Here is a 57,671-nt window from a genome sequence, read left to right on the forward strand (position 1 = left end):
AATATCAAAATTGCTATTATTCAGATTTTGGGAATGGTTTTATTGATTAATGGCTTTTTGCAACTTAAACTTTACAGCGTAGCCGAAAAAGTCATTTGTGCCAAAACACATTATCCGGATCACAACTCAAAATACTGGAACAGTTTTTTTCCTACAAATGAAGATTTCTTCGGATTTTGGCCAAGTGTGTATATCTGGATATTTTTTGGCTTAATAACCGGAATGTTTCTGGTTTCGTTTCTAAACTGGAAAAGCAAACTCTCTTCCCTTAATTCTCTTTTGGTGGCAATCGTTTTATATATCCTTTTAAGATTTAAATTTTTCAGAAAAGAAATCATATCACATTTATTCCAACCTGTAAGAACAGCATTTTCAAACGATTACGGAACACAGTGTTTGTTTGAAGGAATTACATTCACGATACTTGGACTTATTGTTTTATATTTAAGCATTAATCCGAGTTTGATTAGATCAGAAGAAACGATGATCGAAATTTAATAAGAAGGAATTACGATTTTTCCAAATTATGAAAAACAGTAAAATCCAGCAGAAGTATTTGTTTTAGAAAAAAAACTTTACAAAAATGTACACACCTGATTTATATAAAAATGAGAATCCCGAAGAAATCAGAACTTTCCTGAAAGAAAACAGTTTTGGAATTCTAATCAATCAGACCAACGGTAAATTATGTGCCACACATATTCCGATAGAACTTGAAGTGAATCAAGACGGAAAAGAAATTCTGCAGGGACATATTTCAAAATTAAACCCACAAGCTGAAGGTTTTAGAGAGAACGATCAGGTTCTTGCGGTTTTTACCGGCCCGCACAGTTATATATCTTCTTCCTGGTACGATCATGAAAATGTACCAACATGGAACTATATAGCCGTACATGTTTACGGCCGAATCAAGATTGTAGATTACGAAACTTCAGTTGAGCAGTTAAAAAAATTGGTTGATAAATACGAAGCAAATTCTGAAAATCCTGTTCGGGTTGAAGATTTATCAGCAAAAACAATGCGGGAAGCAAGAGGCATTTTTGGCTTTGAAATCGAAATTGAAGAGATTCAGGCCACTAAAAAATTATCGCAAAACCGGGATGATTACAATTATAAAAACATAATTTCGGAATTAGAAAAAACCGAAAACCCTCAGGCTATTGCTGTTGCAAAAGAAATGTCAAAATGCCGAAAGTAAATCGGTTTTAACCATTGAAAATTAGGAATTCATAAGTACATTTGCACTCGCAAGATTCAGAAATTAAAAGACATTAAAATCAGATGCTTATAACTTTATTTTACTTCTTTATTGCTATTGTTGTTGTACAACTTTTTTATTACTTGGGTGTATTTGGTAAATTTGCTTTTGCTAAACCACAGGAAGTCACTCAAAAAAAACTTCCGGTTTCTGTAATTGTTTGTGCAAAAAACGAAGAAGAAAACGTAAAGAAATTTGTGCCGCTTTTGGCTGAACAGGATTATCCTGACTTTGAAATAGTTTTAATCGATGATGCTTCAAGCGACGAAACTCTCGAAATTTTTGAAGAATTCGAACAACAGTATCCAAATATTCGTTTGGTAAAAGTGCAAAACAATGAGGCTTTTTGGGGAAACAAAAAATATTCTTTGACTTTAGGAATCAAAGCTGCTAAAAAAGAATATTTACTATTTACCGATGCTGATTGTTATCCTACGTCAAAAAACTGGATCACTTCAATGACATCTCAGTTCACGATGAACAAAACTATTGTATTGGGTTATGGTGGATACGAAAAAATAGAGCGTTCTTTCTTAAATAAAATTATCCGTTTTGAAACCATATTGACAGCCTTGCAATATTTTTCATGGGCAAAAATTGGATTTCCATACATGGGAGTAGGACGAAATTTAGCTTACAAAAAAGAAGAATTCTTTAAAGTAAACGGATTTATCGACCATATTCAAATTCGTTCCGGCGACGATGATTTATTTATAAATCAAGCAGCGGATAAAACAAACACAACGATTTCTTATAATCCGGAAAGTTTCACTTATTCAAAACCAAAAGAATCTTACAAAGAATGGTTTACACAAAAAAGAAGACATGTTTCTACCGCAGAGCATTATAAATTCTTTGATAAGATGCAATTAGGTATTTTTTATACCTCGCAATTACTTTTCTTTTTGTCCTTTATTCTCTTATTGTCCTTCCAGTTTCAATGGATTGCAGTAGTAGCAATAATTGCAACCCGTTATACTGTTGCATGGACAGTAGTTGGATTTACCGCAGGTAAATTAAAAGAAAATGATCTTAAAATCTGGTTTCCTATTGTAGAGATAGTGCTTATATTCACACAAATTAATATCTTTATAACTAATATCTTTTCAAAACCGGTACATTGGAAATAAATTCTAAAATAGAAAAAGCAAAAAAAGGCGATCAAATCGCCTTTACTTTTTTATTAGATTTTTATTGGAATGAAGTTTATGGTTTTATGCTAAAACGCACAGAAAACGAAACTACAGCCGAAGATATTACCATAGAAACTTTCTCAAAAGCTTTCGACAAAATTGCCACTTACAACGCTGAATTCAAGTTTAACACTTGGTTGATCAGCATAGCCAAAAATGTCTACATCGACTTACTTCGAAAAAAGAAAACCAGTCTTTTTATAGAAATAACAGACAACGAAGATCAGCAGGCATACAACATTCCAGACCCTACTCCATCTGCTGAAGACGCATTAATTAAAGAGCAAAATCTATCGCGCTTGCTTTTATGCATCAAAGAATTAAAACCTCATTATCAGGAAGTCATTCAGTTACGTTATTTTCAGGAAATGACATATCAGGAAATTGCGGCTAAAATTAATGAGCCTTTAAGCAACGTAAAAGTTAAATTACTCCGTGCTAAAAAATTATTAGCAGAAATCATTGAACAAAACAGATAATTCACTATCTTTAAGAAAAGATTAAAGTATAATCATACTTTTTATTAAAAAACCTATTATCTAACATAATAAAACAACAACGTCTGCGTTGTTTGCTAAAACCCAATCCTTATCGCGTATGATTTAAAGTTACTTAACCTTAAAACCCAAAAATCATGTCTAAATCTAGCATCTATGAAAGCAAGTGGACCGATCTTGTTTTCGAAAACAAAAACAAAGAGTACGGAGCGTATCAATTACGCCAGGAAAATTCTAAAACAACAATTACTGCCTTATTTTCAGCATTGTTGTTAATCGCCGCCTTGGGAAGCGCATCGATGCTGATTAATAAGTTTAGGGGTCATGAAACTGTCGAGCCAGCTCCGTTTGACGAACCTCTGACACCGGTTAACATTACGCCAGATTTGGTAAGACCAGAACCACCAACGCCAATTGCACCTCCATCACAAAGTGCTCCTACTGCTCCATCAATCACTACACAGTTAACAAATCCTGTTGTAAGTAGCACAGAAGAAGCTGTTCAGGAAATTGCAACGAATGTTGAAAACGTTCCTGTTGTAGAAAATACAAATGGAACCGGAACTACACAAAACGTAATTCCAGGAAATGGAAATACAGGAGGAGAAACTATTGGTGAACCACCAGCAACTAATGAACCTGTAATTGCAGCTGCATTAGACAAAATGCCAGAATTTCCAGGCGGTATGAGCAAGTTTTACAGCTATGTTGGGAACAACTTTAAAAGACCAGAACTGGATGCCGAAAGAACATTGAAAGTATATGTTTCTTTTGTAATTGAAAGAGATGGCTCAATAACCGACATCATGGTAAAAAACGATCCAGGTTTTGGAATGGGAAAAGAAGCAATTAGAGTATTAAAATCTTTAAAAACAAAATGGACTCCTGGAATATTAAACGGAAAACCAGTTCGAACTGCATACAACCTTCCAATAACAATTAAAACGGAAGCTGAATAAAATAAAATCGAAATTGAAAAAGCAGAACTTAGGTTCTGCTTTTTTTTTGACTTTTTTAAATTCTATCAATCACATTCTTAAATAAGGAAAGATTCGCTTCTTTTTTATTTTTAATTATCTTTACACTTCCTTAAAAATCAAAACATTTTACACTAAAATTAAAATTTAAAAAATGGGAATATTTTCTGCTCTTATGGGCAACGCAGGCACTGTAACTCAAGAAGATTTGCTTAAAAAATACGGGCAACTTTTAACAGACAATGAAGAAATCGAAATGGGTTTCAAATTGATTCGTGATACTTTTATTTTTACCAATAAAAGATTAATCTTGGTTGATGTGCAAGGAATTACAGGAAGCAAAACGGAATACAAATCAATTGCTTACAAAAGCATTACTCGTTTCAGCGTAGAAACTGCAGGAACTTTTGATTTGGATGCTGAATTAAAAATCTGGGTTTCCAGCGAATTAAACCCAAGTATTGTAAAGCAATTCAACAAATCTGTAAATGTGTATGATGTCCAAAAAGTTTTAGCACATCACGTTTTAGGATAATCTATAAAAAAAACGGCAAATTTAGAATTTGCCGTTTTTTTTATTTTGGACTTCTTATTTCTTTTTAGTCGTTTTCTTAGTAGTCGCTTTTTTCGTTGTCGTTGCTTTAGCCGGAACAGTATTTACAATTTTTTGCTGTACATACGGTTTGTACAATCCATCTTTTTCAGCTCTCTTTTTTGCGTCGTCTGCTCTTTTAGCAGAATCAGGATGCGAACTCATCATTCTGTCAAGAAATGAAGCTTCAGATCCTTCACTCATTTTAGCCAAAATTCTAAAAGCAGATTCTTCAGCATTTACATCATATCCGTTTTTCTTTAAGAAATTATACGAAAACAAATCGGCTTCAGCTTCTTGTTTACGGCTGTGTTTACTGTCGATCATTGCGCTTCCAATTTTCCCTAACTGACTATCTGTTACAGCACTAATTTTTGTAGATTGCGAAGATGCTCCATCAATTAAAGCTTCTTTTTGGTAAGCTGCGCGCATAGCATCTCTTGTATCATTATTGGCAACGTGTCCAATTTCATGACCAATAACCGCCAGCAATTCATTGTCATCCATAATATCCATTAAGCCTGAATATACACGAACACTTCCGTCAGCTGTTGCAAATGCATTTACCTCTTTCAATTTATACACTTTATAATTCAGCGTATATCCCTCGCCTGAAGTATATTTTCCAAAAACTCTGTTTAATCTTAAAGTATAACCATCATTTGGCCCGGCAACTTCATTAGTCGAATCTAATTTACGAACAGCTTCTTTAGATAAAGTTGCTGCATCAGCATTTGTCAAGGTAAAACTAGTAACACCTTTTTGAAGAGCTCCCATTGCTTTATCTCCTAAATTAATTTGCGCATTCATTTTAGTAAAACCTAATGTGGCAAATAAAACTCCTAAAACGATAAATTTCTTTTCCATTTTTTTAATTATTACAATTTAACAACAAATGTAAATAACGCAATGCTATTTCATCTCACACAAAGTTCATTTTTTTAACAGATTAAAGATATAAATTTTTAACGAGCCATTTGCTGATAGTATAAGTATAACTATCAAAAAAAAGGCAAATCCTGGGAATTTGCCTTTTTAATATTTTATCTGAAATTACTTCTTTTTCGTTGTCTTTTTAGCAGTTGTTTTTGTTGCTGCTTTCGCTTTTACAGGTGTGCTATTATCAATTTTCTGCTGTACATACGCTTTATACAAACCATCTTTGGTAGCTCTTTTTTTAGCATCATCTGCTCTTTTTCCAGAATCTGGATGCGAACTCATCATTTTAGTCATAAAAGAAGATTCAGCTCCTTCGCTTATATTTTGAAGAATTCTAAAAGCAGATTCTTCTGCATTCACATCGTAGCCATTTCTTTTCATAAAACCATATGAAAACGTATCAGCTTGCGATTCTTGTTTTCTACTATGTTTGCTATCGATCATTGCACTTCCCAATTGACCTAATTGAGATTTTGTCATTGTCTCAATTTTTCCCGACTGTGATGAAGCGGCATCGAGTAAAGCCTCTTTTTTATAAGCTGCTTTAATAGCATCGCGTGTATCATGATTAACTACGTGACCAATTTCATGCCCGATAACTGCAAGCAATTCATTATCATCCATTACATCCATTAATCCTGCAAATACACGAACGCTTCCATCTGCACAAGCAAATGCATTGATGTCTTTTACTAAATAAACCTTATAATTTAAAGTAACTCCCTCGCTGGAAATATGCTTTCCAAATAAACGATTTAATCGAATTGAGTAACCATCTGTTTCTGGAGCTACAGGATTATTTGCGTCTAGTTCATCAATCGATTGTTTAGCCAAAGCAGCAGCGTCGGCGTCACTAAATGTAAGCCCAGAAACACCTTTACCTAAAGCTCCCATAGCTTTATCTGACAGAATTTGTGCATCCATTTGGGTAAAACCAAAGATTGCAAATAAAACCCCTAATGCAATATTTTTTTTCATGTTTTTTAAATTATTAATTTAACAACAAAAATATTACAGATAAAATTCTATATTATTTCAAGGAGCCGAATTTGTATCAGAATAGGATAAAATTTAATATTTTAAAAAGAGAGCTTAAATCTCAAAGTTTTAAGTAAAATTTTAAAAAGATAAACCCAAAATATCTCTTAAGACGAAATATTGCTATTTGGTCTTAAAATAGCAAATTGGATAAGCGGGCACAAAAAGTAAACGAAAAGCAAATTAGCATCTCCAAATAAACTACATTCCTTATCTTTGTGCTTTGATTTTTAATATATGGAAACAATCACTGAAAATATACCAACTGGAAAACCTAAATGGTTGAAGGTAAAACTTCCAATTGGACAAAAATATACTGAACTTCGTGGTTTGGTTGATAAATATAGCCTAAACACGATTTGCACCTCTGGAAGTTGCCCAAATATGGGAGAATGCTGGGGCGAAGGAACTGCAACTTTTATGATTCTTGGAAATGTTTGTACCCGTTCTTGTGGATTTTGCGGCGTAAAAACCGGAAGACCAGAAACGGTAGACTGGGATGAACCAGAAAAAGTGGCGCGTTCAATAAAAATAATGAACATTAAGCACGCCGTAATAACAAGTGTAGACAGAGATGATTTAAAAGATGGAGGTTCTATTATCTGGATTGAAACAGTAAAAGCGATCCGTAGAATGAACCCAAACACAACGCTTGAAACTTTAATTCCTGATTTTCAAGGAATGGAAAGAAATCTTGACCGAATTGTCGAAGCAAATCCTGAAGTAGTTTCTCATAATGTTGAAACAGTTCGTCGTTTAACTCGTGAAGTACGTATTCAGGCAAAATACGATCGTAGTCTGGAAGTTTTACGATATCTGAAAGAAAAAGGAATCAACAGAACCAAATCTGGAATTATGTTAGGACTTGGAGAAACTGAAGAAGAAGTCTTTCAAACCATGACCGATTTACGTAACGCAAATGTCGATGTTGTTACTATTGGCCAGTACTTACAGCCAAGTAAAAAACATTTACCTGTAAAAGAATTTATCACTCCTGAACAATTTGCGAGATACGAAAAATTTGGTTTAGAATTAGGTTTCCGTCATGTTGAAAGTGGTCCACTGGTTCGTTCTTCATACAAAGCACAAAAACATATTTTATAAAAAAGTTGAGTCGTTTAATCGTTTAATTGTCAAACCGATTAAACGATTAAACAGCTAAACGAATAAACAAAAAATTGAAAACAAGAATTGCTATAAATGGTTTTGGAAGGATTGGAAGAAACCTGTTCCGTTTGCTTTTAAATCATCCGGAAATTGAAGTTGTTGCAATCAACGATATTGCAGATAATAAAACAATGGCGCACCTTATAAAATACGACAGTATTCACGGTGTTTTGCCTTTTTCAGTAAGCCATAATGAAGAATGTATTATTGTCGACAATAGAAATTTTTTATTTTTTCACGAAAAAAGTATTTCTAACTTAGATTGGAAAAAACACGATATAGATTTCGTAATCGAATCTACAGGAAAATACAAAACACATGAAGAATTACACGCACACATTGAAGCTGGTGCAAAAAAAGTAATTCTTTCAGCCCCATCAGAAGTTGACACGATTAAAACAATAGTTTTAGGCGTAAATGAAAATATTTTAGACGGAACAGAGTCTATCGTTTCGAATGCAAGTTGCACCACCAATAACGCTGCTCCGATGATTAAAATCATCGACGAATTGTGCGGAATTGAGCAAGCGTACATTACGACGATACATTCTTATACAACAGACCAAAGTCTTCACGACCAGCCACATAAGGATTTACGCAGGGCGAGAGGCGCTAGTCAGTCAATTGTTCCAACAACTACAGGTGCAGCTAAGGCATTAACAAAAATTTTTCCTAAATTGCATCAAAAAATTGGAGGTTGCGGTATCCGTGTTCCGGTTCCGGATGGCTCATTGACTGATATAACTTTCAACGTAAAACGCGCTGTAAGTATTGAAGAAATCAACAAAGCTTTCGAAAAAGCTTCAAAAACAAATTTAAAAGGAATACTAGATTACACAGAAGATCCGATTGTTTCTGTTGACATTATTGGCAACACACACTCGTGTTTGTTCGATGCACAACTTACCTCTGTTATTGACAAAATGGTTAAAGTTGTGGGTTGGTATGATAACGAAATTGGTTATTCATCAAGATTAATAGATTTAATTTTACTAATAAGGAAAACATAAGATTCATTGTAAAAGCATTGCCATACATGAAATACCACCTTCTTATTCTTGTTTGTTTTTTAAATTCATTTTTGTATTCTCAAACTAAACGGAATACAGATAGTATTTCCTATTACAACAAATTAGCGAATTCGAATCTAAACAAACAAAAATACAATCAGGCGGTTTTTTATACTAAAAAGTCAATCGATTTTTGCCAATTAAACAACAAAGGAGAAAGTCTTGCCAATCAAACTTTTAAACTTGGCAAAATTTACTATAATCAGCAAAAATATGATGAAGCTTTAAAAAACTTTCATAAAAGTGTTTCATTATTTGATAAAGTTAGCCCAACGTGCACTAAAATTCTTGCGCTTCATTATATTGGTTCCTCAAATACTGCTCAGGGTAATTATGAAATTGCAAATATTTATTATAAAAAAGCCGACAGTTTATTAAACTACTTAAAAATTGTCGACCATGCCGAGATTCTGAATTACCAAAAAGCAATGGCTTTAAAAGTAAGTAAGAACCTTCCGCTTGCCGCGAAAACTTTTCAAAAAATTGTAAAGAAACCGGACAATCCAAAAATCATTAAAACCAAAACAGATTCGTACTATCAACTTGGCTTAATAGAAAGTGTGCTAAAGCGAAATGATTCTGCTTTAATCTATTTTGACAATGCACTAGATTACAGCGCCAAAAACAACAATTTGGCTCAGAAGTCAAAAATAATTTTAGCAATCAGTCAGTATTACAAAAAGAACAGAAATTTCGATCTCGCCTATTCGTATCTTGACGAACATTATCAGCTGGAGAATTACATTCTTAAATTAAAGAATGCCAAATTGGATATGAATGAATTCGAAAAATTCAAAAAAACACAATCCATAAACAATACTCTAAAACGCGAAAGTGACCAGAAAATTCAGCTAAAAACGTATCGTTATTCTAAGCTGGTAAGTATTTTGGCGATTGCTTTAATATCTATTTTATCCCTTTTGAGTTTAGCTTTATATAAAAACAATATTATTCGAAATCAGAATAATTTACTTTTAAGAGAAAAAAACAAAGAACTTATTTTGGCCAAAAACAAAGCCGAAAAAGCTTCTAAAGCCCGATCAGAATTTTTGTCGACAGTAAGTCACGAACTCCGTACGCCACTAAATGCTATTAACGGAATTACACATTTATTGCTAGAAGATAATCCAAAGAAAAACCAATTAAAATACCTCGAGTCACTTAAATTTTCAGGAAATTATCTGACTACTTTTATTAATGAAATTCTGGAAATCAACAAGATTGATTCTACAAAAATTGAAATTGAGAATATCAGTTTCAACTTAAAAGAACTTTTAACCAATATCCAAAGTTCATTAAAAGAATTGGCAACTGCCAACAAAAATTATTTTAATCTCGAAATAGACGAAGCTATTCCGGATAATTTAATTGGAGATCCAACCAAATTATCGCAAATAATTCTAAACCTGATCAATAATGCATTGAAGTTTACGCAAAACGGACATGTAAACGTAATTGCAAAATTGTATACCATTGAGGAAGAAAATGCGACAGTTTATTTCGAAATCGTAGATACCGGGATTGGAATTCCTGAGGACAAACTACAATCGGTTTTTGAGAGTTTTTCGCAAGGTTCAATTGAAGTAAACCGTAAGTATGGCGGTACAGGTTTAGGACTTACCATTGTGAAAAAATTAATTGAACTTCTTGGAGGAGAAATAAAACTCAAAAGTGAGGTTGGAAAAGGATCAACTTTTACTTTCAAACTGAATTTCAACATCAACAAAGAACCTCTTGAAGTTGTTGAAGAAACTACAAAACTTTACAGTGATAAACAGCTGGAACATAAATCTATTTTATTGATTGAAGACAACAAAATCAATCAGATGATTACCCGAAAAATGCTCGAAAACAAAGCCATAAATTGTGAAATTGTTGACAATGGTGAAGAAGCCGTTGAACTTTTAAAAGTCAAACGTTTTGATATGGTTTTGATGGATGTGCATTTACCTGGAATCAACGGAACTACAGCTACAAAACTTATTAGAGAGTTCGATAAAACTACCCCAATTATTGCTTTAACAGCAATTTCGCTTGACGAAAATCGTGATATGCTTCTGTCATTTGGAATGAATGATGTAATTACAAAACCATTTGTACCAGACGAATTTTATAGTACGATTGCGAAGTTTTTCGATTAACTAAGGTTCTAAGATTCTAAGTTGCTAAGAGATATTAAGACTCTAAGTCGCTGAGTTTGTTTTCACATATTCTAAAACCGTCGCATCAAAATTTTGCTGATGATTAATGAATGTACTTTTAATAGGAAGATAATACAATTGAGAAACCAATTTCGAATCCTTTAAACGAACGTAATCTTTTTCTGTTGTAATTATTTTTCTACCATTGGCTTTATTCTTAATAGCGTCTAAATCTGCATCAGAAAAATGATGATGATCTGGAAAAGTCAAACATTCGTCTGTTTCATTTTTTAGATAATCAAAAAACGGAGTTGGTTTTGCGATTCCGGCTATAAGCAATTTCGATTCTGATTTCAGTTCGTTTACGGCAATTTTTTCTTCTTTACCATAAACCATATCATCATAATCTATAAAAGTAAAAAAACTTTGCTGCGAACAGCTCAACTTCAGTTTCAATCGAATTTGTTCACGTTTTTCTTCCGATAGATTTTTAGGGCATTTTGTAACCACAACAATACTGGCTCTGTTTGCTCCACTTCGGCTTTCTCGTAAATTCCCTGTTGGCAGCATATAATCATCTGCATACAAATCATCAAAAGAGGTCAGCAGAATATAAAAACCTGCTTTCACTTTACGATGTTGGTAAGCATCATCGAGTAAAATAACTTCTGGTTTGTTTTTCTGCGAAAGCAATTGCTGGATTCCGTTTGTTCGATTTGCATCAACGGCAACCTGAATATTTGGAAATTTTTGATAGAATTGAAAAGGTTCATCTCCTAAAATTTCAGCATTTGAAGTTGCATCAGCCAAAACAAAACCTTCCGATTTTCTTTTATAACCACGACTTAAAGTGGCAATTCTATATTGATCAGATAACAATCGAATTAAATATTCTATTTGAGGTGTTTTTCCAGTTCCGCCAACGCTCAGATTTCCAACAGCAATAACAGGAATATCAAATGAAGTCGATTTCAGAATTCCTTTGTCAAAGAGAAAATTTCTGATTGAAGTAATAAATCCGTACAAAATTGCGAACGGGAAAAGTATTTTTCGGAGTAGATTCATTTTACGAAAGTATAATTTTTTTCGTTAATTTGTTTCAAGTTTTGGGAAACCTGAAACTTGAAACCTGAAACTTAAAACAATGAAAATATCAAACATAATAGCAGTCCTCGAAGAAATGGCACCTTTGGCTTACGCCGAAGATTTTGACAACGTGGGACTTTTAGTTGGAAATGTAGAAACCGAAAGCACCGGAGTTTTGGTTTGTCACGATGCATTAGAAAGTGTTATTGACGAAGCAATTTCTAAAACCTGCAATTTGATAGTTTGTTTTCATCCAATTTTATTTTCCGGAATTAAAAAAATTACTGGAAAAAATTATGTTGAGCGAGCAATTTTAAAAGCCATTAAAAATGACATTGCGATTTATGCTGTTCATACTGCTTTAGACAATCATTCTGCTGGCGTAAATAAAATATTCTGTGATGCTTTAGGATTAACAAATACTAAAGTTTTAATTCCTAAACAGAATTTCATTCAGAAACTGGTGACTTACACTGTTCCAGAAAATGCTCAAAAAGTGCGTCAGGCCATGTTTGATGCCGGCGCGGGAACGATTGGAAATTATGACAATTGCAGTTTCAACTCCAACGGAATTGGGACTTACAAAGGAAATTCTGAAAGCAATCCTGTTATTGGAGAACGTCACGAATTGACCGAAACTCAAGAAATAAAAATCGAAGTTACGTTTGAAAAACATTTGCAATCCAGAATTTTAAAAGCATTATTCTCCAACCATATTTACGAAGAAGTCGCTTATGAAATTTATGATCTTCAAAATTCACATCAAAATATTGGTTTAGGAATGATTGGTGAATTTGAAAATGAAATGGACGAAAAAGAATTTCTTCATTTCGTTAAAGACAAAATGATTGCTGACGGAATTCGTCATTCGGCCTTTTTAGGAAAAAAAATAAAGAAAGTTGCTGTTTTGGGAGGTTCAGGAAGTTTTGCCATAAAAAATGCAATTCAGGCTGGTGCCGATGCTTTTTTGACTGCCGATTTAAAGTACCATCAATTTTATGAGGCAGAAAACAAGTTACTTTTAGCCGATATTGGTCATTTTGAGAGCGAACGCTATACAAAAAACTATATTGTTGATTATCTTCGAAAAAAAATCCTTAATTTTGCCATCATTTTATCAGAAGAAAATACAAATCCAGTTAAGTACTTATAGAAACTTATAGAATATGGCGAATACGAAAGAATTAAGTGTTGAGGACAAGTTAAGAGCAATATACGATTTACAGCTTATTGACTCTAGAATTGACGAAATCAGAAACGTTAGAGGAGAACTTCCTCTAGAAGTTGAAGATCTAGAAGATGAAGTTGCAGGTTTGAGCACTCGTTCAGAGAAACTGAAAGGTGAACTTGAAGTGATTGATGAGCAAATCAAAGCAAAGAAAATTGCTATTGAGGAGCATAAAGAGGTTATCAAAAAATACACAAAACAACAAGAATCAGTTCGTAATAACAGAGAATTTAATTCTTTGACTAAAGAGGTTGAATTTCAGGAATTAGAAATCCAATTGGCTGAAAAGCAAATCAAAGAAATGAAAGCTTCTATCGAACACAAAAAAGAAGTTGTTTCTAACTTAAAAGAAAAACTTGACGCAAAAAGTTCACATTTAAAACATAAAAAATCAGAACTTGATGCTATTATGGCTGAAACTCAAAAAGAAGAAATCTTCTTAACTGAGAAATCTGCCGAATATGCTTCGCAAATCGAAGACAGATTATTAGCTGCTTACAACAGAATCAGAAGCAGTGTTCGTAATGGTTTAGCTGTAGTATCTATCGAAAGAGGTGCTTCTGCAGGATCATTCTTCACTATCCCGCCACAAACTCAGGTAGAAATTGCTTCAAGAAAGAAAATCATCACTGATGAGCATTCTGGAAGAATTCTAGTTGACGCTGCATTAGCAGAAGAAGAAAAAGAAAAAATGGAACAATTGTTCGCAAAATTCTAAATATCAAGTCCCGATTAAATCGGGACTTTTTTTTTGCTTTTATTTTTGCCACAGATTAAATAGATTAACACAGATTAAATTATTCTTATGCTGAATAAAATCTTTTTAATCCTTTTAATCTGTGGCAAAACATTTTCTACCTTTAGAAAAAATTTAAGTTTTGGGAATTAAAAAAGGCATTCGTTTTATTACATTAAAATCAGTTGGATCTTATATTAACTTTTTGAGTTATGTCCGTCCGCAAAAGGCTGTTGAACTTTCATACGCACTTTTCAGCCAGCCTAGAATTGGCAGATTGCAGAAAGAAGCACTTCCAAAAGTTTTAAAAAACACAGAAACCGAAACTTTCCATCATAACGAACACCATTTTCAGACTTATATCTGGAAAGGTAATGAAACCAAAATTTTGCTAGTTCACGGCTGGGAAAGTAATGCTGCACGCTGGAAAAAAACCTTACCACATCTTCAAAAATCCGGAAGTACGATTATTGCTATTGATGCGCCTGCACATGGACAAAGCAGCGGGAAAGAATTCAACGTTCCGCTTTATGCTGAATTTATCAGTAAGGCTGTCGAAAAATATCAACCAGAAATTATTATCGGTCATTCAATTGGTGGCGCGGCTTGTGTGTATCATCAATATTTATTTCCGAATACGAGCATCAATAAAATGGTGATTTTAGGCGCTCCTTCAGAATTAAAAACTTTGATTGACAATTATGTTTCAATGCTAAGTTTGAACACCAAAATGTTTTCTCTTTTGGAAAGCAAATTCATGGAACGATTTAATTTCAAACTAGAAGATTTTTCGGGACAGAAATTTGCTTCTCAATTTAATGTTCCAGGTTTAATTGCGCACGACACTTCAGATAAAATTGTGGCTTTCGCCGAAGGAAAAAAAATAGCCAGCAACTGGAAAAACAGTCAGTTTATTGAAACCAGCGGTTTAGGACACGGCATGCATGATGATGAATTGTATGACAAAGTGATTGAGTTTTTGTTTTCTTCCAAAGATTCTGAGCCACTAAGTCGCTAATACACATTTTTTTTAAAATCTGAAATCTAAAATCTACAATTAAAATGATAGCTGTAATTTTTGAAGTTATTCCGAACGAAGGAAAAAAAGAAGAATATCTGGATATCGCCGCGAGTTTACGTCCAGAATTGGACCACATCGAAGGTTTTATTTCGATCGAACGTTTTCAGAGCTTTAGTAATCCTGAAAAAGTTTTGTCTTTGTCTTTTTGGAGAGATGAAGAAAGTATTCAACAATGGCGAAATCTCGAAATGCATCGCCATGCACAAGCAAAAGGAAGAAATGAAGTTTTTAAAGATTATCATTTAAGAATTGCAACAGTTGTTCGCGATTATGGAATGTTTGATCGAAAGGAAACTCCGCGAGATAGTTCTGAATTTCATTCTTAAAAGGTTCAGAGGCGCAGAGGTGCAGAGCCACAAAGGTTTTAAACAAACTTGTCATCCTGAGGAACGAAGGATCACACTCGTAATTCGACAAAGATTGGCGATTCTGCATGCGGAATTTCTAGTGTGATCCTTCGTTCCTCAGGATGACAAAACGGTATGAAATTCAAAACAATCTAATAAGTCTAAAATCTAAAATTCTAAGAAGTCTAAACTTTTGCCTATTTTTGCAGGATGGAAGAGAATTTAAAACGTCTTAATAAATTTATTGCCGAAACGGGTTTCTGTTCTCGTCGTGAAGCTGATAAACTTATAGAAGAAGGACGCGTGACAATAAATGGCGTTGTGCCGGAAATGGGAACTAAAGTTTCGCCAGATGATGAAATACGCGTAGACGGAAAATTGATCGTGGAAAAACACGAAAAAATGATTTATTTGGCATTCAACAAACCTACGGGAATAGAATGCACAACAAATCTTGAAGTCCGAAATAATATTGTCGATTACATCAATTATCCAAAACGTATTTTCCCGATCGGAAGATTAGATAAAGCCAGTGAAGGATTAATTTTCATGACTAATGACGGTGATATCGTAAACAAAATTTTACGTGCCAGAAACAATCACGAAAAAGAATATACTGTTACGGTAAACAAACCAATCACAGATCGTTTTATCCAAAGAATGGGAAATGGTGTTCCAATTTTAGACACTGTGACCAAAAAATGTAAAGTCGAACAAATTAGCAAATACACTTTCAAAATTATTCTGACTCAAGGATTAAACCGCCAGATTCGAAGAATGGCTGAATATTTGGGTTATGAAGTTACCGCTTTGAAACGTATTAGAATTATTAATATTTCGCTTGATGTTCCGGTTGGAAGATATCGTGATTTAACCGATGCTGAGATTAAAGAATTAAATCAGTTGATTGAACCTTCGAGCAAAACGGAAGAAGCGAGTCTTCCAAAAGTTGAAAGTCCAAAACCAGCTTCAAATCGTAGAACAACGTTTATATCGAAACACGATCCGAGATTTAAGAAAAGAGGAGATAATTAAAATGAACACATAAAAAAGTCCGAACCGTAAAACAGTTCGGACTTTTTGTTTCTTATTTTTTCTCCGTTAGAAAATCGTAGTACAATGCTTTCGACAAAAAAGTAGAATTTTGATAAAAATTGATCAATTCTTCTCTTTGTATTTCGGTTTTACCTCCATCTAAATGGTTTTGCAAAAAATAAGCCCTTCGGGTGTCATCATTAAAATTCAAACTGCTCAGAAATTGTGGCGTCACTCCTTTGTTTACAGAAATATTATAATTTGTAATTAGATTTCCCCAATTTACATAACTGCACAAAAGAACAGTTCCGTAGAAATACCAAACCATTTGATTGACCAAATAAGCATTTGTTTTTTGTTTTGTTATTTTTAAAAAAGAGTAAACCAACCCAATAATTGCCAAAACAAGAAAAGCGTAAACTCCTAGTCGTTTGTAAGTCAGACCAAAAAATGAAATGTATTCTGAATTTTTAATGATGGTGCTTACAATCAAAATTCCATTTAAAAAAATCCAGATTTTAGCAAGTGTTTTAAGAAAGGTTGCTTTTTTATCAAAATTGAATCCACCTTTAAAATAAAACATAATTACGCCAACCGCCATTAGAATCGAAAAGATAACAGCATTTACTCTTTCATGCGTATCAGCACTCAATTTTGAAGCCTGTGCTGTGACTGTTTCAAAAAACTGTTCGTAATTGTATGTTGCAATAAAGACCAAAAGCATCAAATTTAAAAGAGCTAAAGTAATTTCGCCACTTCTTCTTTCAAAGTCAATATCAAGAAACGAAAATGTATTCTGATTTTTGATTTCTGTTATATTTTTAAATTCATTGTCAAGCAAATCGTTTTTTTCATAACAAACTTCCGGCACCCAGTAATTCCAGAAGCTGAATGAAATATAGAAGCCTGCAATACTAAGCAACAAGAGCTGCGGTACATCAAGATCTAAAGTGTAATCTGTAAATAATGACGAAAAATGATCACTCCCAAAAGAATATACAATAAAAAACAGTCCAAGGAAAATGGCAGGAATTACAAAAAATGCAATCAGTTTTTTGGCAAAATTATTATGAATTTGCTTTTCTGGAAGCCATTGGTTAAACATCCAAATTCTGCCTAAAGAAGCAAATCCGTTTAAGAATACAAGCGGAAAAATTTGGACAATTTTCAACTGATTATCTTGTGTTTTAAACTGTAAAAATAATATTGAAAGCGCCATTGCAAAAAAAGAAGCCGCATCGCCGTACCATCCGAAAGCCAGACAAGATAAAACTGATGTAATGACCAATATCAAATGCATTCTTTCAGTGAATCGATCCTGAAAGAAAAAACAAATAAATCCGGTTAAAAACAAGCAAAAAATAGACCAGTTAAGTCCTGGATCTTCTCTATAAAAAAGCAGTAAAAAAATAAAACTGCAGACAAAAATAATGTGATGTTTTTTCATGATTATCAAATTAAAAGTACTTTGTATTTCAAAGTTATTAGACAAAAAAATATAGTTATTACGATTTCATTAATTTTTCGAGATAAGAAAGGTGCTCTTTGAACGCCGCGCGGCCAAGCGGTGTTACCTGATAAGATGTTTTAGGTTTTTTACCCACAAATTCTTTCTTAACCTCGATATATTCAGATTTTTCTAATGCAGAGGAATGACTCGCTAAATTACCATCGGTGATATTTAAAAGCGTTTTCATCTCGGTAAAATCTACCCAGTCGTTAACCATCAGAACGGACATAATTCCCAATCTGACACGGCTTTCAAAATCTTTATTTAGTTTATCAATAATTCCCATTAAGTTATTTGTATTTTTTGAACATCACTAATCCGTAAATGATATGAAGGATTCCGAATCCAAAGATCCAAAATATCAAACCATATCCAATATAAAAAAGCGAAATACATCCTAAAATAATTTCAGAAAAGCCTAAGTATTTTATATCTGAGAAAGTATATTTTTCAGCATTCACCACTGCAAGTCCATAAAATATCAATGTTGATGGCGCCACTAAACCGTAGTTTCCGTGATAGAGTAATGCCAAACAAAATATTCCGCCTGCAACAAGAGGAATAGCCAAATTAAACAACATATTTTTCGTTGCCGAAGTCCAGATTGGTAAATTATATTTACGGCTTTTTCTGATGGTAAAAAAGGCTCCAAACACAAAAGCACAGACTAAAATTACAATTCCAGTGAAAAATAAATGAGAAACCAAATCACCTGATAATAAAATATGTTCATCTGTAAAATATTCGATACCATTTACTTTAAACAGCTGATATACATACAAACCGCCAACTAAAGCCGAAAGCCCAGCAAAGACTCCCGAAAGTCCGCTTAAGGATATAAATCTTGAAGAACGCTCCATCATGGAACGAATATGCGCTAAATCTTCTTGGTGTTTCTGATTCATAATTAAAGTACTTTGCAATACAAAGTTATGTTTTATTTTGAAATGACAAATAAAAAATTGAGTTTTATTTTAATTGCAAGCGTAAAAATGAATTGAGGTTCATAGGGATGAAATGTGTAATCCCTACGGGATATTTTACCGCGGGGATATCAACTATTATGCTACCGATATTTTTTGTTACCGATATATAACTCCTAACGGAGTATTCCCCAAGAATTAAATATGAAATGCGAATTATTGACATTCATTTTTTCCATTCACAAATATTACAACTCATAGCGAATTATCTCGGAGAGATTAAATATCGGTAGATAAAAACATATGCCGCGAATTTTTGTTCCGTAGGAACTACACATTTAATCGATCTTGAAATAACACCTACAAGGTTTTGAAAACCTTGCAGGAACGTGGATTTGTTGTTACCTGAGTGTCGCGTGAGGGATAGGAACTGGCTACCGAAGTAGCGCGGATAGCCCGACCGTGTCCCGATAAGTGGGCGTATAAGCGCAAAGTAGATTTGCCCACTTATCGGGACACGGTCACGCCCAAAGTATATAAAAACTAAAAAGCCTATTCTTAACGAACAGGCTTTTGTTTTGTGTCATTTTAATTTAAAACCATCTTCTTCTTTTGAATAAAAAGACTCCAAAAGTGGATAGAATTATGGAAACTAAAAGCAAAATCCAGATTCCGTATTTACTTTCTTCTAAACCGTTTGGAACATTCATACCATATAAACTGGCGATCAAAGTTGGAATCATTAAAATAATAGAAATTGAAGTCATCTGCTTCATTATGTTATTCATATTATTTGAAATTACCGAGGCGTAAGCATCCATCATTCCAGTTAAGATATTGCTGTAAATATTTGCCGTGTCTTGCGCTTGACTTAATTCGATTTCGACATCTTCCAACAAATCTAAATCGTAACTTGCCTTATGTGCTTTTAGATTTTTAATGCGTTGAAATAAAACATCATTTGCTTTCAGAGATGTAATAAAGAAAACCAAACATTTTTCAATCTGAAGCAATGCCTGTAGTTCTTCATTTTTAATCGATTTCTCTAAATTATCTTCGGCCAGTTTTATTTTTTGATTTATTTGTTTCAAGTATTTTAGATACCAAACACTTGATGAAAGAAGCAATCTCAAAACCCAGTCAAAATTGTTCTTTACTTGAATGCTTTTACGTCGTGAATACAACATAAAATCATATATAACTTCTGTTTTGTAAAAAGTAATTGTAACGCAAATATCATTTTTGAAAATTACTCCCATCGGAATGGTTTGAAAAGGAAGTTTAATATCGTTGCTTTTTATAGGAACGCGCATAATAATAAGCGTCCAGCCATCTTCGATTTCAATACGAGGTCTTTCATCAATATCCTCAATATCGTTGTAGAATGCTTCAGGAATTTGAAGCTCTTCGAGTAAGTATTTTTTTTCTGTTTCTGTAGGATCCTCGATACTTATCCAGCAATTTGGAATCCATTTTGGTATTTCTAGTAATCCGTTGTCGTTTGTGTAAAAGGCTTTCATTTCAAAATACAGGTTTTTATCGCAGCATTTTGAAATTTCAAAAGCTGCTTTTAATTAAGTACTAACGAATAATAATCGTCCATTGTGGAGAAGTGTTTTTTAAGTGGTGCAAAAGTATCCTTTATTTTTTAGAACCAAAACTTTAAACTATTAATTAAATATTAAAAACAACAAAGCCTGCTCAAACGAACAGGCTTTGTTAAGTATTTTGAAGAGAAATTATTTATTTCTTGCGCTTCTCATTTTTCTTGCTAAAAGTGTATTTTTTAATAACATTGCAATTGTCATTGGTCCTACTCCACCAGGAACTGGTGTAATAAATGATGCTTTTTTGCTTACTCCGTCAAAATCAACATCTCCTTTGATTACATAACCTTTTGGATTAGATGCATCGTCTACACGAGTGATTCCAACGTCGATAACCGTTACTCCTTCTTTTACCATATCGGCTTTTAAGAATTCAGGAACTCCTAAAGCTGTAATAATAATATCAGCATTTTTAGTGAATTCAGCTAAATTTTTAGTACGACTGTGTGTCAGCGTAACTGTTGAATCTCCTGGATTTCCTTTGCGACTCATTAAAATACTCATTGGACGACCAACGATATGACTTCTTCCAATTACAACGGTATGTTTTCCGGCAGTTTCTACTTTGTAACGCTCTAGTAATTCCATAATTCCGAATGGTGTTGCTGGAATGAAACTTTCCATTTCCAAAGCCATTCTACCAAAGTTAGTCGGGTGAAAACCATCTACATCTTTATCAGGATCAATTGCTAACAAGATTTTTTGCTCATCGATATGTTTTGGCAAAGGCAACTGAACGATATATCCATCAAGGTTATCATCTTCGTTTAGCTCTTTTATTTTCGCAAGCAATTCGTCTTCGGTAATTGTTTCAGGCAAAGCAACTAAAGTCGAATCGAAGCCAATTTGCTGACAAGATTTTACTTTACTTCCCACGTAAGTTAAACTTGCGCCGTTATTACCCACTAAAACAGCTGCTAAATGAGGAACTTTTCCTCCAGCGTCTTTTATAGCTTGAACTTCAGCTGCGATTTCGTTTTTAATGTCTTCAGATGTTTTTTTACCGTCTAGTAGTTGCATTTTGTTGTTTCAGGTTTAAAGTTTTTGTTGTTTCAGGTTTCCGGTTTAAACGAAACCTTATTAATGTATCGAAAAAAGTTTCAAATTTCAGTCTCTAACTTGAAACCTGAAACTTGAAACTTTTACTATTTTTATCTTGGCATTCCGCCTGGCATACCACCCGGCATTCCTTTCATTCCGCCCATCATTTTCATCAGGTTTTTTCCGCCCGGACCTTGCATCATCTTCATCATTTTGCTCATTTGGTCAAACTGCTTCATTAACTGATTCACTTGCTCGACTTTAGTTCCGGAACCTTTAGCGATTCTGGCTTTTCTTTTTACGTCGATTATGGCAGGTTTGCTTCTTTCTCCTGGCGTCATCGAGTGAATGATGGCTTCAATATGTTTGAAAGCATCATCTTCAATTTCTACATCTTTCATGGCTTTTGAAGCTCCTGGTATCATTCCAACCAAGTCTTTCATATTACCCATTTTTTTAACTTGCTGAATCTGCGTTAAGAAATCATCAAAACCAAATTCGTTTTTAGCGATTTTCTTTTGAAGTTTTCTTGCTTCTTCTTCGTCAAATTGTTCTTGAGCTCTTTCAACAAGCGACACAACGTCTCCCATTCCTAAGATACGCTCAGCCATACGTTCTGGATAGAAAACATCAATTGCTTCCATTTTTTCTCCAGTACCAACAAATTTGATTGGTTTGTTTACAATCGATTTGATCGAAAGCGCAGCTCCACCACGAGTATCACCATCTAATTTCGTTAAAATAACTCCATCAAAATTCAAGATATCGTTGAAAGCTTTTGCAGTGTTTACTGCATCTTGTCCTGTCATAGAGTCTACAACGAACAAAGTTTCTTGTGGCTGAATTGCTTTGTGAACACGTGCAATTTCGTCCATCATTTCCTGATCTACCGCAAGACGTCCGGCTGTATCGACAATTACGACATTGAAACCGTTTGCTTTTGCGTGTTTGATTGCATTTTGAGCAATTTCAACAGGATTTTTGTTTTCTGGTTCTGAGTAAACCTCAACACCTATTTGATCTCCAACAACATGAAGCTGATTGATCGCCGCAGGACGGTAGATATCACACGCTACAAGAAGCGGTTTTTTATTTTTCTTAGTTTTTAAAAAGTTGGCTAATTTTCCTGAGAAAGTAGTTTTACCAGAACCTTGAAGTCCTGACATCAAAATAACAGTTGGATTTCCTGATAAGTTAACACCAGCAACATCTCCACCCATTAATTCCGTCAACTCATCTTTTACCAGTTTAACTAATAATTGTCCTGGTTGTAAAGTTGTAAGTACGTCCTGACCAATTGCTTTGTCTTTTACTCTAGCGGTAAAATCTTTAGCAATTTTAAAGTTAACATCGGCATCAAGTAATGCACGACGAACTTCTTTTAAAGTATCGGCAACGTTTACTTCTGTAATTTTACCGTGTCCTTTTAATATATGGAACGCTTTATCTAACTTATCGCTTAAATTATCAAACATATTATTTTCTTTATTTGAAGTGCAAAGATAATCTAATTAGATATTTCAGGCAATTTTTATTTAAGTGCAATTTTGCCACGAAGACACTAAGGCACAAAGTTTTTTGTTTCTCGCAGATTTAGCAGACCAAACAGATTATTTTTCATATTGGGTATAAAAAAATCACTCATATCTGCTAAATCTGCGGGAATAAAAAAGGCGCAAAGAATAAAACCTTTGCGCCTTTGTGCCTTTGTGCCTATGAACCTTTAAAATTGGAAGTATATGAACGGCTGTGAACCTGCTACGGCTGTAGCGTAAACAATCCAGTAAACGAAACCTAAAATTATTGCTTTTACCAAAATTGGAGTTTTATCAAAAACAGATTTCATTCCGTTTGTGAATGTTTCTGGCAAGAAATGCCAAACATAACCGAACAACATTAATCCGAATACGTTTTTATAGCCAATTACAATTGTTTTCCAAAGTTCTGGTTCGAAAGTCAATTGGCCAATATTATTGATTACTTGCAAAGCAGTTTCGAAATCTCTTGCACGGAAGAAAATCCAGCAGAAAACTACAAAATGGAATGTAATTAAGATTGAGAAAAATCTCCAAAGGAAATTTGGACTTTTATCTTTTTCGGAAGGGAAAATCTCCACGAAAATTTTGTGAATTGCCAAAGCTAATCCGTGTAAAGCTCCCCAAACAATAAACTGTGCTCCCGCTCCGTGCCACAATCCGCCCAGAAGCATTGTTGTGAATAAATTCAAATTGGTCACCAGAGTTTGTTTCTTTTTGCTGGAAAGTAAAAATGACAAACAAAAAAGTACTATTGAAACTGATGCAACAATCAAAGGAATTATACTTGTATTGTAACTTGTGATTCCCCAAACCAATAATCCAAAGAAAAATAAACTCGGGAATAAATACCCAGCGAAAGAACCTTCTCGGTTTCCTCCCATCGAAATGTATAAAAAGTCTTTCAGCCAAGTTGAAAGCGAAATATGCCATCTTCTCCAGAAATCAGTTATCGAAGTTGATTTATATGGCGTTCTAAAATTGACTGGCAATTTAAACCCTAACAATAAAGCAATACCAATTGCCATGTCTGAATATCCGGAAAAATCACAATAAATCTGAATTGCATATCCGTAGGAAGCCATTAAATTCTCAAAAGAAGTATAACTCAACGGCGTATCAAAAACACGATCTACAAAGTTTACGGAAATATAATTCGAGATAACTGTTTTCTTAATCAATCCGCCAATAATCAAAAATAAAGCATTATTTACATCTTGTCTTGAAAGATTTAATTTTTGATAAATCTGCGGAAGGAAATCTTTTGCGCGTACAATTGGTCCGGCAACTAATTGTGGGAAAAACGAAACGAAAAACAAATATTCAATGTAGTTTTTGGTTGGCTTAATTTCTTCGCGGTAAATCTCAATAATGTAACTCATCGACTGGAACGTATAAAACGAAATTCCGACAGGAAGAAAAATATCATGAAGCTGATAATTGCCATGAAACATATCATTGAAAGTAACAATCATGAAGTTCATATACTTGAAATAACCCAATAATCCTAAATTCAGAATTACGCTTATAACAAGATAAATTTTCTTTGTACTGTCTTTTGTTGCTTTAAAAATAATCTGGCTGAGTCCGTAATCAACAACTGAAGAAAGCAATAAAAGCAAAAAGTAAATTCCGCTTGACTTATAGTAAAAGAAAAGCGAGAAGAGAATTACATACGTTAATCTCAAATAAAATGTTTTGCGCAAAAAAGCATACACAAAATAAAAAACCAGAAATAAACCTAAGAATAAACCGGTATTAAATAATAATTTTTCGTCTGGATTATAAACAAACCAGCTTTTAACTTGTTCTATTGTAATTGCACCAAAATTTTGGATGAACCAATTATTAATGCTATCTATTGTTATCAATTTAATTCTTTAATTTAAAATTATCGTATGCTTTTAAAACTGCCAGTGCAAACAAGTTTCCTTGTTTTTCATATCCTTTTTTAGAATAATGAACCCAATCCGGGCCAATTAATCCCTGCGTTTTTAATTTCCTAATACCGTCCATTCCACCAAATTCGTCATATAGATCCCAAACTGCAAAACCATCTTTTTGTGCGATTTCTAAAATTTCTTTGGTATAATCTTTAATAAAGGTATTTGGTTTTCTTCTTAATAAAGATGGCGGCGGTGTCATTACAATTATAGGAACGTTTATATTCTGCGCTTTTATATTGCTAATAAATTCTCTTAAATGCTTAATATAACCGTCCGCTTCCAATCTGTCATAACTTTCATTTGTACCAAGTGAAAAAACCAACACATCCGGATGCAATGCTTTTAACTGCTCAAAAAATAAAGGATATTTATTGTAATCTGAATATTTGGCTCCATTTACACCTATACTGCTATAGAGTATTCCTGGCGCATCCTTTTCTAAAACAATTCCATTCAATTCATATTTTGAAGCTTCTTTGTTCGGAATCAAATAAATTTTCTCTAATGCTTTATCCGAATTATAATAATGGCAAAATGAATTCGACTCTATATTTAAAGGAATAAATTCAGAACTTTTTATCGTTTTTTCTTTTGTTTCGTTTGTTGGAATTTTTAGTGTTCTTCCGGCACGAATATTATTTGATTTCAGTCCATTTGCTCTTTTTATATCTGTAACCGAAATATTGTATTTGTCCGCAATAGTAGAAATCGCCTCGCCTTTTTTAATTTTATGAGTGATTACTTTTTTCTCTGTTGACTGAATCAAATTAACCTGAGATGAAGTCGCCAGATCAAACATATTCTGATTTTGCGGCGTAATAACTTTTATGGTATTAAATTTATAAGCCATATCTTTTACTCGCAATTCTACAGCAAAACCACCATTATCTCTCCAAAGTGCAATTCCGCTCAACCCAACCGGAACATTTTTTAATGGAAGAATATTTCGATAACTTTCCCATTTTCTGTTCGAATAAAAACGCTCGTTGTAAGAACCATTTGTTCTTGCCAGTTGATACGGAAAAACCAATCCACGTCCTGCATTTCCAAATTGCTGCTGCAGTTTCTTTCTCACTTCATTGGTCATTAAATCGCCCTGAATATGAGAATCCCCAATATGAACAATATTTATTTTCTGATTATTGTCGCTTTCATTTTTCTTCAGTTTTTCAAAAAAATCATTTAATGCTTTCGCATTATAAATTGGATCATCAGAAATCGGATCAATCACTATTGAATCAACTTTGTGAGTCATATTTTTTGTTATTGGAGGTGAGTCTGTTTTTGGCGTCTTTCCATTTGTTGAAAGAAAAAGGCAACAGAAAAAAATAATTAGTTTATTCATTAACACTATCATTTTTTACAGAAACGGAATCTGCTTTAGTTTTTCGAGCTGCTTTCTGTTGATTAGAAACGGCTTCACGTTTTTCACGCAATACTTTGTATTCTTCGTAACCTTTATTTAATTGTGTATATAATAAATTCCCTATTGCTTTTGCCCCACGCTGGTTAAAATGCGTGTAATCTTTATTGGCTTTCGCCGGAGTTTCATCAACCCATTTTACCATCGATCCATCGCCTCCCATCAGTGTATATAAATTCACAAATCCTGATTCTGTTTCAAGCGCATAATGTTTCTGTGCTTTCATTAAAGGGACAACTGCCGAATCTGTTTTCATCTCCAAATCATATTTGGTCGATTTATCTGCTGTTGAGACAATTAAAATTGAAACTCTCGGGAACGATTCTTTTATTTTATTAACTGTTTTTGTCATTCCCCTTTCGTACCAATTATAATTTTTGGTTCCGTAATTCAATACGTTTGTTCCGTAATGCAAAATAATCAAATCATATTTTAGATTATTATTGAAACCTTGCATCACATTGGCATTAAATGTTGAAATTGGCAAACCTGAATTTCCTCTTTGTGAGAAGTTATCAACGTGAACACCGCTTCCGTTATCAAAATTAAAACCGTAAATCGGGATCGAATCTGCATTTATGAAATTAGCTTTAAAGGCTTTTAAATGACCAGAAGTTACTTTTAATGTATTAATCAAATTACTCGGACTCAGATTTTTCTTCAAAGTATCTTTTCCGATAATAAAATTCACTTTCCCTTTTTTCGAAGCTCTTCCGTAAAATAAAGTCGGATTATCTAAAGTTGTAGAATATTTATTGGTTCCTGCTTCGTATTGTACCCAAGTTGGGTTCGATTTATCATTAGCAAAAAACACATGTCCGTTTACTCCAAAAGGACTTGAAGGATTTTTTACATTTAAATAAGAAAGTGCTTTCCAGTTTTTAGAATAAGTAGATTTTACCGACCCTCGCGACGCAGCAGATTCTGAAGTAATAGAAACAAAACCAACTCCATTTCCACCAAAACGCTCTTGGTAATTGGTTCTAACATCCTGCACAATCAAATCGCCATCGGTCATTGAGTCACCGTAATATGCAATTCTGACATTGTTTCCAGGATTTTTTTCTAATTGATATAACTTTTCGTAGAATGAAATCAAATATTGGTATCCTTTATAATTATCAAAAGTTTCAGAAGGAAATTCGATTCCTTCGATATTATTATAAACGATTTCTTCTTTTCCTTCGGCATCTTCAATTGCATTGATACTGTCGTTATCGCTAAGAGAATCTTTGGCAACAGCCTCAAGAAGCAAACTATCGATCAGTACATTTTTGGAATTCATTTTGCTTTCAGAAAAAATTTTATTCGGCAAGATTTGCTTGAATCCAATAAAAGCAACAAATGCTAATGCTACAATCGCGAAAGACTGAAAAAAATAAGATTTTGTATTCACTTGTAATTTAAAAGTTTGAAGTATGGATTACAAAAATTAAGCTTCTAAAATTCCTGTTAATTCCTTATAAAAAAATATGCGCAAAGATAAGATTAAACATTAACTAATAATTAATTTTTAACAATAAACTAAAACAAAAAAAGAGGCCCGAAAAATCGGGCCTCTTTATCAAAAAAAAATAAAAAAAACAAAGCTAATGATTAACTAAATTTTTGAAGTTTAATCGAAAACGACTTTTCAGAATTAACCACTTTATTTTCTAATCCAATTTTATAACTTATTGTTTTTATCACTTATAATGAAAACCTCCAATTCGATAATTTTAAAAAATTGACTATTCAAAAAAAATAAAGCTTAACAATAAAATCCAATGTTTTTTATCTAAAAAAATAACCTCGAATAACAAGTTTATTCGAGGTTACTTATATTTTTAAAATGTTGTAGTACTATTAGCTTGGTAAGCAAAATTGAAAGTGTAGAATCTTGATGCAGAAGTAGCATCAGGTGTTGCTGGTGCATCTTTGTAATAGCTTAACAATTCTACTTTTGCATATTTACCATCATGTGTTTTTACAACAAATACTTTACCTGCTTTTGCAGAAATAATATGAGTTGTAGCATTATAGTCGTACCAAGCATTAGCTCCAGAAGTTGGAAATGCATAAGTCGCGTTACCATCCTGTGCAAAAGTTGTAGCAGCAGGGAAAGCCGTTACGCTAGCAAATGTACCAGAAACAATACTAACAGCTCCAGTTCCAGTTCTTTCAGGTTCATCAGTAATACCAATTTTTGCACCTCCATTAACAATAATTGTAGTTCCACGGAAAGCGATATCCCAGTTATTATCAGTTACTACTTTGTTTTCAGAAAAACTAAATTTTGTGAATGGTCCACCAACTGGCTGTCCTTGACCTCCTGTTTGTGGAGCCTCAAGATTAGAAACCTTTGTAGTTACTACTGCCGGGATTTCATTTTTATCATCATCACTGCTGCAAGATGCTGTAAAAATAAATAATGCTAAAAGCGAAAGTTTTAAGAATTTTGTTTTCATTTTTGTAAATGTGTTAAATAAATGTTGATTAAAAATTATATTGAATTCTTGCAAAAAGCTGTCTGCCTGACAGATTGCTAATTTGACTTGGGTCTGTGTAATCAAGTAAGTTGTTTGCGCCTGCCTGTAGCATAAAGTTCTCACCTATGTTTTTTGAAACTGAAAAATTTGCTAAGAAGTAATCACTAACAAATGTGTCGTATTTGTCGAGAATTTGATTTCCGTTTGTATCAAACATGCCATATTTACTTCGGTAAAAAATACGCAAATAGATATCAGTCTTAATTTTTGGAATAGTGTATGAAAATTTAATATTGGCCGTGTGCTTCGATCGGTTATACAATCCAAAATAATCTGACTTGCTAATTTGAACCGTTTGCATATCTGAATTACGGATATATTGGTAATCTTCGAAATTATCCAAAACAGATTTATCTTTTGCCGTTAAGAATTGATATCCAAACGAAACAGAGAATTCTTTGGTAAAATCATATGTAGAATTAAATTCCAAACCATATGTAAAAATTTCACTAATATTAAAGTAACTGAAAATACTTTGTCCATTGGTTTTTTGAGCTACAACACGAGTATCAATTAAATTTTGAATTGAATTATAGAATGCATTTACATCTATCTTTAATTTATCTTTCTTGAAAAATGTACCAAAATTGAAGTTTATTGAACTTTCTGCTTCTAAAGGATTATCAAAGTTTACTCCAGCAGTTCTATTCAAAAGTTGACCTTGCGCTTCAAATTGATTTAAACGATCTTCAGCAACATTGTAACCTAAAACGGTGTAACCAACAGAAGGATTGGTGAAATCGAAATACAATTGACGAAAATCGGGAGCTTTATAACCATAACCTACTGATGATTTCAAAGAAAAATTTTGATTTATTTTATAGTTTACAGCCAGTTTTGGGCTAAGCTGAGAGGCATAAACACTATGATTATCGTATCTAATTCCGGTAAGGACATTCCATTTTTCACTTGGATTCCAATCATATTGCAAAAAGATATATTGTGAATTAAAATTTACATTCTTATCAAAATAAGTTCTGTCTAAAGTTTCATAATTCAACCCTACACCACCCGTTATTTTGTCATTTTTAAGAGATAATGTTGTTCTAATTTCCGGACGTAAAAGCCATTGATCGTAATAAGACTGTTCAAATAAAACATTATTTGAATCGTTTAAGAATGAATCATTTTTATAATTTGTAGCATATAGTTCGTATTCAGAGTAAAATTTGCTATTCCATTTATGTTCCACTTTTACTTGTGAGTTCCATTCATTTTCTTTCGCATCACCTTTATAATTTTCAGAATCAATAATGGCTACATTGTCCATTTTCATATTATAAAAACGATTGCTTACCGTTAATTTTAGATTCTCTGAAAAATCGTAATAAAATTTTGGTTGAATAGTATAATTATAAAATGATTCAACATTTTTTAAAGGCGTACTTTTATCTAAATCATAACCATCTGTAGAATAAAAGTTAGTAAAAAGATTGGCCGAAAACTTCTTTTTTTTCCAAAGAAGATTTGCGTTTGCATCATTAGTATTAAATGTCGCGTATCTATAAGAAAGACTGCCGGAAAACAAATCTTCTTTAGGCTTTTTTGTAATTACATTAATTACTCCACCCATAGCCTCAGAACCATATAAAGCGGACGATGCTCCTTTAACAATTTCTATTCTTTCGATATTTCCAACAGAAACTCTTGATAAGTCTAAAACTCCTGCAGTTCTTCCAACAAGCGGAACACCATCAATCAAAATCATTGTATAAGCCGCATCTAAACCCTGCATCTGAATTCCTTCAAAACCACTCTCATCAGGAATCATAATAATCCCTGTTTGTTCGCTCAAAATTTCGTTTAATCTTGTAACACCAGCTTTCATGATAGTTTTAGATGTTATGATTGTCATTGGCAAGGGTAATGAAGACAACACTCTTTCGGTTCTCGTTCCCGTGGTCACCGTTACTTCCGACAGGTTATTCACCTCAACACTATCTTTTTTAATTTCCTGAGATGCACAAATTTGGCAAAAAAGCGCTGTCGCAAAAAGAGTAATTTTACTTTTCATTATTTTTATTCAATCTTAATAATGCCGCAAATATATAAACTATTTTTATTTGTTCTAAATAAATTATTTATATTTGCGAAAAATTTAAAAACAAAACAATAAGTTATGATTACAAAAAGCCTCTATTTTTCAGCTGTACTAGCATTGACATGTAGCCTTGGTTTCAGTCAGGACAAAAAACAGCAAGACATTAAGTCTATTAAATCAATGTGTGGTTGTTATGAAGTAAAATTCAATTTCACTGAAACTTTTTCCTATCCGAAAGACTCTCTTACTTATAAACCATCAGAAACTAAACATGAATCTGCTTTAGAATGGGTAGAATTGTTAGAAGACACGCCAAACAAAATTGTTATGCAGCATTTATTGATTGTAAGCGATGATATGATTATCAAACACTGGAGACAAGACTGGATGTTCGAAAACACAGACTTATATACTTTTGATAAAGGCACTTCATGGAAATATAAAAAACTGGATAAAAAAGCAGTAAAAGGACAATGGACTCAAAAAGTATATCAGGTAGATGATAGTCCAAGATATGAAGGATCTTCTACATGGGTACATGTTGACGGACAAGATTACTGGGCAAACGTTGCCGATGCTCCACTACCAAGAAGAGAGCAAACAAAACGTAATGACTACAATGTTTTAAAAAGAAGAAACATTCACGAAATTACTTCTACTGGATGGAATCACGAGCAAGACAATGATAAATTGGTTAGAGATGACAGCGGAAAAGATGCTCTTTTAGCACAGGAAAAAGGTTTTGATGTTTATACTAAAGTACCAGACATTAAATGTATCGCTGCTCAAAAATGGTGGAAAGAAAATAATGCCCTTTGGAAAAATGTTCGCGATAAATGGCAAACACTTTTTGACAGACATAAAGACTTAAACTTAGAAGCTAAAGTTGATAGAAAAGCGCTTTATTCACTTTTGTTTGATTTAAAACCAAACGCTACAAAAGCTGAATCAGATGCAATTATCGATAAGTTCGTAAAATAAAAATGGTTTGTGTTAGTTGTAAAAAAGCCGATAGTTTTTAGGACTATCGGCTTTTTGCATATAAAAAAAACCGTCTAAAGTATAGACGGTTTATCCCTTGCATTATTTCTCTCTAAAAAGTATACTAATCCAAAATAGTTAAAATGATATGAAGGTTTTTTTAATCAAATTACAGCAAAATGACTTTTGCGAATGATTATAATTCGTTTTGTTCAATTAAAGGATTTGCATTAATTTCAACTTTAGGAATCAACCACTGCCATCTTTTGTCTGTTGGTGCGACTTGCATAACTCCGTTTACAATTCCTGAATCGTGATTTGCTCCGATTCTATCCAGTGGAGAATTAGTACGTTTTAAATCATAAAATCTAAAACCTTCACCCCATAATTCTATTCTTCTTTGAAGTAAAATCTCATCAACCAAAGCCTGTCCTAAATTTGTCGAAAAAGTGCATGACGGATTTCTAGTTTTTTCAAATTCAAAAAGCACGTTTGCAGCATCTGCAATTCCAAGTCTTGCTTTTGCCTCTGCTTCTATAAGATACATTTCGGCCACGCGCATGTATGGAATATCGCATCTGCTGTCGCCTGTACTAACAGCTAAAAACTTCTGACTTGTATATGGGAATTTAACAAAATTTGAAGGAAGCCCTAAAGCTGTATGTTTTCCTGTTTTATCAAATATTTCAGAACGAACATCCGTTGCAGGAATCAAATTATAAAGTTTACTGTTGATTGCTTTCGGACAAGAACGAATAACAGTAGAACTATAATTTCTAGACATGTAAGCTCCGAAATTTCCAAAATACTCTGTTTGAACTTCATTCACATGACTTCCCCACATCCATTCTTTATTGTTATAATCATTAAATCCTAAAATATAATCTGTTGTTGGCATTAAGGTTTTTCCAGTTCTTGCTTTATTAGCATATTCCGCAGCTATTGACCAATTACCTTGCGTCAAAGCTACTCTAGCTTTTAATCCTTGTGCCACTTTTAAATCTAAATGGGAATTATTTGGTTTTGTATAACCTACTAATAAAATATTAGCTTCGTCTAAATCTTTATTAATTTGAACGTAAACTTCTTCAACAGTTGAACGAGGAAATTTGTCATTTCCAACCGTTAAAATAATCGGCACACCTAGTTGTGAATTTGTAACCCCATTCACATATCTTTTCCCAAACAATTGCACTAGTTGATAATGGCAAAACGCTCTGTAAATTAAAGCTTCTCCTTTTACGATTTTTTTGTCAGCAGCAGAACCAACTGCAGCATCTGTCGCATTTATAATTGTATTTGCATTTCGTATAATTCTATAATACGTTCTATATGGAAAACGAAGTTCAGTAGAATTTTCATTATTGAATGCACTCCAATTATATACTTGTAAAAACCAGCCATTTGTAATTGGAAAAACGACATCATCGCCCGCAATATCCACTTGCTCCATTAAACCTCCTAAACCAGCTTGACTCTGATCTTCATACTGTTTGTATAAAGATCTATGAATCCCGTTCAAAAGTGTCATAAGATTTTCTGTGGTTTTTGTTGCGCCATCATAATCCACAAACTCTGTTGGTTTTTTATCTAAAAAATCATCCGAACAAGAGCCTAAAATAGTTATTGCAAAAACAGCAACTATTAATTTAATATAATTTGATTTCATAATGTTAAAAATTTAAATTCAGTCCTAATGATATTACTCGAGATGGTATATATCTATTTTGAGTTGTTCCATCAAAAGTTTGAGTAGGATCCATTCCTTGACGTCTTGTAAACAACATTAGATTCTCGCCATTTACATAAATCGAAGCATTGTCAATTTCGAATTTTGAAATAAATTCCGAAGGCATTTTATAAGATAAATTGATTTGTCTCAATGATAAATAATCAGAACCTATTAGCCATCTATCAGAAGCTGCTGATGATTGAGTATTTCTAGTAACATCCAATCTTGGTACATCTGTAATATCTCCAGGTTTTTGCCATCTTCTAAAAATATCAGTACTTAATGCTGATCCGTAGTTATTACCAGTATGCATTAAAACCGCATAGTTGGTATCGTACATTTGACCACCAATTTGATAAGAACATACAACATTTAATTGAAGCGCTTTGTATTTAAATGTATTTCCAAAACTTCCAAACAAATCAGGAATTGCCGAACCAGCATAATGGTACAAAGCTTTGTTTTGATCAGTCGTTACGTTAACACCATTTACAACTCTAATAGTCCCATCTGTAGCGTTTACAAATTTTGGATCTGTTACATATAGAGCATATCCATCTGAAGAATCAACTCCATACCAGTCTCTCAACCAATAATCATAGATAGAATGTCCTACCGAAAGTTTTTTGAATCCCGTATCAGTAATAATTTCTCCTTGAGGAAGTTTTGTAATTTTATTATTGATGGTTGATGCGTTTACATTCAAGCTCCAAGAAAAGTCTTTTGTTTTAAGAATTACACCGTCTAAAGCGACTTCAAATCCTTTGTTAACCATCGAACCAATATTTTCAACTCTGTAATCTAAACCAGAAGACAATGGATTTGGAACTGAAAAGATAAGTCCATCCGTATTTCTGTTATAATATTCAACACTTCCTTTTAATCTGTTTTTAAAGAAACTAAATTCTAAACCAAGATCTTTTTGAGTATTAACCTCCCATTTTAAATTTGGTGCAGCGGCAGCATATGTAACAATTCCGCCTTCACTTCCGTTATCATAGCCTAAACTATAAGTCGGCTGACTTACATAATAATTTAAACCATTGATTTTTGTACCAGAATCGTTAGTGTCACTGATTGTATGTGAATCATTTCCAACTTGTCCTATCGATACTCTTAATTTTAAATCATCAATCCAAGACTGATTCTTAAGAAAATTCTCTTTTGAAAGTACCCAAGCACCACCTAAAGACCAGAAATTCCCCCAACGGTTGTTTTCAGCAAACTTTGAAGATCCGTCTCTTCTTAATGACGCAGAAAAAATATATTTATTCATGTAGTCATACCCAACTCTAGAAAAATAAGACTCTGTTGCATAATTTCTAGTGTAAGAAGTTAAACCAGTAGTTGTTGCGTAATTAACATATTCAATAATATCTGGAGCAACCTGCCCCGTTTTACTGCTGCTTGTCCAGTTTTTTTCGTAATCAAAACTTTCGTGTCCCAATAAGGCATTAAAAGAATGATCTCCTATTTTTTTCGAGTAATTCAATAACTGATTGTAAGTAATTCCAGTTAGGATCTTATCATCTTTCCCCATTAAACCAGTTGGTGCTCCATCTCCAATTTCAGTATTATAAGAATACGTTCTGTTTGAATATGTTTTATCAATAGAAGCATTAGTCGTAAATTTCAAATCTTTAGTAAAAGAAATTTCGAAGAAAGTCCTTGCCGAAAGAGCCAATCCTTTTACTACATCAGTATCATTTAATGTTTCATAAACAACATTTCGTCCATTAGAAGCTCCTGATCCGCGTACAGTTGAGTACACGCGATCACCATTAGCATCTAGTACATAGTCTCCATTTGGAGTATGATCAAAAACAGGATAAATTGGGCCCATTGTTCTGATGGTTCTAAATGGATTTTTGAATGAACTTGTGTTTTCTACTCCATCAGTACCTAATTGAGAACTGGTTAGAGTTCCAGACATATTAACACCTGTTTTAAACCACTCTTTTAAACTTGTATTTAAATTTAATCTACCAGTTGTTCTTTGGAAACCAGATTTTTGAATATATCCCTCTTCATCTAAATATCCTAAAGAAGCAAAATAATTCGATTTTTCAGATTTTCCTTGATATGAAAAATCTACATTTTTTCTAACTCCGGCTCTTTCTAATTGTTTAGCCCAATCTAGATCTTGCGGATACAATAATTTTGCATCAGGATTCAATTTTCCGTCTGTACCTACGATACTGCCATTTGGAACATTAAATGGATTTGTAACCAATACAACAGGAACTCTTCCAGATGCATAAGCATTTGCTGCATCAATTTGCGCCTGATTGCCCATTGGACGACTGTTGCGAATTGCTTCCCATTCTAAAGGATAATAATCAAGTGCATTTACTCTCGAGTAATCTTTAATTGAACGTGAAGTCATCCCTGTGCTTAAGTTTAATGAAAACTTATCTTTTTGAGACTTTCCAGATTTTGTTGTAATAATGATTACACCATTTGCTGCTTTTGAACCATAAAGAGAGGTAGAAGAAGCATCTTTTAAAACACTTAAACTTTCAATATCACTTGAATTTAAATTACTGATATCACCTGCATACGGAACTCCATCTACAATATATAATGGTGCGTTTGATCCGTTGATTGAACTAAACCCACGAATTCTTACTTCGGGAGCAGCACCAGGCTGACCAGCCGAACTCTGGATTTGAACCCCAGATGTTGAACCTTCTAAAACAGAAAGCGCATTTGTCAAAGGTCTATTTTCAAGTTGTTCTGATTTAATTTGAGTTGCTGAACCCGTGTACGAAGTTTTTTTAGCTGTACCATATGCGACAACAACAACCTCATCTAATTCTTTTCCATCTTCTTGCAGCTTCACATTAATGGTTGATGCCGAGCCAACCGTTACAGCGTTGTCTTTCAAACCAACGTAAGAAAAAATTAAAACGTCTCCGGTTTTTGCTTTAATAGTGTACTTACCATCAAAATCAGATTGTACACCATTATTTGTTCCTTTAACCATAACATTCGCTCCCGGAATTGGTCCAGAAGCATCTGATACAATTCCTGAAACTTTCTTTTCCTGTGCAAAAATCAATTGTATTCCTGTTACCAAAAACAGCAACACAATTCTTACAATTTTTTGTTTCATTATTTATTTATCTTTTTTGATTATTTGGCGCAAATCTATCAAACTAAGATAATTTTAACAAGAATTATAAGTCTTTTAACGTTAATAAAATAAAGTTTTATACTACAAAATGTCAAACCAGAAAAAAATAAAATATAACTTACTAGAAATCAGAAATATTGGTTTTTTCTTACAAAAACAACATTTTAAACTAAAATCAAAAAAAAGCCGATAGTTATACAACTATCGGCTTCAAAATATCTTTAATTTAACTTTTACATTCTCTCAGGAACTTCAATTCCCATTAATGTTAAGGCAGATTTAATTACCTCAGCAACCTTTTGAGAAAGCTGTACTCTAAAAATCTTTTTAGTTAAATCAACTTCTCCTAAAATGTGAACTGATTGATAAAACGAATTATATTCTTTTACTAAATCATAAGTATAATTTGCAATCAACGCCGGGCTATGATTTTGTGCAGCATTTTGAATTACTTCCGGGAAAAGTTCGATTTGTTTTACCAGCTCTTTTTCTTTTTCGTGAAGTTCTTCGATATTTGTTTTAGCAGAAAAATCAAAATCGGCTTTACGGATTATCGACTGAATTCTGGCATAAGTATATTGAATAAAAGGGCCTGTATTTCCAGCAAAATCAACAGATTCTTCCGGGTTAAACAAAATTCGTTTTTTAGGATCTACTTTTAAAATGTAATATTTCAATGCACCAAGACCAATCGTCTTATACAATTTTGCTTTTTCTTCAGCAGAATAGCTGTCCAATTTTCCTAAATCTTCCGAAATTTGTTTTGCTGTATCAGTCATATCCTGCATCAAATCATCTGCATCTACTACAGTTCCTTCACGGCTTTTCATTTTTCCTGAAGGCAAATCAACCATTCCGTATGATAAGTGATATAGACTTGAAGCCCAATCAAAACCTAATTTTTTCAAGATTAAGAACAAAACTTTAAAATGATAATCCTGTTCATTTCCAACAGTGTAAACCATTCCGCCAACATCCGGCATATCTTTTACACGCTGAATTGCTGTTCCAATATCCTGCGTCATGTAAACCGCAGTTCCATCTGAACGTAAAACAATTTTACGATCAAGTCCTTCATCAGTCAAATCAATCCAAACTGAACCGTCAGGATCTTTTTCGAAAACACCTTTATCTAAACCTACCTGGACAACATCTTTACCTAATAAATAAGTATTGCTTTCGTAATAATATTTATCAAAATTAACTCCTAGATTATTATAAGTCGTCGCAAACCCGTCATAAACCCATTGGTTCATCATTTTCCAAAGTTCAATAACTTTCTCGTCGCCAGCTTCCCACTTTTTAAGCATTTCTTGCGCTTCAATAATTATTGGAGCTTGTTTCTTTGCTTCTTCTTCGGTTTTTCCAGTTTCGATTAATTGGTTGATTTCAGCTTTATAAGCTTTATCAAATTCTACATAATATTTACCAACTAATTTATCTCCTTTTAAATTTGAACTTTCCGGAGTTTCTCCGTTTCCGAATTTTTCCCAAGCCAACATTGACTTACAGATATGAATTCCACGATCGTTGATAATTTGAGTTTTATATACTTTTTTACCAGAAGCTTTAATAATTTCTGCAACAGAATATCCTAACAAATTGTTTCGAACGTGGCCTAAGTGTAAAGGCTTATTTGTATTTGGCGAAGAATATTCGACCATAATTGCTTTCTCTTCCGGATTTGGAGTTACATATCCAAACTTTGTATTGTCTTTAATTTCATTGAAGAAATTCAGATAATAACTATCTGATATTACAATATTCAAGAAACCTGATACAACATTAAAGCGCGCCACTTCAGAAACATTTTCAACCAGATAATTTCCAATTTTATTTCCTAATTCGGCAGGATTGCTTTTGATTACTTTCAACAGAGGAAAAATAACCATTGTAATATCGCCTTCAAACTCTTTTCTAGTTGTTTGAAATTCAATTTTATCAACGGAAACATCAAATAATGCCTGTATTGCTTTTTGTATAGAAGGTGTAAGAATTTGTGATAATGACATGTAAACTTATTTTAAAGTGAGCAAAGATACTGCTTATTCATCAATTAGAGAAAACGATAAACATATAAAATCACACAAACCACTAAGAATTTCTTAAAAATCATTTTCTTTTGAATGTTAAAATTATCAAAAAATTAAAACGCTAATCTCCTATAAAACAGGCAATCTTCATTTACACTTAAAAAAAAATAATTTTATTCTGTAACATAACCATACCAAAAGAGTCTTAATAGGAACTTCGAATTCATTTGGAGCGAAAAAAAACTAAACAAAAACAAGAAAACAAATCATCATCAATCAAATCAAATAATCACTTAATTATTATGAAACTAAAATTTTTTCTGTTTGCATTATTAAGCATTATTGCAACAGCACAAGCCCAAAACAACGGAACGGTCTCCGGAAAAATTACTGAAAAATCAAACAACGCACCAATTTCTTATGCTACGGTGTCAATCAAAGACAATGGCAAAGTTATTTCTGGTGTAAACACTGACGACAATGGTGATTTTACAATAAAAAACTTAGCCTTAAAAAATTATACAATCGAAATTCAGTATATCGGATTTAGAAAATATATTGGTTCTTTAATTTTAAGCGAAAACAAAAAAACGGCTACCATCAATATTTCTCTTGAAGAAGAAGCAACACAATTAAAAGGTGTAAATATTGTTGCGGAACGTTCTACAATCGAACAAAAAATAGACCGAAAAGTAATTACCGTTGGAAAAGATTTAACTACCGCAGGAGCTTCTGCTTCTGATATTATGAGCAATATTCCATCTGTAAATGTAGATCAGGACGGAAAACTTTCGCTTCGCGGAAATGACAATGTTCGTGTATTAATTGACGGAAGACCTTCGAACATCGATCCTGCGCAATTATTAAAACAGATTCCATCGACTTCAATCAAAAAAATTGAGTTGATTACGAATCCAAGTGCTAAATACAATCCTGAAGGAATGTCGGGAATTATAAATATTGTTTTGCACAAAAATGCAAATACTGGTTTCAACGGAACCTACAGTGGTGGTATTACTTTTGGAGAAACTGCAAAATACAATCAGTCATTAGACTTGAATTATAAAACCGGAAAAGTAAATTTCTTTGGAAATGCTGGTCAAAACTTTGGTACTTATTACAATGATGGACAAATCTTTAGACTTGATCAGGATGTAAGACAAAAATTAGACATTTCGAACGAAAATGATAATTACTTGTACAAACTAGGAATGGATTATTTGATTGATGACAAAAACACTTTGTCTTTTTATACCAATCAAAACAAATCGACCGGAAACGGAATTGTAAACACTGATATTAATTATTACAATGGCGATCCGGATGTTTTAAACATTTACCAACATTCAAATTACAAAGGACCAAGTAAAACAGGAACTTATAATTTAGCTTACAAACATATTTTTGACAAAGAAGGACATACTTTAGATTTTGAAGGGAATTACAGCGATACAAAAGTGGGACAAAATGCTGCTTTCGATACAAAAACAACAAAACCAGATAACTCAGCAAATTCTATTGTTTATAATGATCAAATTGGTGACCGAAGAAAATTAAGCACCATAAATGTTGATTACGTAAACCCATTAAACGAAAAAACTACTCTTGAAGCTGGTGCCGAAGCAAGAATAACAAGAACAAACAATGATTACAACACAGGTAATCCATTGGTGCCTATTGATGAAAGAATTTCTAACTATACTTACGACACTGATATTTATTCAGCTTACGTAACATTTGGTCAAAAATTTAAAAAATTTAGCTACCAAGTAGGAACTCGTTTTGAGAGCTACAAAGTGATAGCAAACTTAAACTATGGTCAGGAAAAATTTAATGATGATTATATCACACTATATCCATCAGCTTATTTAACTTATAACCTAAATGAAAAAAATGTTTTACAATTTAGTTATAGCCGTCGTGTTGATCGACCAAGTTTAGAACAGACAAAACCTATTCGTGAGTTTTCAACTCCTTTAGTAACGTCATACGGAAATCCTGAATTAAGACCTCAGTTTACAAACTCTGTAGAAGTAAATTACACTAAAACTCTTGAAAAAGGAAGCATAACCGCAGGTGTTTTCGTAAGAAGAATTAACGATCAAATTAGCAGAACTTTAAGTCCAGATCCAAATGATGAATCAGGATATAAACAAATTTTAGGCTTCACGAATTATGATAATAGTAGTTCTTATGGTTTTGATGTTTCGTTAAATTATAAGCTTACAAAATGGTGGGATATTCAACCATCGATTGACTTTTCAAGCATAAATCAGCATGGTGTAGTTTTCCAACTTGATCCTACAACAGGTAAAAATTTAGCATTTGAACGTAGTGTCACAACATCAGCATTTAATGCTCGTATGAACTCTAACTTCAAACCAACAAAACGTTTAAGCTTTTTATTATTCGGTTTTTACAGAGGACCGGTTGAAGAAGTTCAACAAAAAAGAAAAGAAATGTACAAAATGGACATTGGAACACGTTATACATTGTTAGACAACAAGATGAATATCAGTGTACGTTTTAATGACGTTTTCAATACAATGCGATATGCTTTTGACGGAATTTATCCTTACCCACAAACAGGAGAGTTTACATGGGAAAGTCAAACAGTATATTTAGGTTTAACATATAACTTTGGTGGCGGAAAAATCAAAAATTTACAGCGCAAGCAAAGAGAAGATAACACTAATAAAGGTGGTGGAGGGATGTTTTAATTCCGCTTTTATTAGTAGATTTTAATAGTTCTTGTAGAAAAGAAAAGTCTGGAGTATGCCAACTCCAGGCTTTTTATTATGTTGTCGTTTATAGAAAATTTCGCAATTCTTTGATTTCTTCCGCATTAGCTGTTTCACTTGAGTCGGTTATTGCAGATGAATGATAAAAAGTTGGGGTTAACTTTTCCTGTAATAATTTAATATTCGAGGATCGTAAACCACCGCCCGGCATAATTTCAATACGATCTTTAGCAAGCTTTTGAATCTCGATCAAATCAAAAATTCCTTCTTCGACATTCTTTCCGCGCCCTGAAGTTAGAATAGTTTGAAATCCACAATCAATCACATCTTCAAGTCCTTGTTCAATAGAATCAACTACATCAAAAGCTCTGTGAAAAGTACAAGAAAGCGGACTGGATAAATTTACTAATTCCTGATTTTGGCTTTTATTTACACTTCCATCAGCATTTAGAATTCCGAAAACAAAACCATCAACACCCAATTTTTTAAATTGTTTAATATCTTGTTTCATTTCCGTAAACTCTTCATCAGTGTAAACAAAATCTCCACCTCTGGGCCTAATAATGACGTGCATTTTGATGTTCAATTTTTCACGAACTCTCACTGCAAGAATCGAGTTAGGTGTAGTACCGCCCAAATGCATATTATCACATAATTCTATACGATCGGCACCACTTTCCTGTGCAATTATCGCCGAGTCATAATTAAAACATGCTATTTCTAGTTGATTTTTTTTCATTTTAAGTAAAACTTGATTTTCTATTCTTTCATTCTCTGTTGTTTTAATCACAAGGTCAAAAACAACAATTATTTAATCCCACTAAATTATAAAAAAACCTGCTCTAAAAAAGAGCAGGTTTTAAATATAATGCAAGATGAATTAATTTACCATTTAATGATAGCACTCGCCCAAGTGAATCCACTTCCAAAAGCTGCTAAAACTACTGTATCTCCAGATTTAATTTTCCCTTGTTCCCAAGCTTCTGTCAATGCAATCGGAATAGAAGCTGCTGTAGTATTACCGTACTTCTGAATATTATTGTGCACCTGATCATCAGATAATTTGAACTTATTCTGAATGAATTGCGAAATCCTTAAGTTTGCCTGATGCGGGATAAGCATATCAATATCTGAAACCTGCAATCCGTTTGCCTCCAAACCTTCATTAATAACTTCTGCAAAACGAACAACAGCATTTTTAAATACAAACTGACCGTTCATGTATGGATAATAACTTTCGTCATTTGGATCGTTGTCTGCAATAATATCAGTTACCCAACGCGCTCCCATTCCTGGTGCTTGCAATGCTAATTCTTCAGCATGCTGTCCTTCTGAATGTAAATGCGTTGACAAAATTCCTTTTGTCAAATCTTCTTCACGGCTTAAAACCGCTGCTCCTGCTCCATCACCAAAAATTACTGAAACACCACGACCACGAGTTGTCATATCCAATCCGGTTGAATGAACTTCTGAACCGATTACCAAAATGTTTTTATACATTCCGGTTTTAATATATTGATCTGCAACAGAAATAGCGTAAACAAAACCTGAACATTGGTTTCTTACATCTAACGCCCCAACGGTTCTTAATCCTAAATCACGCTGAACTAAAACTCCAGGACCTGGAAAATAATAATCAGGACTTAATGTAGCAAAAACTACAAAGTCAATATCTTCCTTGGCTACACCAGAACGTTCTATAGCAATTTTAGCTGCTTTAACTCCCATTGAAGTTGTCGTATCTTCACCACGAATAATATGTCTTCTTTCCTGAATTCCTGTTCTTTCCTGAATCCATTCATCATTGGTGTCCATAATCTTAGACAAATCATCATTGGTTACAACATTAGAAGGAACATAATATCCTAAGCCCGCTATTTTTGAATGATACATATTCTTTTATTATTTGTTAAAAAATTGGATTGCAAATTTACGTATACTTTAAAACATAAGCACCCAAATTACTATTTTTTTCGTTATTAGCAATTTAATATACTTTAATAATACGATCATTTAAAACCATTTCTATTTTGAATAAACAGTTTTTGGAGTAAATATATGAGAAGAATAAAAAATATGATCTAAAATCAAGATACATTTTCAGCTTTTGTTTAACTTTTATTCTACCTGAGATTTTTTATTAAAAAATAAAACCCAACAATTTTGCAATCGTCGGGTTTGTAGTTTTATAGATAATTTAATGCCAGGAAAATCTCTTGCTCCAAAGGCAAATCAATTTCACTTTCAAAAAAGATTAATTGGCGTTTGTAGACCGTTTCAATCAGATAATGATTTCCTCTAAAATAAGTTCGTCTGATTTTTACCGGAAGTTTTGATTCGCCCACCATTTTAAACTGATGCGGATATACTAATGTTTTATGCGTTTCGTCATTGTAATCAAGCAGCAAATGTGTTGCAACCTCATTGACTTCTCCAAATAAAGAAGCAACATATTTGGTTTGTGGATCTTCGTAAATTTTTGTTGGATTTCCTTTTGTAATAACTTCCCCGCTTCTCATTACGATTGTTTCATCTGCGAATGATAAGGCATCGGTGCTGTCGTGTGTAGCAATTATACAAGTAATACCTTTTTGTTTTAGATATCTAAATAAATTTCGGCGCAAAGCATTTTTTCTAAAAGCATCAATTTGGCTAAAAGGTTCATCAAGCAAAATTACTTCCGGCTCTAAAGCTAATACACGCACAAGCGCAACCCTTTGTTGTTGACCTCCACTTAAAAATTTTGCTTTTACATTAGAGAATTGTTCCATTTCGACCATCTCCAATAATTCCTGAACACGCAGTTTTTTCATATTTGCAAATCCGTTCGATAAGAATTTCCCAACATTTTCGGCCACTGTTTCATACGGAGACAAATCGAAATCCTGTGCCAGATATTTCATAAAAGGCATTCCGGGAATCAAATTAAACTTTGGCCCTAAGATGGGTTTTTCGTTATAAAAAATCTTCCCTTCATCCAGATCATACAAGCCGTAAATTAATTTTAGAAGTGTACTTTTCCCGCATCCACTTTCGCCAATAATGGCAATATTTTCGCCTTTATTAATAGAAAAAGAAACGTTTTTTATAACGGGTTTATCAGTATACGAAAAAGAAATATTTTGAATGTCGAGCATGTGTTCTATTTGAGAGTTCAAATTTACAATGTTTAATTTCTAAAGTCAAAAAAAAAGCTGCTTCAATTAGAAACAGCTTTTAATTTTTTTTATTGTATCTGAAATTATTTTCCAGCTTCAGCTTTAGCGTCATTTACCATTTTGTCGTTTGCTGTAATTGCAAATTCAACACGACGGTTTTGACTTCTTCCTTCTGGTGTATCATTTGTAGCAATTGGATCAGCAATTCCTAAACCTGAAGTTTTGAAACGACTTGCTTTTAATCCTTTTGAAACTAAATAAGCTTGTACCGAAGCAGCTCTTTGTCCTGAAAGTGTTAAGTTATATTCTGGTTTACCAGTGTTATCAGTATAACCGAAAATTTCAATATTAGTATCTCCATAATCATTAAATACAGGAACTAATTTATCTAAATTTGCTTTCGCTGTAGCAGTCAAAGTCGATTTGTTAGTATCAAAACGAACAGCATTTTCGTTAAGTGTCAAGTGAATTCCTTCACCTACTCTTTCAACATCTGCACCTGGAAGCGCCTGATCGATTTCACGAGCTTGTTTATCCATTTTGTTTCCAATAAGAGCACCAGTTCCACCACCAACAGCAGCTCCAATAGCAGCTCCTAAAGCAGCATTACCACCTTTTCCTAAGTTGTTACCTAAAATTCCACCAATAACACCTCCGGCAACCGCACCAATTCCGGCACCTTTTTGTGTATTGTTTGCATTTTGAACTGATTCACAGCTTACAAAAAAACTACTTAATACAAGTAAACTACTCAATCCTAAAACTTTTATCTTTCTCATCTGTATATATTTTTATATTAATTGGATTTTTTAGTTAGCTCTTTGAAATTGGTAAACTACATCTTTAACTTGTCCACCAACATTTATATTATCAATTAATTGAAAAGAACTTTCAGAAACACTTCCAACTTTAAGCAGGTATCCATCTCTTACTTTTTTTGCTTTTACACCTGCATCAAGAATTTTAAGTACAAACATACCTTGATCATTAATACTCCAAACAATTGGTGAATTAAAAGCGGTACAACTTGGTGCTGTTAAAGCCATTGATCCTTTATTATTATTTGAAATAAAATTCCAAGTACTACCAATAAAACATTTTGAATCTGCAAGATCAAATGAATTTACTTTGATATAATCAGATCCCGGGTAGGATACATTGGTTAATACCCAATTTCCTTTAAATGCAACCTGAGTTTTTTTGTCAAGTTTCGTAGAAAGTGTTGGAGACTGTGCTTCTGTTGAAGCTGTTGTTGACGAAGCCGATTTACACGCAAAAAACATCACGGCAACCAAGCATATAAAAATACTCTTCTTCATTTGTACAATTTTTTATGGATTAATATTTTGCTTTTTAACAATTATTGTAGCACAAATATACGATTCGTTAAGATATTTTGTCTTCCAAAATCTATTTATTTTCTTTCAAAATTAACACTTCCGACATTTTGTCACCCAAAAAACAATTGGTATTCTATTTGAATAAATGAAAATCATCACATTAAACTCAAAAATTAAAAAAATATGACAACAGGTAAAATTAATGTTTCAGTAGAAAACATCTTTCCCTTAATCAAAAAGTTCTTATACAGCGATCACGAAATCTTTTTGCGTGAGCTGGTTTCAAACGGAACAGACGCTACTTTAAAGTTAAAACACTTAATCAGCATTGGTGAAGCTAAAGTTGAATATGGAAATCCGGTTATCGAAATCAAAGTTGATAAAGAAGGAAAAAAAATCCATATTATCGACCAAGGTTTAGGTATGACGGCTGATGAAGTTGAAAAATACATCAACCAGGTTGCTTTTTCGGGAGCTGAAGAATTCCTTGACAAATACAAAGATTCTGCAAAAGATTCTGGAATTATTGGTCACTTTGGTCTTGGTTTTTACTCCGCATTTATGGTTGCTGAAAAAGTAGAAATCATCACAAAATCATACAAAGACGAACCAGCTGCGCACTGGACATGTGACGGAAGCCCTGAATTTACTTTAGAACCAGCTGACAAAACTTCACGCGGAACTGAAATCATTCTTCATATTGCTGAAGATTCTTTAGAATTTTTAGAAGATTCTAAAATCAGTGGCTTATTGAGCAAATACAATAAGTTTATGCCTATTCCGATTAAATTTGGGACAAGAACAGAAACGCTTCCAAAACCGGAAAACGCTCCAGAAAATTACGTAAACGAAACAATTGAAGTTGACAACATCATCAACAACCCAAATCCAGCGTGGACAAAACAACCTTCTGAATTATCTGATGAAGATTACAAAAACTTCTACAGAGAATTGTATCCAATGCAGTTTGAAGATCCGTTGTTCAACATTCATTTAAATGTAGATTATCCGTTTAACTTAACTGGTATTTTGTATTTCCCGAAATTAGGAAGCGACATGCAGATCCAGAAAGATAAAATTCAGTTGTACCAAAACCAGGTTTACGTTACTGATAATGTAGAAGGAATTGTTCCTGAATTCTTGACGATGTTAAAAGGAGTTATCGATTCTCCAGATATTCCATTGAACGTTTCTCGTTCTGGTTTACAGGCAGACGGTGCGGTTAAGAAAATTTCAAACTATATCACACGTAAAGTTGCTGATAAACTGAAATCGTTATTCATCGAAAACCGTGCTGATTTTGAAGCAAAATGGAACGATATTAAAATCGTTTTAGAATACGGAATGCTTTCTGAAGATAAATTCTACGAAAAAGCAGGTGCGTTTGTATTGTATCCAACTGTAGATGATACTTATTTTACTTTAGAAGAATTAAAAGAAAAACTAAAAGAAAACCAAACTGATAAAGATGGTAAACTTGTAGTTCTTTACGCTGGAAACAAAGATGCACAGCACTCTTATATTGAAGCTGCAAAAGAAAAAGGTTACGAAGTATTGCTTTTAGATTCTCCAATTATTTCGCATTTGATTCAAAAAATCGAAAACGATAATCAAGATGTAACTTTTGTACGTGTAGACTCTGACCACATTGACAATTTGATCAAAAAAGACGAAAACACAATTTCTAAATTATCTGATGAGGAAAAAGCAACTTTAAAAACATCTTTAGAAGCTTATATTCCAAAAGCATACAGTGTACAACTAGAAGCTATGGATTCTCAAGCAGCACCTTTCATAATTACGCAACCAGAATTTATGCGAAGAATGAAAGAAATGAGCCAAACTGGCGGCGGCGGAATGTTCGGAATGGGAAATATGCCAGAAATGTACAATCTGGTTGTAAATACAAATTCTGATTTAGCTTCTAGCATTTTAAATACTGAAGATAAAACGCATCAAGAGCATTTGGTAAAACAAGCTTTAGACTTAGCAAAATTATCTCAAAACCTTTTAAAAGGTGAAGCTTTAACTGCTTTTGTAAAAAGAAGTTTCGAAATGATTAAATAAGATTTTAAATCTTCCTTTATAATTAAAAACCTGCAAGTTTAAATTTGCAGGTTTTTTTATTCAATTTACTGAAAAACAATACATTGTAATTGTTGCCGATTTTTTTTCTAACTTTATATTTCCAAAAAAACAAAACCTTAATCTACAAGATAAAAGCAAACTAAATGAAGAAATCAATAGTATTGATTATTTCGTGCATACTTTCTTTTTCTTGTGTTTCAAAAAAAGAACTTAAAGCCAAAGAGCAAGAAGTTACCTCATTAAAAAAACAGTTAGACAGCATTTACCAAAATGGATTAGTTGATTCTGACGGCGATGGCGTAACGGACAAATATGACGCTTGCCCGGAATTGAAAGGAGAACTATCCGCAAAAGGCTGTTCAGACAGAGACGGTGACGGCGTTCCTGACTCAGAAGATAATTGCCCAGATTATCCAGGACCGAAATCGGATAACGGATGTACCGTTTCTATGACAAAGGATCCGCTACCGAATTATGTTACTTATTTTCAAAAATTAAATCCAACGAAAACGGTTTACCTTACTTCTTACTTCAAAAAAGGAATTCCGTTAAAACAACTCAATTCGCAACTCGTTACAGTTTTAGAAAAAAAACTAAAAAGAGAAACTGGGAATTATAAATATTTTGACATCGGCAAAGGAAATTATGCTATAATCACCCAAAAAGAATGCATTTCAAAAGACGGCAAGGCGATCTACACAGAACAATGCAAACCAGACAAAGATTGTTCTTGGTTTCAGTTTTCTTGCGTTGAAGAAGGATATTCCAGATTTTATTTATTCTTAATTACCAAAAAAGTTCTTGGCGAAAATCCAGCTGGATTTGATATAGAAGAATTTAGCAAAATATACGAAACTGACGCATTAGATTCTAATTGGAAAGCTATTCCTGAGTTAAATAAATTACTATCCAACACGAACAATATACTGACTGAGGATTATTCGGTTATAGTTAAGTTATTCGAAATTAAAAAAGAAGGACAAATGGGAGATCCTGAAATACTGGAAGATCCTACTTACGATTTTGAAAAACAGATTAAAAACAAATTCCAACCTAATACAGCTCAATAAATGACATTTTTTATCGCACAAAAACAGCTTATTAAATTATGGTTTATCTGGACAATGGTCTTAGTGCTTTTTGTTGGATATCATGTTTTATTCGGGATTTTTAAGCCAATTCCAAAAGAAGTAATAACTTGGTTTGCAAAATATCTCGCCTCAATATTTGCATTAATTATGGGCAGTACTTTTTTTAATCAAAAGTTATTCAAAGAAAATTTGAACGATAAAATATATTTTTATCTCGCAATTGGAACTTCAATTCTTTACCTCACTTTTATTACCGTTGTTTTGGTAATTCTTCCAAGATCTGAACAAGTTAATTCCAAAGAAGAATATCTTATACAGTTAAAAAATATTGGATTAATTTTCAACTTTTTACTTCCAATTCTTACCGGTGTTCTTGGTTATTTCTTTTACAAAAACAAAAGTAAAAATGCAGAATCATAGGATTTTATATCATTTTTCAATGATTTTCGACTACAAAAAAGCCCTTTAACGTCTTTTTTTTTGATGGATTTATTTTTTTGCTACATTTGATCACCTTTAAATCTAACTGTAACAAAAAACTACTATGAAAAAAACTGTTTTTTTATTCGCAATTTCGTGCTTAACAGCACTAACCTACATTTCCTGCTCAAGCAATGATAGTGATGTAGCAAACCAAGCAGACACAACAGCTGTGGGCGCATCAGTTGCCATCGACGCTGCTACTCAAATGGACATTAATACTGGATTAGCTGTAACGACAAGTTCTCCAACAGCAAAATCAGCTGCAGCAGTTTGTGCGACAATCACAGTCTCTGAAGGAGGTTATCCTAAAGTATACACTGTCGATTATGGAACTGCAGGTTGTGCAGACAATCAATTAACACGAAAAGGAAAGCTTGAAATTACGCTTTCAGGACCAATTACGACAACGGGAAGCAAATTGACCATCAAACGAATCGATTATTCAATTAACGGAATAAAACTCGAAGGAACTATTGAATATACAAACACTACTACCGTTGCAACAGTTCCACAATGGAGCAGAACCGTAACGAACGGAAAATTTACTGATCTACAAGGAAGAGTATACTTAAATTCTGGAAGCCATACTGTAAAACAAACTGCAGGCGTTGACACACCATTTGTTTTAGAAGATAATGTATACGAAATGACAGAAGGAACTCATACCGTAACAACAGAAAAAGGAGCAACATTAACGCTAACTGTTCAGGAAACTTTGGTAAAAAAATATTCTTGCCTTTTTATTTCTAAAGGGAAATTAAAAGTGGAAGGCGGTTTCTTAAAAGGTGTTATTGATTATGGAAACAACGACTGCGACAACAATTTTACCTACACACACGAGAGTGGCGTAACGTACAGCTTAAGCATGTAAAAGTCTCATTTTTATAAAAATACATAAATCCCAATTTAGAAATAAGTTGGGATTTATTTTTTATAATTAAAATTTAACTCCCTATCACCACATTCAAACTATTTTCTTTATTTTGCACCAAAATCTAAAAAACCAATGAAAAAATCAATTATTGCTTTTGTTGCACTTGCACTATTAGCTTCATGCAGCAAAAAAGAATCTACTGACGGCTTACATATTACAGGAAATATTAAAGGATTGAAAAATGGGACTTTATATATTCAGCGAATTGTTGACACATCACTTGTTGCTATTGACAGTATTAAAATAGACGGAAATTCTACATTTGAACGCGACATCAAGTTAGATTCTCCTGAAATGTTATATCTATTTCTTGATCGTGGTGTAACCAATTCATTAGACAATAATATTCTATTTTTTGCTGAACCAGGAAACATCAACATTGAAACTAATTTAGATAATTTCATCTACGGAGCAAAAATCACCGGTTCTAAAAATCAGGAATTATACGAAGAATACCAAAAAATAAATTCTCGCTTTAATGATGAAAACCTAACTATGCTGGAATCAAAATTCAAAGCTTTAAAAAGAAAAGATCAAAAAGCAATTGACAGCATCAGCGCAAAACAAGATTCTAATACCAAAAGAAAATACTTATTTGCAACAAATTTCGCCATCAATCACAGAGATTATGAAATAGCACCTTACATTGCTTTAGCTGAGATCTACGACATTAACGTGAAGTTTTTAGATACGATTCAAAAGTCAATGACCCCAAAAGTTTCTCAATCGCTTTACGGAAAAAAACTTACTAAGTATGTAAGCGACATCAAGAAAGACGAACAAAAGTAATTTTTGATATAAATATAAAAACGTCCTGAAAATTTCAGGACGTTTTTTTTATGCTTGTTGAGACTTTAAGATTTCTATTTCTCTAAAGAAACTATCTCCCTAATATGGCTCCAAACATTGCTAGCACAAAAAAGAGACCATACAACACTAGCATTGAAATCATCAAAATTCCAACAAACTTATAATGCGATTTTAAATAACCAAGAGAAGTTGTTAACGCTTCAGAATCATTTTCTCTGAACGCTTTTTTAGCATTTGAACTAAACTTAAATAAATAATAAACAGGAAAGAAATAAACCGCAGCCAATATAAAATACATAAAGCCCATTACAATTCCAAAAGAACCTGCAAAAGCCCCAGTTCCAGGCATTGTACCCAAAGCAGAAAAGATTGTTCCGGCAAAAATTGCAATTACAACAAAAAGTCCAACACCGACAAATCCAAGAATGGATAAAAAGTACGCCCATTTTGCAGTTTCCTTTAAAAAATCTTTTGCAGATTGATCGAGATGCAGCTCGAATTTTTCAAACACTGAAGTTTCTTCCATTATTAGAGGTTTTTGGTTAAGAAACAAACATAGTAAAAATATTGTTAATGGAAATTCTAATATTTAAATTCCAAATTCCAATCACAGAATTAAAAACTGTAAATCTAAAACCTACCCACTTTTGATGCAACCTGAGTAAAAAAAGGACAAACCTGAAATTTGAAATTTGGAATTTTTTAAATATTGGAATTTAAAATTTGGCATAAAAAAAAACCACCACATTTCTGTGATGGTTTTTGGAGCCGATAGAGGGACTCGAACCCACGACCTGCTGATTACAAATCAGCTGCTCTAGCCAGCTGAGCTACATCGGCCTTTTTCCGGGTGCAAATATATAATTGTTTTTTAATATTCCAAAATAAATTTACACTTTCTATTTTAATAAAAAAACCACCACATTGTGATGGTTTTGTTGAGCCGATAGAGGGACTCGAACCCACGACCTGCTGATTACAAATCAGCTGCTCTAGCCAGCTGAGCTACATCGGCCTCATTACGGGTGCAAATATAAAGCGGTTTTTCGTTTTACCAAAATAATTTTGCCCTTTTTTTATACTTTTTTTGCTTATAATTCGTTGATTTTAGCAATCAATTGATTAGCAGTTTCTTCCAATTCAACATTGATTTGTTTGAAGTGTGCTTTTTTGTTTTCAACGTTCTTAGCGTTCACTTTTGTGATCAAAGTATCAAAAGCTGCGATAGCTTCATCAACTAAAGCATTCGTTTCTGGAGTTGGATTTCCTGTTGTTGACATCTCAAACAAGTAAACCGCTTCAATAATATCACCTAATACGAAATTGATGTCTTTCTTTAAATTTTTAACGTTTGCCATTTTTATTATAATTTTAATTTGCGTCTGCAAAAATACATATAATCTTTATAATACGTGCTATGAAATGTAAATTTCTAAAATTGAAGCTTTTCCGCTCAAAACAAATGCATTTATCGCAGCCGGAACCAAAACGGTATCTCCTTTTATATAAGTATGCTTAAAGCCTTCAAATTCTATTTCGAAACTACCTTCGATACACATATAAACACTAAATGTCTCTCCTGATTTAGAAACTTCTATTTTATTTTCTAACGGAATAAAGTTAGTCGTAAAATAAGGACAGTCAACAACAGTATTTGATGTATTTACTTTTGATTCGTATTTCTTCTGTGTATCTACTTTATTATAATTAATCGCATCCAATGCCAAATCTACATGCAGTTCTCTTTTATTTCCTTGTGCATCAACACGATCAAAATCATATAAACGATAGGTAATATCTGAAGTCTGTTGAATTTCAGCAACAACCAAACCTGCACCAATTGCATGAACGGTTCCTGTTTCTAAAAAGAAAACATCACCGGGTTTTGCTTTTACATCATCCAGAATAGAAACAAGTGTATTATCTTGTAAATGTTTCAAATATTCCTCTTTACTTGAATTCTCTTTAAACCCTACAATAATTCTTGAATCAGAATCGGCTTGCATTACATACCACATTTCTGTTTTACCAAAAGAATTGTGACGTTCTTTTGCCAATTTATCATTTGGATGAACCTGAATCGAAAGATCTTCCCTTGCATCTAAATATTTAAAAAGCAACGGAAATTGTTTCCCGAAACGCTCATAAACTTTTGTACCTAAAATTTCATTTGGAGTTTCATCAATAAGTTCTGTTAGAGACTTACCTTTCAAATTACCATTTGAAACCACACTAACATCACCTTCAACTGTAGATAATTCCCAGCTTTCGCCAGTAATTTTTGAAGTAATCGGTTTATTCAAAACCGTTTTTAACTTTTCTCCACCCCAAATTCTTTCTTTTAGGATTGGTTCAAATTCTAGTGGATATAATTTTTCTGACTTCATATTCTTTTTTAAGCTAATATCTTTAATAATTCAGCAATGCTGTACTATTATTTTCTCAATTTATAATACTAATTCTTTAATTGTTTCGAGCGCTATTGAAATATGTTTTGCTGCATTTATACTATCAAAAATATAGATTACAACTCCATTTTTATCAATAATATACGTTACTCTTCCCGGTAAAAGACCAAACAAATTATTTCGAACACCAAAAAGCTGTCTTAATCTTTTATCCTGATCTGAAAGCAGGATGAACGGAAGATTATGCTTATTAGCAAATTTATGATGCGACTTTACACTATCACTGCTAATACCAATAACTTCAGCTCCTAAATCCTTAAAATCTTCATATTGGTCTCTAAAACTGCAGGCTTCTGTGGTACAGCCAGGTGTATTATCTTTTGGATAAAAATAAATCACTAATGGTTTTCGACCCAAAACATTTTTGCTTTCGAAAACTTCACCATGATTGTCTTTTGCAGTAAAATTCGGAACGATATCTCCTATTTTTAATGACATTGTTTTATTCTCCTTTATAAGTTACAAAATTGCGATCCGTTTCATTCAGAACGATTTCTAAATCAAAATCGGTATGAATTCTTTTTCTAATTTTATTCCATATCACAACAGCAATATTCTCGGCTGTTGGATTCAAATCCTGAAATTCCGGGACATCCAGATTCAGATTTTTGTGATCGAACGGTATTTCTACTTCATCTCGTATAATATCCGCTAATACTTTCACATCTAAAACAAAACCAGTTTCGGGGTCAATTTTTCCTGTAACACTTACTGTTAAACCATAATTATGACCGTGAAAATTAGGATTATTACATTTTCCAAAAACAGCCTCGTTTTTTTCAAATGTCCAATCCTTCCTGTGCAGTCGATGTGCAGCATTAAAATGTGCTTTTCTAGATATGGTTACTTTCATTTAGGTTTTTGGTTGTATGGTTTTATATCTTATGATCCTCTAAATAATGATAAAATTCATCAAAAATTATTTTGAACCAAACGGTATAGATTTCAGGTTTTCTCTCAATATCAGTTTTAACATCTTCAATTTTCATCCATTTCCAGGCTTCTACTTCTTCCAGATTAATGGCCGGATCATCATTATAATAGCCAATCATTACATGATCGAGCTCATGTTCCGTTAAACCATTATCAAAAGGCGCTTTATAGATAAAATGGAACAATTCTTTCAATTCGGTTCTAAATCCCATTTCTTCAAACAGTCTTCGACTTCCGGCTTGTACATTCGTTTCCCCTTCGCGCTGATGACTACAACATGTATTCGTCCAAAGTAAGGGGGAATGGTATTTTTGATGCGCTCGCTGCTGCAACATGATTTCATTTTTACTGTTTAAAATAAAAACCGAAAAAGCACGATGCAAAAGCGCTTTTTCATGTGCTTCTAATTTTGGCATTAAGCCAATTTGCTCATCGTTTTGATTAACTAGTATTACGTTTTCTTCTGTCATAAGGCTTCTTAAGCAAACAAAAATACGAAAAAAGAAATGGCTTAAAAATGCTAATTAAGATTGTCAAAAGCTTGGCTCCAGACAAAATTTCTATTTTCCTGATTTACAACTTTATAATTGTGCTAAAAATTAAAAGCAGTTAAAATTAAGACATAAAAACTACATTGTCTTAATTTACGTAACTAATAAAAAGTTAAAACACACTTAAAAAAATCTCAATACTAATACTTGCTGTAATTTGAAGCTAAATCTCGACGTATCTTTGAAATACAGATCAATGCATCCAAGAACTTATGAAATCTAAAAATCTAATTTTCAGTCTTTGCTTTTTGATACCGCTTTTCATTTTTCAAGCTTGCGGACAAAGCACAAAAAAACAACCTGCAAAAACAGTTAGTATGGAAGACAAAATCAGTAAACCAGGAAATCCATATTATTCAAACACAGCTACCAATAAACTAAATGTGAGTAATGCCGAATGGAAGAAGGTTTTACCTGCAGATGTTTATGCCGTAATGCGCGAAGCCGATACTGAACGCCCTTTTACAGGAAAATATTGGAACAGTAATGAAAAAGGCACCTATTATTGTGCTTCTTGCGGCAACTTGCTTTTTAGATCAACTGCTAAATTTTCGAGCAGTTGTGGCTGGCCAAGTTTTTTTGAGCAGGAAAACAAAAAAAGCATTGTCTTTAAAAATGATAATTCGCTCGGAATGGAAAGAATCGAAACACTGTGCGGACGTTGCGGCGGACATTTAGGACATATTTTTGATGATGGTCCGGAACCAACCGGAAAACGCTATTGCATGAACTCGATTGCTCTTGATTTTATTCCGGATAATAAATAATTTACAAATGAAAAATATACTTTTAATCTGCCTTTTCGCTTTATCCTTAAATGGCTTTTCTCAGAATAAAAAAACAGCAAATTTAGAAACCATAACACTTGGAGGCGGCTGTTATTGGTGCGTTGAAGCTGTTTATGAAAATCTTGACGGAGTAAAATCTGTAGTTTCAGGTTTCTCTGGAGGAAAAGTTGCGAATCCTACTTATGAGGAAGTTTGCACTGGAACAACAGGCCATGCCGAAGTTGTTCAGATTACTTACGACAAAAATGTAACTGATATTAACGAAATCTTCAAAGTCTTTTTTACCGTTCACGATCCGACAACTTTAAATCGTCAGGGAGCTGATGTTGGAACTCAATACCGATCTGTAATTTTTTATAAAAATGAGGAACAGAAAAAAGCGGCTCAATCTATTATTGCTGAACTAAATAAAGCAAAAGTCTACAACAGTCCAATTGTAACGAAAGTCGAGCCTTTTACAAAATTCTATAAAGCTGAAGATTATCACCAAAACTATTATGCCAACAATAAAAATCAGCCTTATTGCAAAATGGTTATTCAGCCGAAAATAGAAAAATTTGAAAAAGTCTTCAAAGACAAACTCAAAAAAAAATAATCAATTACTTGCGCCCTGTTTATAAGGGCGTTTTTTTTGCTCCTATTTTTTATTCCAGAAAAATCATCGTAAACCGTAACAAACCCCATTTCCAAAAGACTAATTATAACATACTGGTAAATAACGAAATATCTTACGTATTTAATTCGTATTTTTTGTAATTTGCCATGATCAAAAAACCAAAAATCATCAATAAAAAACCAGCAAAATGAAGAAATTACTTGCCGTATTTACCTTTTTAATAACGTTAGGACAAATACATTCTCAGGAAAACCTGCCAACAGATTATCTTTCAAAAGAGTTTCACAAAGGTCGTCGCGAAGCTTTCAGAGCATTAATGCCTGCAAACTCTGTGGCCGTTATTTTCTCTTATCCGGAAAGAGTTTTCTCTAAAGATGTTTCCTATAATTATCATCAAAACCCAGACATGTATTATTTAACGGGCTACAAAGAACCAGATGCCGTTCTAGTGCTTTTCAAAGAAGAACAAGGAACTGAAAAATATACCGAAGTTCTTTTTGTCAGAGAAAGAAATGCCGCTCGCGAAATGTGGACAGGAAGACGTTTAGGAATTGAAGGTGCAAAATCAAAACTAGGTTTCACAAAAGTTTACAACGGATCAGATTTTCAAGGATTCACAATTGATTTCAAAAAATTTGATAAAATTATTTATGATCAATTTCAGACAAGCATAGCGGTAAGCACTCATGAAGACAATCTCTATTTACTAGTACAGTCCTTTAAAACCAAAGCCGGAATTACCAAAGAAAATTCAGAATCTGTAGATTTATTCAACAAAATCACGAATTCACTGCGCGAAATAAAAACTCCCGAAGAATTAGTTCTAATGCGCAAAACTGTAAAACTTTC

At 33.1% G+C, this 57,671-nt stretch carries 52 protein-coding genes and 2 tRNA genes (2 of these 54 cut by a window edge); 24 read left to right on the forward strand and 30 right to left on the reverse strand.

Annotated elements, in window-relative coordinates; genetic code table 11:
• The 6 genes from BD847_RS18380 to BD847_RS18405 all read left to right on the forward strand — a co-directional run.
• Positions 1-498, forward strand: the 3' portion of a protein-coding gene (locus tag BD847_RS18380; protein ID WP_115889730.1) for a hypothetical protein. The gene continues 12 nt to the left of window position 1, outside the view; only the last 498 of its 510 coding nucleotides appear in the window; its start codon lies off the left edge, out of view; the stop codon is at positions 496-498.
• 85 nt (positions 499-583) lie between these two features.
• Positions 584-1,198, forward strand: coding sequence for an FMN-binding negative transcriptional regulator (locus BD847_RS18385; protein WP_115889731.1), 615 nt, complete (start codon positions 584-586; stop codon positions 1,196-1,198).
• Positions 1,199-1,281: 83 nt separating this feature from the next.
• Positions 1,282-2,388 (forward strand): glycosyltransferase, encoded by a 1,107-nt coding sequence (locus tag BD847_RS18390; protein ID WP_115889732.1) that lies wholly within the window; start codon positions 1,282-1,284, stop codon positions 2,386-2,388.
• Positions 2,379-2,930 carry an RNA polymerase sigma factor gene (locus BD847_RS18395; RefSeq protein WP_115889733.1) on the forward strand — a complete coding sequence of 184 codons (552 nt, stop codon included), beginning with the start codon at positions 2,379-2,381 and terminating at the stop codon, positions 2,928-2,930. Before BD847_RS18390 ends, BD847_RS18395 begins: the two co-directional genes overlap by 10 nt.
• Positions 2,931-3,085: 155 nt before the next feature.
• Positions 3,086-3,907 (forward strand): energy transducer TonB, encoded by an 822-nt coding sequence (locus tag BD847_RS18400; protein WP_115889734.1) that lies wholly within the window; start codon positions 3,086-3,088, stop codon positions 3,905-3,907.
• Positions 3,908-4,079: 172 nt separating this feature from the next.
• Complete coding sequence (locus tag BD847_RS18405) at positions 4,080-4,460, forward strand: PH domain-containing protein (RefSeq protein ID WP_115889735.1); 381 nt, start codon at positions 4,080-4,082, stop codon at positions 4,458-4,460.
• Positions 4,461-4,514: 54 nt separating this feature from the next.
• On the opposite strand, the gene BD847_RS18410 is transcribed toward BD847_RS18405, so the two are convergent.
• Together BD847_RS18410 and BD847_RS18415 are read right to left on the reverse strand one after the other, a co-directional pair.
• The gene (locus tag BD847_RS18410; RefSeq protein ID WP_115889736.1) at positions 4,515-5,384 is read right to left on the reverse strand and encodes a M48 family metalloprotease; all 870 of its coding nucleotides are present in this window, start codon (positions 5,382-5,384) and stop codon (positions 4,515-4,517) included.
• Positions 5,385-5,570: 186 nt separating this feature from the next.
• Complete coding sequence (locus tag BD847_RS18415) at positions 5,571-6,434, reverse strand: M48 family metalloprotease (RefSeq protein ID WP_115889737.1); 864 nt, start codon at positions 6,432-6,434, stop codon at positions 5,571-5,573.
• Between the two features lie 297 nt (positions 6,435-6,731).
• On the opposite strand from BD847_RS18415, the gene lipA reads away from it, so the two are divergent.
• The 3 genes from lipA (at position 6,732) to BD847_RS18430 (ending at position 10,872) form a co-directional block, all read left to right on the forward strand.
• Positions 6,732-7,598, forward strand: coding sequence for a lipoyl synthase (gene lipA, locus BD847_RS18420; protein WP_115889738.1), 867 nt, complete (start codon positions 6,732-6,734; stop codon positions 7,596-7,598).
• A 74-nt stretch (positions 7,599-7,672) separates the two neighbouring features.
• Positions 7,673-8,671: a type I glyceraldehyde-3-phosphate dehydrogenase gene (gene gap / locus BD847_RS18425; protein WP_115889739.1), complete on the forward strand. Its 999-nt coding sequence runs from the start codon at positions 7,673-7,675 to the stop codon at positions 8,669-8,671.
• A gap of 26 nt (positions 8,672-8,697) precedes the next feature.
• Positions 8,698-10,872 (forward strand): tetratricopeptide repeat-containing hybrid sensor histidine kinase/response regulator, encoded by a 2,175-nt coding sequence (locus tag BD847_RS18430; RefSeq protein ID WP_115889740.1) that lies wholly within the window; start codon positions 8,698-8,700, stop codon positions 10,870-10,872.
• A 42-nt stretch (positions 10,873-10,914) separates the two neighbouring features.
• On the opposite strand, the gene lpxK is transcribed toward BD847_RS18430, so the two are convergent.
• Positions 10,915-11,937 carry a tetraacyldisaccharide 4'-kinase gene (lpxK, locus tag BD847_RS18435; protein WP_115889741.1) on the reverse strand — a complete coding sequence of 341 codons (1,023 nt, stop codon included), beginning with the start codon at positions 11,935-11,937 and terminating at the stop codon, positions 10,915-10,917.
• Positions 11,938-12,016: 79 nt separating this feature from the next.
• Between lpxK and BD847_RS18440 the strand changes: the two genes are divergently transcribed.
• The 5 genes from BD847_RS18440 (at position 12,017) to rluF (ending at position 16,385) form a co-directional block, all read left to right on the forward strand.
• Entirely contained in the window at positions 12,017-13,111 is a 1,095-nt protein-coding gene (locus tag BD847_RS18440; protein WP_115889742.1) for a Nif3-like dinuclear metal center hexameric protein, read from the forward strand.
• A 13-nt stretch (positions 13,112-13,124) separates the two neighbouring features.
• Entirely contained in the window at positions 13,125-13,904 is a 780-nt protein-coding gene (locus BD847_RS18445; RefSeq protein WP_115889743.1) for a zinc ribbon domain-containing protein, read from the forward strand.
• Between the two features lie 160 nt (positions 13,905-14,064).
• Positions 14,065-14,940: an alpha/beta fold hydrolase gene (locus BD847_RS18450; protein ID WP_115889744.1), complete on the forward strand. Its 876-nt coding sequence runs from the start codon at positions 14,065-14,067 to the stop codon at positions 14,938-14,940.
• Between the two features lie 44 nt (positions 14,941-14,984).
• Positions 14,985-15,329, forward strand: coding sequence for an antibiotic biosynthesis monooxygenase family protein (locus tag BD847_RS18455; RefSeq protein ID WP_115889745.1), 345 nt, complete (start codon positions 14,985-14,987; stop codon positions 15,327-15,329).
• Between the two features lie 231 nt (positions 15,330-15,560).
• Positions 15,561-16,385, forward strand: coding sequence for a 23S rRNA pseudouridine(2604) synthase RluF (rluF, locus tag BD847_RS18460; protein WP_115889746.1), 825 nt, complete (start codon positions 15,561-15,563; stop codon positions 16,383-16,385).
• A 52-nt stretch (positions 16,386-16,437) separates the two neighbouring features.
• Here the strand turns inward: rluF and BD847_RS18465 are convergent, their stop codons facing one another.
• The 11 genes from BD847_RS18465 to BD847_RS18515 form a co-directional block, all read right to left on the reverse strand.
• Positions 16,438-17,832 carry a DUF4153 domain-containing protein gene (locus tag BD847_RS18465; RefSeq protein WP_115889747.1) on the reverse strand — a complete coding sequence of 465 codons (1,395 nt, stop codon included), beginning with the start codon at positions 17,830-17,832 and terminating at the stop codon, positions 16,438-16,440.
• Positions 17,833-17,890: 58 nt separating this feature from the next.
• A complete protein-coding gene (locus BD847_RS18470) occupies positions 17,891-18,181 on the reverse strand; it encodes a winged helix-turn-helix domain-containing protein (protein WP_053472423.1) in 291 nt (96 codons plus the stop codon).
• A 4-nt stretch (positions 18,182-18,185) separates the two neighbouring features.
• Positions 18,186-18,800: a hypothetical protein gene (locus tag BD847_RS18475; RefSeq protein WP_115889748.1), complete on the reverse strand. Its 615-nt coding sequence runs from the start codon at positions 18,798-18,800 to the stop codon at positions 18,186-18,188.
• Between the two features lie 611 nt (positions 18,801-19,411).
• A complete protein-coding gene (locus tag BD847_RS18480) occupies positions 19,412-20,338 on the reverse strand; it encodes a magnesium transporter CorA family protein (protein WP_115889749.1) in 927 nt (308 codons plus the stop codon).
• A gap of 219 nt (positions 20,339-20,557) precedes the next feature.
• Entirely contained in the window at positions 20,558-21,445 is an 888-nt protein-coding gene (locus BD847_RS18485) for a bifunctional 5,10-methylenetetrahydrofolate dehydrogenase/5,10-methenyltetrahydrofolate cyclohydrolase (RefSeq protein ID WP_115889750.1), read from the reverse strand.
• Positions 21,446-21,576: 131 nt separating this feature from the next.
• Positions 21,577-22,941, reverse strand: a complete 1,365-nt coding sequence (ffh, locus tag BD847_RS18490) for a signal recognition particle protein (protein ID WP_115889751.1) — start codon at positions 22,939-22,941, stop codon at positions 21,577-21,579.
• 248 nt (positions 22,942-23,189) lie between these two features.
• Complete coding sequence (locus BD847_RS18495) at positions 23,190-24,872, reverse strand: MBOAT family O-acyltransferase (protein WP_115889752.1); 1,683 nt, start codon at positions 24,870-24,872, stop codon at positions 23,190-23,192.
• A gap of 1 nt (position 24,873) precedes the next feature.
• A complete protein-coding gene (locus BD847_RS18500) occupies positions 24,874-26,202 on the reverse strand; it encodes a GDSL-type esterase/lipase family protein (protein WP_244201636.1) in 1,329 nt (442 codons plus the stop codon).
• A gap of 82 nt (positions 26,203-26,284) precedes the next feature.
• Positions 26,285-27,766: an SGNH/GDSL hydrolase family protein gene (locus BD847_RS18505; RefSeq protein WP_115889754.1), complete on the reverse strand. Its 1,482-nt coding sequence runs from the start codon at positions 27,764-27,766 to the stop codon at positions 26,285-26,287.
• Positions 27,767-28,196: 430 nt separating this feature from the next.
• The gene (locus tag BD847_RS18510) at positions 28,197-28,817 is read right to left on the reverse strand and encodes an HmuY family protein (protein ID WP_115889937.1); all 621 of its coding nucleotides are present in this window, start codon (positions 28,815-28,817) and stop codon (positions 28,197-28,199) included.
• A gap of 28 nt (positions 28,818-28,845) precedes the next feature.
• Entirely contained in the window at positions 28,846-30,912 is a 2,067-nt protein-coding gene (locus tag BD847_RS18515) for a TonB-dependent receptor plug domain-containing protein (protein WP_115889755.1), read from the reverse strand.
• A 105-nt stretch (positions 30,913-31,017) separates the two neighbouring features.
• On the opposite strand from BD847_RS18515, the gene BD847_RS18520 reads away from it, so the two are divergent.
• Positions 31,018-31,920 (forward strand): DUF6607 family protein, encoded by a 903-nt coding sequence (locus tag BD847_RS18520; RefSeq protein WP_115889756.1) that lies wholly within the window; start codon positions 31,018-31,020, stop codon positions 31,918-31,920.
• A gap of 196 nt (positions 31,921-32,116) precedes the next feature.
• Here the strand turns inward: BD847_RS18520 and BD847_RS18525 are convergent, their stop codons facing one another.
• The 3 genes from BD847_RS18525 to argS form a co-directional block, all read right to left on the reverse strand.
• Positions 32,117-33,589: a RagB/SusD family nutrient uptake outer membrane protein gene (locus tag BD847_RS18525; RefSeq protein ID WP_115889757.1), complete on the reverse strand. Its 1,473-nt coding sequence runs from the start codon at positions 33,587-33,589 to the stop codon at positions 32,117-32,119.
• 4 nt (positions 33,590-33,593) lie between these two features.
• On the reverse strand, positions 33,594-36,767 hold the full coding sequence (locus tag BD847_RS18530; protein WP_115889758.1) for a SusC/RagA family TonB-linked outer membrane protein: 3,174 nt from the start codon (positions 36,765-36,767) through the stop codon (positions 33,594-33,596).
• Between the two features lie 254 nt (positions 36,768-37,021).
• Positions 37,022-38,800, reverse strand: a complete 1,779-nt coding sequence (gene argS, locus BD847_RS18535) for an arginine--tRNA ligase (protein ID WP_115889759.1) — start codon at positions 38,798-38,800, stop codon at positions 37,022-37,024.
• A 323-nt stretch (positions 38,801-39,123) separates the two neighbouring features.
• Here argS and BD847_RS18540 point away from each other — a divergent pair, with 323 nt between their 5' ends.
• On the forward strand, positions 39,124-41,541 hold the full coding sequence (locus BD847_RS18540) for a TonB-dependent receptor domain-containing protein (RefSeq protein ID WP_115889938.1): 2,418 nt from the start codon (positions 39,124-39,126) through the stop codon (positions 41,539-41,541).
• Between the two features lie 88 nt (positions 41,542-41,629).
• Here the strand turns inward: BD847_RS18540 and BD847_RS18545 are convergent, their stop codons facing one another.
• The 5 genes from BD847_RS18545 to BD847_RS18565 all read right to left on the reverse strand — a co-directional run bounded on the left by BD847_RS18545 (position 41,630) and on the right by BD847_RS18565 (position 46,039).
• On the reverse strand, positions 41,630-42,301 hold the full coding sequence (locus tag BD847_RS18545; RefSeq protein WP_115889939.1) for a copper homeostasis protein CutC: 672 nt from the start codon (positions 42,299-42,301) through the stop codon (positions 41,630-41,632).
• A gap of 146 nt (positions 42,302-42,447) precedes the next feature.
• Positions 42,448-43,455 carry a 3-oxoacyl-ACP synthase III family protein gene (locus tag BD847_RS18550; protein WP_115889760.1) on the reverse strand — a complete coding sequence of 336 codons (1,008 nt, stop codon included), beginning with the start codon at positions 43,453-43,455 and terminating at the stop codon, positions 42,448-42,450.
• Between the two features lie 293 nt (positions 43,456-43,748).
• Positions 43,749-44,699, reverse strand: coding sequence for an ABC transporter ATP-binding protein (locus tag BD847_RS18555; RefSeq protein ID WP_115889761.1), 951 nt, complete (start codon positions 44,697-44,699; stop codon positions 43,749-43,751).
• Positions 44,700-44,803: 104 nt separating this feature from the next.
• Positions 44,804-45,499, reverse strand: coding sequence for an OmpA family protein (locus BD847_RS18560; RefSeq protein WP_115889762.1), 696 nt, complete (start codon positions 45,497-45,499; stop codon positions 44,804-44,806).
• A gap of 30 nt (positions 45,500-45,529) precedes the next feature.
• Entirely contained in the window at positions 45,530-46,039 is a 510-nt protein-coding gene (locus BD847_RS18565) for a lipocalin family protein (protein WP_115889763.1), read from the reverse strand.
• Positions 46,040-46,243: 204 nt separating this feature from the next.
• On the opposite strand from BD847_RS18565, the gene htpG reads away from it, so the two are divergent.
• From htpG to BD847_RS18590, 5 genes are all read left to right on the forward strand, one after another.
• On the forward strand, positions 46,244-48,127 hold the full coding sequence (htpG, locus tag BD847_RS18570) for a molecular chaperone HtpG (protein ID WP_115889764.1): 1,884 nt from the start codon (positions 46,244-46,246) through the stop codon (positions 48,125-48,127).
• Between the two features lie 164 nt (positions 48,128-48,291).
• Entirely contained in the window at positions 48,292-49,218 is a 927-nt protein-coding gene (locus tag BD847_RS18575; protein WP_115889765.1) for a thrombospondin type 3 repeat-containing protein, read from the forward strand.
• A complete protein-coding gene (locus BD847_RS18580) occupies positions 49,219-49,659 on the forward strand; it encodes a hypothetical protein (RefSeq protein ID WP_115889766.1) in 441 nt (146 codons plus the stop codon).
• A gap of 124 nt (positions 49,660-49,783) precedes the next feature.
• Positions 49,784-50,593, forward strand: coding sequence for a hypothetical protein (locus BD847_RS18585; protein WP_115889767.1), 810 nt, complete (start codon positions 49,784-49,786; stop codon positions 50,591-50,593).
• Positions 50,594-50,728: 135 nt separating this feature from the next.
• Positions 50,729-51,445, forward strand: coding sequence for a DUF4369 domain-containing protein (locus BD847_RS18590; protein ID WP_115889768.1), 717 nt, complete (start codon positions 50,729-50,731; stop codon positions 51,443-51,445).
• A 91-nt stretch (positions 51,446-51,536) separates the two neighbouring features.
• Here the strand turns inward: BD847_RS18590 and BD847_RS18595 are convergent, their stop codons facing one another.
• The 8 genes from BD847_RS18595 to idi form a co-directional block, all read right to left on the reverse strand.
• On the reverse strand, positions 51,537-51,992 hold the full coding sequence (locus tag BD847_RS18595; protein ID WP_115889769.1) for a hypothetical protein: 456 nt from the start codon (positions 51,990-51,992) through the stop codon (positions 51,537-51,539).
• A 237-nt stretch (positions 51,993-52,229) separates the two neighbouring features.
• A tRNA-Thr gene (locus BD847_RS18600) sits at positions 52,230-52,306 on the reverse strand.
• Positions 52,307-52,407: 101 nt separating this feature from the next.
• A tRNA-Thr gene (locus tag BD847_RS18605) sits at positions 52,408-52,481 on the reverse strand.
• 76 nt (positions 52,482-52,557) lie between these two features.
• Complete coding sequence (locus BD847_RS18610) at positions 52,558-52,824, reverse strand: hypothetical protein (RefSeq protein WP_115889770.1); 267 nt, start codon at positions 52,822-52,824, stop codon at positions 52,558-52,560.
• 57 nt (positions 52,825-52,881) lie between these two features.
• Entirely contained in the window at positions 52,882-53,853 is a 972-nt protein-coding gene (locus tag BD847_RS18615) for a type I phosphomannose isomerase catalytic subunit (RefSeq protein WP_115889771.1), read from the reverse strand.
• A gap of 60 nt (positions 53,854-53,913) precedes the next feature.
• Positions 53,914-54,372, reverse strand: a complete 459-nt coding sequence (locus BD847_RS18620) for a peroxiredoxin (protein ID WP_115889772.1) — start codon at positions 54,370-54,372, stop codon at positions 53,914-53,916.
• 4 nt (positions 54,373-54,376) lie between these two features.
• Positions 54,377-54,787, reverse strand: a complete 411-nt coding sequence (locus BD847_RS18625) for a 6-carboxytetrahydropterin synthase (RefSeq protein ID WP_115889773.1) — start codon at positions 54,785-54,787, stop codon at positions 54,377-54,379.
• Between the two features lie 22 nt (positions 54,788-54,809).
• On the reverse strand, positions 54,810-55,337 hold the full coding sequence (gene idi, locus BD847_RS18630) for an isopentenyl-diphosphate Delta-isomerase (RefSeq protein ID WP_115889774.1): 528 nt from the start codon (positions 55,335-55,337) through the stop codon (positions 54,810-54,812).
• Between the two features lie 293 nt (positions 55,338-55,630).
• On the opposite strand from idi, the gene msrB reads away from it, so the two are divergent.
• From msrB to BD847_RS18645, 3 genes are all read left to right on the forward strand, one after another.
• A complete protein-coding gene (msrB, locus tag BD847_RS18635) occupies positions 55,631-56,185 on the forward strand; it encodes a peptide-methionine (R)-S-oxide reductase MsrB (RefSeq protein ID WP_115889775.1) in 555 nt (184 codons plus the stop codon).
• Between the two features lie 7 nt (positions 56,186-56,192).
• Complete coding sequence (gene msrA, locus BD847_RS18640; protein WP_115889776.1) at positions 56,193-56,801, forward strand: peptide-methionine (S)-S-oxide reductase MsrA; 609 nt, start codon at positions 56,193-56,195, stop codon at positions 56,799-56,801.
• Positions 56,802-57,009: 208 nt separating this feature from the next.
• Positions 57,010-57,671, forward strand: partial view of an aminopeptidase P N-terminal domain-containing protein gene (locus BD847_RS18645; protein ID WP_115889777.1) — the start only. Its footprint extends 742 nt past the window's final position; only the first 662 of its 1,404 coding nucleotides appear in the window; the start codon lies at positions 57,010-57,012; its stop codon lies beyond the right edge, outside the window.

The organism is Flavobacterium cutihirudinis (genome assembly GCF_003385895.1).
Taxonomy (GTDB): domain Bacteria; phylum Bacteroidota; class Bacteroidia; order Flavobacteriales; family Flavobacteriaceae; genus Flavobacterium; species Flavobacterium cutihirudinis.

What these genes read in the sequence shown, in the direction of transcription:
- BD847_RS18385 (WP_115889731.1), top strand. Translation starts at nt 584, where the DNA reads ATGTACACACCTGATTTATATAAAAATGAGAATCCCGAAGAAATCAGA.
- BD847_RS18390 (WP_115889732.1), top strand. Translation starts at nt 1,282, where the DNA reads ATGCTTATAACTTTATTTTACTTCTTTATTGCTATTGTTGTTGTACAA.
- BD847_RS18400 (WP_115889734.1), top strand. Translation starts at nt 3,086, where the DNA reads ATGTCTAAATCTAGCATCTATGAAAGCAAGTGGACCGATCTTGTTTTC.
- BD847_RS18405 (WP_115889735.1), top strand. Translation starts at nt 4,080, where the DNA reads ATGGGAATATTTTCTGCTCTTATGGGCAACGCAGGCACTGTAACTCAA.
- BD847_RS18410 (WP_115889736.1), bottom strand. Translation starts at nt 5,384, where the DNA reads ATGGAAAAGAAATTTATCGTTTTAGGAGTTTTATTTGCCACATTAGGT.
- BD847_RS18415 (WP_115889737.1), bottom strand. Translation starts at nt 6,434, where the DNA reads ATGAAAAAAAATATTGCATTAGGGGTTTTATTTGCAATCTTTGGTTTT.
- lipA (WP_115889738.1), top strand. Translation starts at nt 6,732, where the DNA reads ATGGAAACAATCACTGAAAATATACCAACTGGAAAACCTAAATGGTTG.
- BD847_RS18430 (WP_115889740.1), top strand. Translation starts at nt 8,698, where the DNA reads ATGAAATACCACCTTCTTATTCTTGTTTGTTTTTTAAATTCATTTTTG.
- lpxK (WP_115889741.1), bottom strand. Translation starts at nt 11,937, where the DNA reads ATGAATCTACTCCGAAAAATACTTTTCCCGTTCGCAATTTTGTACGGA.
- BD847_RS18440 (WP_115889742.1), top strand. Translation starts at nt 12,017, where the DNA reads ATGAAAATATCAAACATAATAGCAGTCCTCGAAGAAATGGCACCTTTG.
- BD847_RS18445 (WP_115889743.1), top strand. Translation starts at nt 13,125, where the DNA reads ATGGCGAATACGAAAGAATTAAGTGTTGAGGACAAGTTAAGAGCAATA.
- BD847_RS18455 (WP_115889745.1), top strand. Translation starts at nt 14,985, where the DNA reads ATGATAGCTGTAATTTTTGAAGTTATTCCGAACGAAGGAAAAAAAGAA.
- rluF (WP_115889746.1), top strand. Translation starts at nt 15,561, where the DNA reads ATGGAAGAGAATTTAAAACGTCTTAATAAATTTATTGCCGAAACGGGT.
- BD847_RS18465 (WP_115889747.1), bottom strand. Translation starts at nt 17,832, where the DNA reads ATGAAAAAACATCACATTATTTTTGTCTGCAGTTTTATTTTTTTACTG.
- BD847_RS18470 (WP_053472423.1), bottom strand. Translation starts at nt 18,181, where the DNA reads ATGGGAATTATTGATAAACTAAATAAAGATTTTGAAAGCCGTGTCAGA.
- BD847_RS18475 (WP_115889748.1), bottom strand. Translation starts at nt 18,800, where the DNA reads ATGAATCAGAAACACCAAGAAGATTTAGCGCATATTCGTTCCATGATG.
- BD847_RS18480 (WP_115889749.1), bottom strand. Translation starts at nt 20,338, where the DNA reads ATGAAAGCCTTTTACACAAACGACAACGGATTACTAGAAATACCAAAA.
- BD847_RS18485 (WP_115889750.1), bottom strand. Translation starts at nt 21,445, where the DNA reads ATGCAACTACTAGACGGTAAAAAAACATCTGAAGACATTAAAAACGAA.
- ffh (WP_115889751.1), bottom strand. Translation starts at nt 22,941, where the DNA reads ATGTTTGATAATTTAAGCGATAAGTTAGATAAAGCGTTCCATATATTA.
- BD847_RS18500 (WP_244201636.1), bottom strand. Translation starts at nt 26,202, where the DNA reads ATGACTCACAAAGTTGATTCAATAGTGATTGATCCGATTTCTGATGAT.
- BD847_RS18510 (WP_115889937.1), bottom strand. Translation starts at nt 28,817, where the DNA reads ATGAAAACAAAATTCTTAAAACTTTCGCTTTTAGCATTATTTATTTTT.
- BD847_RS18515 (WP_115889755.1), bottom strand. Translation starts at nt 30,912, where the DNA reads ATGAAAAGTAAAATTACTCTTTTTGCGACAGCGCTTTTTTGCCAAATT.
- BD847_RS18520 (WP_115889756.1), top strand. Translation starts at nt 31,018, where the DNA reads ATGATTACAAAAAGCCTCTATTTTTCAGCTGTACTAGCATTGACATGT.
- BD847_RS18525 (WP_115889757.1), bottom strand. Translation starts at nt 33,589, where the DNA reads ATGAAATCAAATTATATTAAATTAATAGTTGCTGTTTTTGCAATAACT.
- BD847_RS18530 (WP_115889758.1), bottom strand. Translation starts at nt 36,767, where the DNA reads ATGAAACAAAAAATTGTAAGAATTGTGTTGCTGTTTTTGGTAACAGGA.
- argS (WP_115889759.1), bottom strand. Translation starts at nt 38,800, where the DNA reads ATGTCATTATCACAAATTCTTACACCTTCTATACAAAAAGCAATACAG.
- BD847_RS18540 (WP_115889938.1), top strand. Translation starts at nt 39,124, where the DNA reads ATGAAACTAAAATTTTTTCTGTTTGCATTATTAAGCATTATTGCAACA.
- BD847_RS18545 (WP_115889939.1), bottom strand. Translation starts at nt 42,301, where the DNA reads ATGAAAAAAAATCAACTAGAAATAGCATGTTTTAATTATGACTCGGCG.
- BD847_RS18550 (WP_115889760.1), bottom strand. Translation starts at nt 43,455, where the DNA reads ATGTATCATTCAAAAATAGCGGGCTTAGGATATTATGTTCCTTCTAAT.
- BD847_RS18555 (WP_115889761.1), bottom strand. Translation starts at nt 44,699, where the DNA reads ATGCTCGACATTCAAAATATTTCTTTTTCGTATACTGATAAACCCGTT.
- BD847_RS18560 (WP_115889762.1), bottom strand. Translation starts at nt 45,499, where the DNA reads ATGAGAAAGATAAAAGTTTTAGGATTGAGTAGTTTACTTGTATTAAGT.
- BD847_RS18565 (WP_115889763.1), bottom strand. Translation starts at nt 46,039, where the DNA reads ATGAAGAAGAGTATTTTTATATGCTTGGTTGCCGTGATGTTTTTTGCG.
- htpG (WP_115889764.1), top strand. Translation starts at nt 46,244, where the DNA reads ATGACAACAGGTAAAATTAATGTTTCAGTAGAAAACATCTTTCCCTTA.
- BD847_RS18575 (WP_115889765.1), top strand. Translation starts at nt 48,292, where the DNA reads ATGAAGAAATCAATAGTATTGATTATTTCGTGCATACTTTCTTTTTCT.
- BD847_RS18580 (WP_115889766.1), top strand. Translation starts at nt 49,219, where the DNA reads ATGACATTTTTTATCGCACAAAAACAGCTTATTAAATTATGGTTTATC.
- BD847_RS18585 (WP_115889767.1), top strand. Translation starts at nt 49,784, where the DNA reads ATGAAAAAAACTGTTTTTTTATTCGCAATTTCGTGCTTAACAGCACTA.
- BD847_RS18590 (WP_115889768.1), top strand. Translation starts at nt 50,729, where the DNA reads ATGAAAAAATCAATTATTGCTTTTGTTGCACTTGCACTATTAGCTTCA.
- BD847_RS18595 (WP_115889769.1), bottom strand. Translation starts at nt 51,992, where the DNA reads ATGGAAGAAACTTCAGTGTTTGAAAAATTCGAGCTGCATCTCGATCAA.
- BD847_RS18610 (WP_115889770.1), bottom strand. Translation starts at nt 52,824, where the DNA reads ATGGCAAACGTTAAAAATTTAAAGAAAGACATCAATTTCGTATTAGGT.
- BD847_RS18615 (WP_115889771.1), bottom strand. Translation starts at nt 53,853, where the DNA reads ATGAAGTCAGAAAAATTATATCCACTAGAATTTGAACCAATCCTAAAA.
- BD847_RS18620 (WP_115889772.1), bottom strand. Translation starts at nt 54,372, where the DNA reads ATGTCATTAAAAATAGGAGATATCGTTCCGAATTTTACTGCAAAAGAC.
- BD847_RS18625 (WP_115889773.1), bottom strand. Translation starts at nt 54,787, where the DNA reads ATGAAAGTAACCATATCTAGAAAAGCACATTTTAATGCTGCACATCGA.
- idi (WP_115889774.1), bottom strand. Translation starts at nt 55,337, where the DNA reads ATGACAGAAGAAAACGTAATACTAGTTAATCAAAACGATGAGCAAATT.
- msrB (WP_115889775.1), top strand. Translation starts at nt 55,631, where the DNA reads ATGAAATCTAAAAATCTAATTTTCAGTCTTTGCTTTTTGATACCGCTT.
- msrA (WP_115889776.1), top strand. Translation starts at nt 56,193, where the DNA reads ATGAAAAATATACTTTTAATCTGCCTTTTCGCTTTATCCTTAAATGGC.